This is a genomic window from Streptomyces sp. NPDC002092 (assembly GCF_053593775.1).
This window is the reverse complement of the sequence record NZ_JBSFDG010000007.1, coordinates 113011-168419: the sequence shown is the minus strand read 5'-3', so window position 1 is coordinate 168419 and position 55409 is coordinate 113011. Positions and strand designations below refer to the sequence as shown.

Sequence of the window (55409 nt, the reverse complement as noted above, 5' to 3'; positions counted from 1 at the left end):
GGGCCACCCCCGGCGAACTCGCCCCGCCGATGGTCGACCAGCACGCCATCGAGAACCAGACCTGGACCCTCGCCGAGGGCTTCCTCGCCCCGCACCGCTCAAGACACCCCGACGTCCCCGTCGACACCTACGCGATGCCGGGTGACGCGGCAGGCCAGCTGGTCGCGGCCTCCAAGGACGCCAGGCTGGTCGTCGTGGGCCGCCACCGCCGCCGTCTGCTGGCCCCCGCCCGCATGATGGGCTCGGTCGCCCAGGCGGTCCTGCTCCACGCGGCGGCCCCGGTGGCGGTGGTACCGCCGGTCATGGGGGAGGAGTGAGGCTGACGCCGGGCTGGTCCCGCGGTGGGACTCGGCCGCCGGCGGCGGGCGCGGTGCAGGTACGTGAGTGCTTGTCGCCCAGTTCCCCGACGGACACGGCGGCGTCGCCGACGACCTGGCGGACCCCGCGGAGCTCACCACCTGGGTCCGCGCCCACCCCGAGATCCTGCCGGACGCCGCTGCCCATGCCGCCGACCGAGCCGGCCTCACCGCCGTACGCGACCTGCGGGCGGCCGTCCGCGCCCTCTTCGCCCACGCCGTACGCCCCGCGGAACCCAGCCGTGCCGACGCGGCCCGTCTGCTGCCCGTCCCCGAAGCCGTCGCACGCCTCAACGCCGCGGCCGCCCGCACCCCGACCGTCCCCGTGCTGCACTGGCCCGAGGGCGCCGAACCCGCCGTCCACACAAGGGCGGCCGACGGCGCGCACGACCTCACCGCGACCCTCGCCCGGGCCGCGATCGCCTTCCTCACCGGCCCCGACCGGCAGCGGCTGCGCGCCTGCCACGCGCCGCGCTGCGTGCGTTACTTCCTCAAGGAGCACCCGCGCCAGGAGTGGTGCAGGCCCTCCTGGGGAAACCGTGCACGCGTCGCCCGCCACCACGACCGGCACAAGACCCATCAGGGGGCGTGAGAGCTCAGCCGACCTGGATGTTCTTGTTCATCCCGAGCTGCTTGTGACCCGGGATCGGGCAGTACAGGTCGTACTTGCCCTTCTTGAAGGTCACCGTCAGGTTCGCCTCCTGGCCGCTCTGGATGTTCTTGGTCTTGGCGTCCTCCACGCCCGGGCCGTCGATGGACAGGGCGTGCGTGATCTTGCCCTTGTTGTCGGCGACAAAGGTGTAGGTGCCCGGTGTGAACGAGGACCGGGACAGTTTCAGCCCGTACTCGGTCTCGGTGACCGTCACCTGGGTCCCCGAGGCCTTGCTCGCGCCGGAGGGGGCGCCGGAGGAGGTACCGGAGGAAGCCGAGCCACCTCCCCCGCCCCCGCTGGAGCAGGCGGCCAGAACGAGAGCGGCGGCGAAGGCCGACGCCGTGACCCCGAGTGCCGTACGCGTCGTACGGGCCCTGCGTGCCGTGAGTGCCATGTGGCTCATCCCCTTCCAGGTCTGCCCGCATCCGTCGGGCTTGTCCGCGTCTGTCACGGGAGACCCTCTATGGGGGATACGCACGGAGATGCTCCGGTGTTCAGGGCAGACTCCATCGCGGGGAATCAGTCCCTGAAGCGGTTCGGTCAGAAATCCACAGACAGGGTCGCGCTACCCCCGCGAGGCGTACGCTGAGGTGCCTGTAGGTCACGGAGCGCGCCCGCTCCCGGCGCGGGCGCACCACCGTGGCAGGGGGTACGCCATGGGGCAGCGCAGCGTGCGGAGCAGCCGCACCATTTTCGAACGCGAGAGTGAACTCGCCGCAGTGGACGAGGCGTTGGGAGAACTCACCGGGCTGCGCAGGGACGGCGCCGAACCGTCCGACCGCCCCCGCGGCGCGCTCCTCGCCTTCGCCGGGCGCGCCGGCATCGGCAAGACCACCCTCCTCGCCGAGGTCCGCCGGCGCGCCGCCGTCCGCGGCTGCACCGTGCTGTCTGCCCGCGGCGGCGACCAGGAACAGCGCGTCGCCTTCCATGTCGCCCGCCAGCTGCTGCAGCCCCAACTGGCCGGGGCCGCCGAGACCGAACTGCGGGCCTCGGTGGGCGGTTGGTACGACATCGTCGGCCCCGCCCTCGGCCTGTGCGCCCCGACCGACGGCGCCCCACCCGACCAGCAGGGCCTGCGCGACGGCCTCGACTGGGTGCTCACCCATCTCGCCGTGCTGCGTGCCCCGATGGTCCTGGTCCTCGACGACGCCCACTGGGCCGACTCCGAATCCCTGCGCTGGCTCGCCGCGTTCGCGCCCCGCGCCGAACAGCTCCCGCTGCTGGTCGTCGTCGCCTACCGGCCCGACGAACTCCCCGACCACGCCGAGTCGTTCAAGGGACTGCCGGGGCGCGCGGGCGGCCGCCCCCTCGACCTGGAACCGCTGAGCGCAACCGCCGTCGCGCGCCTCGTACGGGAGACGCTCGGTGCGCACGCCGACGACGCGTTCTGCCGTGAGTGCTGGGCCGTCACCGCCGGCAACCCGTTCGAGACGGTCGAGCTCGTCGCCAAGGTGCGCGACCGCGGCCTCAACCCGACCGAGACCGGCGCCCATCTGCTGCGCGACCTCGCCGCCGCCGTCAAGGGCAGCGGCCTCGTCGCCCGCCTCGAACGCCTGGGCACCTCCACCGTGCGCTTCGCCTGGGCCTGCGCCGTCCTCGGCACCGAGATCCATCCGCTGCTCGCCGCCGCCGTCGCGGGACTCGGCCACGAGGAGGCCGCCGACGCCGCCGACGCCCTGCGCGGCGCCCGCATCCTCACCGGCGCCGAGACCCTCGAGTTCGTCCACCCCCTGATCGCCACCGCCGTCTACCGGGCCATCCCGCCCGGCGTCCGCGTCGCCCTGCACGGCCAGGCCGCCTGGTGCGTGATCAACGAAGGACAAGGGCCCTCCGCCGCCGCCCGCCACCTTCTGGAGACCCACCCCGACGGCGACAACTGGGTCGTCCAGCAACTGCGCGCCGCAGCCGAGGAGACCCTCCGGGCCGGCGCTCCGGACGCCGCCCGCAGCTACCTCGCCCGTGCCCTGCGCGAACCCCCGCCCTACGAGGACCGCGCCGCCGTCCTGTACGAACTGGGCTCCGCCTCCCTGCTCACGGAACCCGCCACCACCGTCAACCATCTGCGCGCCGCCCTGGAAGAACCCATCGCCGACGCCCAGCTGCGCCAGCACATCGTCTACCGGCTCTCCCAGGTCCTCGCCCACAGCGACCGCCTCGCCGAGGCCTCCGACACCCTCGCCCGCGAGATCCGCGTCACCGACGACGCCCGCGTCAAGCTGCGCATGACCGCCGAACAGTTCATGTGGGACGCCTTCCGCGCCGACGAACCCGACCACCCCTCCCGCTCCCGCCGCCTGACCAGACTCGCCGACCGCCTCAGCGGCCGCGACCTCACCGAGCGCTACATCATCGGCCTGCGCACCTGGGACGCGGTCCTGCGCGGCGAACCCGCCCGTGTCGCCCTCCACCACGCCGAACGCGCCCTGGCCGGCGGCCTCGGCTGGGCCGAGCCCGACCGCGGCTTCGAGGTGCCCGTCCTGGTCGCGCTCGCCTTCATGTACGCCGACCGGCCCGGGCGGACGGAAGAGCTGTTCGCGGCCGGCATCGCCGACTTCGAACGCCAGGGCTGGCGCGGCGCCCACCTCTCCTTCGCCTACACGCTCCTGGCCTACGTCCGCTACCGCCGCGGCCGGCTCTCCGAGGCCCAGGACTTCGTCATGGCGGGACTCCGGCTCGCCGAGCGCGTCGGCCCCGGCACCCCCGCCCACTGGTACGCCGTGGGCATCCTCATCGAGGTCCTCCTCGCCCGCGGCCGCATCACCGAGGCCGCGCAGATCGCCGAGGACTACTCCTTCGCGGCGCCCTTCCCGGCCGCCGTCGTCTTTCCCGACGCCCAGACCGTGCACGGCGAACTCCTGCTCGCGCGCGGCCTCACCAAGGAAGCCGCCGAGGAGCTGGCCGCCGCCGGCCGCCGCCTGGAGCCGCGCGGCATGCGCAACCCCGCCTGGTGTCCCTGGCAGCTCCACCTCGCCCGCGCAGAGAGCCATGACACCCCCGAACGTGCCGTCGCCACCGCCCTCGAAGCGCTCGCCCGCGCCCGCCAGTTCGGCACCCCGTCCGCCATCGGCCAGGCCCTGCGCACGGCCGCCGAGGTCTCCTCCGGCTCGGCCCGCATCAAATACCTGGAGGAGTCCGTCGCCCACCTGGAGCGCTCCCCGGCCGCCTACGAACTCGCCTGCGCACTCGTAGCCCTGGGCACCGAACTCCGCCGCACCGGCCGCCCCCGCGAAGCCGCCGAACACCTCTACCGAGGCCTCGACGCCGCCGTACAGTGCAGCGCCGACGGCCTCGCCGGAACAGCCCGGGACGAACTGGCCGCAGCAGGCCTCCGCCCCCGTCGTCTCCACAGCACCGAAAAGGACACCCTGACCTCCCGGGAACGCACGGTTGCGACCCTGGCCGCCGAGGGCCGCACCGAGGCGGAGATCGCCGCGCAACTGCACCTGGACATGTCAACGGTGGTCCGCCTCCTCTCCGCCGTCTACCGCAAGATGGGCACAGAGATCACGGGCTTGGGCGCAGCGCTGGGCCCCGGACGGCCACTGCCAGGGGTAACGCCTCAGGGCTAGTCCTGCGGCGCCAAGGTGCGCAGAACGTCGAACTCATTGCCCTCGGGGTCAGCCATGACCACCCAGTCATGCTTCCCCCAGACAGCGCGAAGGGGGCTCAGCGTTGTTCGCCCGCCCCTCAGAACAGAGATCTTATTGACCGCGGACTTCGAGAGGGCTTGATCTGGAGGAACCGCCCCGGGGTGCGGGGCCGTATCGATAGCCGGCACCGCCGCGTGGGCGCGATCAACCCGCACAACCCGCACTCGAACGACGACCGCCCCCGCCCCACCAACCGGCAGGGTCCACGTACCATTGGCGGCATGTCGTTCCTCCGCCGCCGCAGCGCCACCCCCGCCGGGCCCGACTTCGACGTCCTGGCCATGGACCCGGGCGACTGGCCCGGCAATCTGGGCGCCGGCCTGCTGCCCGCCCCCGACGGCACCTGTCAGGGCGTCTTCCTGCGCTACGACCTGTTCGGCGGCCGCGGCCCCGCGATGATCATCGGCAATCTGCCCGAGGGCTCCCCGGCCCGCGAGACCGCCGAGGACGAGATCCCCTTCGAGGTGGCCCAGCTGCTGCTCGCGCTGGAGAACGAGGAGGAGGTGAGCGTCGTCGGCGTCGAGGACATGCCGGTCATGCAGGGCGACAACCTTCTGATCGTGCGCCGCCTCAAGCTCTCCGAGACCCGCATCTCCTGCGTGCAGTTCGACCGCAGTGACAACGTCCTGGTGACCATCGCCGCCTGGGACCGCCCCATCACCGACGACCTGTACGCCCTGCTGAAGCCGCTCCCGGCGGAGCTGTTCCAGCAGGGCTGACACCGGCTACCGGCGGGACCGCACCACCTGCACGTCCGCGGCCCGTACGAACGCCACCCGGTGTCCGAACTGGATCTCGTAGTACAGGTCCGTGCCGACCACGACCCGGTGCGAGTCGGTGGTGAAGGTGACCGCGTAGTAGTACTCGCCCGGCACCGTGTCGCCGACCACGTACTTCTGCCCCTTCGGCAGTGTGTACGGCAGCGGCGACACCGCCTGCGCGGGGACCTCGGCCGGGTAGGCCGAGGCCTCCGGGTAGGCCCGCCCGTACACCGGGACGCTCTCCAGGCCCGGCTTCGGGGTGACCACGTAACCCGACGCGTCCACCGCGGTCCGGTGCTTCGCGGGGTTCTTGAACCATGCCTTCTGGCCCAGGTACCAGATCGCCGTCCAGTCGCGGTAGTGGCCCGCCACCGCGAACTGCTGGCCGGTGGAGGCCCGGGACCCCACGTCATTGACGTCGATCGTCGAGTCGGCGTTCTTGTGCAGACCCACGTCCCTGATCAGGGCCGAGTGCTCGTCGTGAGCCGAGTACAGCCGCACCTCGCTCGAGCCGTGCGCCGCGCAGGGCTCGTCCTTGGTGACGCAGCCCGTGTACTCCGGCTGGTTGGCCTCGTAGTCGGGCCGGATCGTCACCAGCCCGCCGCTCTTGCCCGCGGTCTTCCGGAAGGGATGGCCCAGCAGCTCGAAGTAGTGCCGCCAGTCCCAGAACGGGCCGGGGTCGGTGTGCATGCCCGGGATGGCCGACGTCGTCGGGCCGGGCACATTGTCGTGGCCGAGGATGTGCTGCCGGTTCAGCGGGATGCGGTACTTCGCCGCGAGATACCGCACCAGGCGCGCCGAGGCGCGGTACATCGCCTCCGTGTACCAGGCGTCGGGCGCGGCGAGGAAGCCCTCGTGCTCCAGGCCGATCGACTTGGCGTTGATGTACCAGTTGCCCGCGTGCCAGGCCACGTCCTTGGCCTTGACGTGCTGGGCGATGAGGCCGTCCGTGGAGCGCAGGGTGTAGTTCCACGACACGTAGGTGGGGTCCTGGACCAGCTTCAGCACCCCGTCCCAGGTGCCTTCGGTGTCGTGGATGACGATGTACCTGATGCTCTGCGAGGCGGGGCGGTCGCCCAGGTCGTGGTTGCCGTAGTCGTTGTTCCCGAACTCCTCGTACGGCGCCGGGATCCACTGGCAGGACACCGACTTCGGGCATTCCGTGCCGCCCGCGGAGACGGTGCGCAGGCCGGACTTCTCCAGCTGCGCGGTGTCGGGGGCGAGATCCGGCTGGGCGGTCAGCACGACGTGCTCCCCGGCGTCCGTCGTGCGCTGCTCGCCGGTGCGCATCACCTCGTACACGTCGTTCGCGTAGGCCGCCGCCGTCGAGGTGTCGTCCGCGCCCGAGAAACGGGCCACCGCTCCGTACCACTCCGCCGGATCGGCGCTGAGCGGCTCGCCCAGCTCCTTCTGCTCTGCGGCCAGCAGCGCGGCACCGCCCGCCACATTGGCGGCCGGGTCCGTACGGAGCCGCTCGGCGCTCAGCCCGGTCAGGCCGGCCGCCTTCGGCAACGTCTTGAGCCGGGGCGGGAGTTCGGAGTTCTCCGGCACCTTGGTGTCCGGGTGCAGGGCGGCGCGGGCCGTGTCCCCGCGGGCGTCCCCCGTGCCGTCGCTGTGGCGCGCCGTGCGCGCGATCGCCGTATGGGCATCGGTGAGGTGCATCGGGCCGTAACCGCCCGACACGCTCGGCGCGCCCCCGTGCGCGTCCCACCGGGACTGCAGATACGACACGCCCAGCAGCACGCTCTGCGGCACGTGGTACTCGGCGGACGCCGAGGCGAACGCCTGTTGCAGCCGGTCCGCGGCGGGCCGGGCGTCGGACGGGGCCGCCCCGAGCAGCGGCAGCAGCAGGGCCGCCGCGGCGAGGGCGCCGGCGGTTCTGCGGGCGCGTCTGTGGCCGGGTGCGGACGTGGGGTCGGTGGCAGATCCTCGCAATGCAGCCTCCTGGGACGAACGAGCGTGGCGGGGCGTGCAGGGCCGAGCGGTGGGTCAGTGGTACCCGCTGGCCGACGATCCGTCAATCATGCCCAGAGGCAGGAGATTTCCCATGTCAACACGAGCGTGGAGGAGTTTCCCGGCGGCGGCGGGCGGGCCTGCGGGGCGTCAGTGGCGTACACCAATGGCCCCTGGCGAAGACGATTCGGAAAGTCTGTCCGCGCAGGTCCGCACATACGAAGGTCCGCGGTACGCCGTGTCCTGGGCGCACCGCGGACCTTCGTCCCCGTCAGCGAGTGCCGACCGCCGCGCGTACGGCCCGACGGGCCAGCTGGCAGTCATCGTGCAGCCGCCTGAGCAGCAGCCGCTGTTCCTCGCCGGACGGCGCAGCACCCGGGTGGGCCACTCCCGGTGCCGCCGGGGTCGTGTCGTGCATCGAACGCTGCACGGCCGTTTCGTAGGTACGGATCTCACGGGTCAGTACGAGCATCAGGTTCACCAGGAACGCATCCCGTGAGGCCGGACCCGCCGACTGCGCGATCTGGCTGATCTGGCGGCGGGCCACCGGCGTGTCGCCGAGCACCGACCAGAGCGTGGCCAGGTCGTAGCCCGGCAGGTACCAGCCCGCGTGCTCCCAGTCCACCAGCACTGGACCGGCCGGTGAGAGCAGGATGTTCGAGAGCAGTGCGTCGCCGTGGCAGAACTGGCCCATGCCCTGTCGGCCCGCCGAGTGCGCGATGCCGTGCAGCAGCTTCTGCAGGTCGCCCATGTCGCGGTCGGTGAGCAGGCCCAGTTCGTGGTAGCGCGAGATACGGGCCGCGTAGTCGAGCGGGGCGTCGAAGGTGCCCGCCGGCGGCCGCCACGCGTTCAGCCGGCAGATGGCGCCGAGGGCCGCCCTGATGTCCGCGCGGGGCGGGGCTTCGACCGGGTGCCGCTGCAGGGCCGCGACCCGTCCCGGCATCCGCTCGATGACCAGTGTGCAGTTGTCCGGGTCCGCCGCGATCAGCCTCGGCACCCGCACCGGAGGGCGGTGCCGGACGAACGAACGGTATGCCGCTATTTCATGGCGGATCCGCTCGGCCCATGCGGGGGAGTGGTCCAGTAAACACTTGGCGACGGCCGTGCTGCGCCCCGTCGTACCGACCAGGAGCACGGACCGGCCGCTGCGGCGCAGCACCTGCACCGGAGCGAACTCGGGACAGATCCGGTGCACCGACGCGATCGCCGTACGCAGCTGGGCGCCCTGGGGGCCGGACAAGTCGAGTCTCCCGCTGAGCGGTTGGGTGCCGAGACCCGGCACGCGCCGCGGCCGGGCCGCGCCGAGCGCGGGGGCCGCCGGACGCGCGGCGGGATCGAGGTAGGGGCCGCTGCCCGCCGGGCGGGAATGCAGCGACCGGGGCGGGGCGGACACGGAGGACGATGCTGCGTACATGGGCGAAACAGATCCCTTCGTGTGCCTGCGACGACAATGCGCTGCCCGGCCCGGCGCCCCGGATGCACCCTGGGGAATGCATCCCTTGTTCCAGAAGGCGACCGGGTCGGGGTGGCGCTTTCCTACCTGACACCCGATGCCCAGTGGCACACCATCTGGCGAACCCTGGCGAACCCTGGCGAATAGTCGCCCGGCAACTTGCACCGGGCTACTGTCAACTCAGCCGAGAACCTGGGGGCTTGACGTGAGCGGACAACCCAACACCCGCCTTGCGGACCTGTTCGGCCTGGCCGGCTGGTCCAAGGGTGAACTCGCGAGGCTGGTCAACCGGCAGGCGGCGGCCATGGGCCACCCCCAGCTGTCGACCGACACCTCCCGCGTGCGGCGTTGGATCGACATGGGAGAGATCCCGCGCGATCCGGTGCCGCGGGTGCTGGCAGCTCTGTTCACCGAGCGTCTCGGCCGTGTCGTGACCATCGAGGACCTCGGTCTGGTCCGGCACGGGCGTGCGGGGAAACGGCAGGACGCCGGGAGTGTGGAACATCCCGACGGTGTGCCGTGGGCGCCCGAGCGGACCGCGGCGGTCCTCACCGAATTCACGGGAATGGACCTCATGCTCAACCGACGCGGCTTGGTGGGCGCGGGTGTCGCGCTCACCGCAGGATCCGCACTCAGCAGCGCCATGTACGACTGGCTGCACACCGATCCGACCCTCTCCGCCGATGCTCCCGACTTCGACAATCCCCTGCATGCCGACCCCGCCGGGTTCGACCGCTACGAGGCCGCTCCCATCGGGTCGCAGGAGATCGAGGAGCTGGAGCGCTCGGTCGAGGTGTTCCGGGCCTGGGACGCTGCCCGTGGCGGCGGGCTGCAGCGCAAGGCAGTCGTGGGCCAGCTCAACGAGGTGGGCGGCATGCTCGCCTACCGTCACCCCGACCATCTGCAGCGCCGCCTGTGGGGCGTCGCCGCCAATCTCGCCGTCCTCGCGGGCTGGATGTCGCACGACGTCGGCCTGGAGCCCACGGCTCAGAAGTACTTCGTCATCGCCGCCCATGCCGCAAGAGAGGGCGGCGACCGGCCCCGCGCCGGAGAGGCACTCTCCCGGGCGGCGCGCCAGATGGTGCACCTGGGCCGGCCCGACGACGCACTGGACCTGATGAAGCTCGCCCAGTCCGGCTCCGGCGACGAGGTGCTGCCGCGCACCCGGGCGATGCTCTACACCATCGAGGCCTGGGCACAGGCCTCCATGGGCAAGGGCCAGGCGATGCGCCGCACTCTCGGCCGGGCGGAGGACCTCTTCGTCTCCGACCGGGGCGATGTGCCGCCGCCGAGCTGGATGCAGATGTTCAAGGAGGAGGACCTGTACGGCATGCAGGCCCTGGCCTACCGCACCCTGGCCGAGCACGAGCCGGGAGCGGCCGTGCACGCCCAGCACTACGCGGAGAAGGCGCTGGCTCTCAGGGTCGACGGACGGCAGCGGTCGAAGATCTTCGACTTCCTGTCCATGGCGTCGGCCTGCTTCATCGCCGACGACCCCGAACAGGCCGACCGTTATGCACGCCTCGCTCTGATGTCGATGGGATCCAACTCCTCCCACCGCACCTGGGACCGGCTGCGCCAGATGTACCGGCTCACCGCCGAGTACTCCAGCTACCCGAAGATCCACGAGCTGCGGGAGGAGATCAAACTCGCGTTGCCCAGGACGGCGAAGGGCGGCAACAGCGCACGGGCATAGGGGGCCTGTGCAGCTGCCGCTGCTTCATCTCACCGGGTCACCCGGGCGGTTCACCTCACCTTGGCGACGAGCAGGCACGCATCGTTCTCGCGGTCGGCCTCGCCGTACTCCTCCACGACCATCCGTACGCAGTCCTGCGCGGTCGCTGCCTCGCCGAAGCGGGGGGCCAGATCGAGGAGTTGCTCCCCGGTCAGGGTCTCCGTACTCCTGCGCCCGGTCACCAGCCCGTCGGTGTGCAGCAGGAGCAGATCGCCCGGCTCGAGGGTCTCTTCCGCCTGCTGGTAGGAGACCTGCGAGGTCGCACCGAGCAGGACGCCGTTCGGTGCATGCAGCCTGCGCCCCGTCCCGTTGCGGAACAGCAGCGGGGCGGGGTGTGCTGCCTGTGCCCAGGTCAGCGTGCGGGTCTCGGGGCGGTAGCGGCAGCAGACGGCGGTGCCGAGGGCCGGTTGCACGGTGGCGTCGAGTAACTGGTTCAGCCAGGCCATCAGTTGCCCGGGCTCGGTGCCGGCCATCGCCATGCCGCGCACGGCGCCCAGCAGCGTCGCCATGCCCGAGGCGACGGCCACGCCGTGTCCGGTCAGATCGCCCACGCTGAGCAGGGTCTGGCCGTCGGGCAGTTCGAGCGCGTCGTACCAGTCGCCGCCGATCAGGGCAGTGGTCGAGGACGGCAGATGGTGCGCCGCCAGGTCCAGGGTCTCGGGCCGTTGCTGCGGGAGCCGCAGGGAGCCGCGCCATGGCGGCAGCACGGCCTCCTGCAACTCGACCGCGAGCCGGTGCTCGGTCTGCGCGCGGTGCTGTTGGCGCTGCAGCGAGTCACGGGTCTCGCTCACCACCTTCTGGCTGCGGCGCAGTTCGCTGACGTCTCGCAGTACGGCCCACATCGAGGCGGTGCTGCCGTCAGTGTCGAGCACGGGCTCGCCCATCATGTGCACCGTGCGCACCTCGTCGTCCGGGCGCACGATACGGAACTCGCCGTCGATGGGCTTGGCGTCGATCAGGCAGTCCGTGACCATCGCCGTCAGCTTCGCGCGGTCCTCGTCCAGTACCAGGGAGGGCAGTTCGTCGAGGGTGAGAGCGGGGGTGGCGGGGTCGCGGCCCAGGATCTGGTAGAGCTCGCCGGACCAGGTCGCCTCGTCCGTCAGCAGGTTCCACTCGGCGCTGCCGACCCGGCTGAGCAGAGAGTCGTGCCGGGGCGCGGAGGGCACGGGCGGCGGTCCGTCCCGCAGCTGCCCCAAGTGGGTGTCGAGGTCGCTGAGTTGGTGCAGTGCCAGGTCGCACAGCGCGCGCTGCCAGCGCTCCTGCGGGTCCGAGCCGTCGCCGCGGGCGTCCTGCCGTACGGCGTCCACATCGCCCTTGAGTCGCCGCGTCTGCGATATCAGCGCCTCGACCGAGCCACGTCCTGGCGGCTGGGCGGCTGGGTGATCCGCAGAGAGGTGGGACGGCATGACGCACTCCGATGCGGGGACGGGACGACCGGGGCAGGCGGCTTGAAGGACCGTTACGACTGTGGCACAGCCCGCGACGCCCTGTAAGGGATTTGGCAACACACGATACGGTGGTGCTTCTGGCATATGCCACAGTCTTCACGGAGCGGTCGTGCGGTGCGAATGGCGTACGTCGCAGGCTGGTCAAGTCGTAGGCAGCGTACGTGATTTGAAGGGTTGTTGTGAATTTCGCATGCGCGTTCAGCCGTGCATTCGACGCTCACTTGTTCTAAGCCTTGCCTAGTGACGCAGGTCACGGAAATTCGCAAGCGCTTCCACGTAATGCAGATGCCTCCTGCGGGGTCGTACAAGCACACCGGAAATCCGGCCGACCTCCGACCGCAGTGGAGACCGACCATGGACCTCACCCTCGAGCAGCCCGCCCGCGGCCGTCTGATCACCGCCGACGAGCGGGAGCTCCCGGTTCCCGCCACGCTGCGCTATGCCGCCACGGACCCGCTGGCCGTGCACCTCGAATTTCCGCCCGAGGTCTCCCTGGACGGCACAGGAGTCACCTGGACCTTCGGCCGGGCCCTGTTGGAAGAGGGGCTGCGCCGTCCCGCCGGCAATGGCGATGTGCACATCTGGCCGTGCGGACAGGCCCGCACCGTCATGGAGCTGCACTCTCCGTTCGGCCTGGCCCTGCTCCAGTTCGACACCGCCGCCCTGCGCCGGTTCCTGCTGCGCACGTACGCCGTGGTGGCGGCCGGGCAGGAGGACATCGGCGCGGCCGTCGAGGAGGGGCTGAACTCGCTGTTCGGCAACGTCTGAGGGCCGTTCGCTGGGCCGTCAGCGCAGTGCGGCCTCGCCCGCGCGGACGGCATGCAGGGCACGCTCGACGCTCTGCTCCCTCTCGCCGACCGGGGCCACGTAGTCGAGGACGTCGTGTGCGGCGTCCTCCCCGAGGGTGCGGGTGATGACCCAGGTGGCGAGATACTGCGAGGCCAGACAGCCGCCCGCCGTGGCGATGTTCCGCTCGGCATGGAACGGCGCGTCCAGCACGGTGACACCGCAGTGTTCGACAAAGGACCGGCTCTTCCAGTCCGTGCAGGCGGCACGGAGTGCAGCAGCCCGAACCGGGCGAGCGCCAGCGCGCCCGAACACTGCGCACCGATCAACTGGCGCCCGGGGTCGAGCGGCAGCCGGGAGATCAGCCGGTCGTCGGCGACCACGTCCCGCGTCGTCACGCCGCTGCCGATCAGTACGACGTCGGCTTCGGTCCCGAACTCCACGGGGCGCTGCCCGGTCACCTCGACACCGTTCACCACGGCGACCTGCACGAACATCTCCTCGGGCACGGCACCCGGAGATCAGTAGCGCAGGATTCCCGCGATCCCGTGGGCGTCGCCCAGCGTCCCGTCCGGGACGAAGCGGACGTCCGCGCCTGTCTCCAGGCACTGTTCGACGATCTCGTCCACGATGTCCTCGCGGGAGTCGAGATCGCCGCTCTCGGCCGGGATCAGATGGCCGTCGAGCACGTCGCGCACCGTCACCCGGTAGTTCTCCTCGACCGCGAGCAGCCGTACACGGCCCTCGCGGGCGCTCTGCCAGACCTCGTCGACACCGGCGGCGAACGCCTTGCGACCGCGGGCCGATTCGAGCTCCCGGGCCACGGCCTCGGTGCTTCTGCGGGCCTCGGCGGCGACCTTCGGCCGTACCGCCTGCCATACGGCGTCGGGCGTGCCGTGCGCGAGACCACCGTGCGGCACGTGCACCGCCTCCTTGGTGACGCTGCCGACCTCGTCCATCGCGGACAGGGCCGCCTGCTCGCCCGTGACGTACAGCGGCCGCGGCCGTTCGCGCAGGACCATGCCCATCGCGGCGTCGGCCTCCCGCAGGAAGTGGCGGGTGTCCTCGTCGCGGAAGGTGCTCGGCATGTCGCCGATCCGCTCCTGTCGCTCGGCGTCGAAGTTCACCGGGCGCCTGGTCATGGGGAACCCGCCGGCCCGGTCCTCCGTGACGCGGTCGGTGCCGCCGCTCCACAGGGTGACCCGGTCGGAGGAGACCGACAGGACCCAGAACGGCCGTTCGGCCGCGTGCGCGGAGACGAGGCTGCGGGTCAGGAAGGTGTCCGCGAGCACCACGCGCTCCGGCACCGTGCGGGCGAGCGACCACACCTGGTGCTCACCCGGGGCCGCGAAGATCACCAGGCCGTCCTCGGCATGCGCGAGATCCACCTCCTGAAGGGCCTGGTCGAGCTGACGGACCACCTCGGAGCGCCGTTCGCGGGTCACCGCGGGATCGGACTCCAGCTGCTTCTTGGCCTCGGCCACCACATTGCGCAGCCGGACCGGATCCTGGGCGTTTTCGGGCTCCCGGCGGTGTGTGGGCGTCAGCACCGACACGGCCGGATAGGCGCGCGGGCGCCGGAGCTCGGAGAGGGTTGAGGGACTCAGGTCGTGCTCCATACCAAGCACGATAGGGCCGTTTCCCCCAAAGGGCATTAGGGGCGGCGACGCTGGGCAGTCAGGACAATTCCGGCTTCCGGCCTACCGCCGCTCGCCGTTCGGCTCGATCACCGCGATGTTCCCCTGCGCCACGGCGCACAGGGTCTGCGCCCCGGCGGCGTCGATCGTGATCAGGTCGCAGCGGGTGACGATCCGGGTGCGGCCGGCCCGCACCACGTGGCCGTGCGCGCGCAGGATCTCGCCGATGGCGGGGCGCAGGTAGTCGATGGTGAACCCGGACGTGATCAGACCCGCCCCCGCAACGGTGCCCGCGGCGAGGGTCAGCGTGTTGTCGGCCGCGTAGGAGAGCACCCCGCCGTGCACGAAGCCGTACTGCTGGAGCAGCTCCTCGCGGATGTCCAGTTCGAGGGTGGCCTCGCCGTCCCCGAACTCCGTCACCCGGGCGCCCAGCAGCCTGCTGAAAGGCTGCTGGGCGAGGATCTTGCGGGCCAGGTCCAGATCCATCGTCCTGCTCACCTCTTCAGCTCACTTCACTAGTGAAGTGAGGGTGGCGCGGGCCGGTGCCCTCTATCAAGATCGGCCCATGTCCGAGCCTGATCAGCGTCTTTACTTCCTGCTGCAGCGGGCGGCGCACCAGCTGCGCACGACGGTCGACCGCCGCTGTCTGGCGGCCGCGGGCGTCACCACCGCCCAGCTCGGGGCGCTGTTCGCCGTGCGGGACCAGCCCGGGCTCACCCAGCAGGATTTGGCCCGCGTCCTCGGCCTGCGGGAATCCGCGGTCACCGCCCTCGTCGGACGGCTCACCGCGGCGGGGCCTCCTGCTCAAGCAGCAGCATCTCCATGAACACCGGGCCGTGAGGCTGGAGTTGACCGAGGCGGGCGTCGCCGCCCTGCGCGCCGCACAGCCGGAGGTCGACCGTCTGAACGCGGAACTGCGGGCGCTGCTCGGCGAGGACGGGTCCGTACGGACGGCGGGGGCACTGCAGCAGCTCGCTTCCTGGGAGAGCTGACACGTCAGGTGTCCGGCGTCGCATCGTCCTCCGGGCCGCACGAGCTGCCGGTCGGCGGCAGGCTGCCGTAGAGCAGGAAGTCGTCGACCTTGCCCTGCACGCACTTGGAGGACGCGTAACCGGTGTGGCCCTCACCCTTGTTGTCGAGCACCACGGCTGAGGAGCCCAGCCGCTTCGCCGTCTCCACGGTCCAGCGGTACGGCGTCGCCGGATCGCCGCGGGTGCCGACGAGCAGCATCTTCGCGGTGTGGACGTCGTGCACACGGTCGCGGATGAAGTCGGTGCCCTTGGGGCGGCCGTAGCACATCAGCAGCTCGGTGAGGCGGTAGCGGCCGAAGACCGGGGAGGCCTGATCGTACTCGGCGCGCAGCCGGCCGAGGTTATTGACGATCTGGTCGGCGCCGGGGCGATCGGGATCGTCCGCGCAGTTGATCGCCATGAGCGCCGCCGGAAGATTGTCGAGCGGGACCTCGTTCTCGTCGACCAGGCCGCCCCCGGCATGCTGCCGGAAGGGAAGCGCGGCCCCACCGGACGAGAAACCCAGCACCCCGCGTGCGTCGCCGTCCTCGACCAGCTCGGCGATCGCGCGCTCCAGCGACGGCCACAGGTCCTTGCTGTAGAGCGCCTGGCTGATCGCCCCCACGAGATCCTGCCCGGTGAACTCCGGGCCGAAGTCCGTCGGCAGCGGGTCCTTGTCGAGGGAGCCGACGAGCTGGACGACCTGCTGCCGGGCGGCGCGCGGATCCCGGCCGAACGGACAGGCGATGTCCTTGGTGCACCAGGTGACGAAGTCGTCCAGGGCCGTCTGCTGTCCCTCGGCGCCCGCCACTCCCTGCTCGGACATCGGTTCGGTCAGCGTGTCCACTCCGTCGAGGACCAACCGCCCGACCTTCTTGGGGAATTCGGCCGCGTACACGGCGCCGAGCCGGGTCCCGTAGGAGAAACCGAGGTAGTTGAGCTTCTTGTCGCCGAGCGCCGCACGCATCACATCCAGGTCGCGTGCGGCGTTCACCGTGCCGATGTGGGGGAGTACCGGACCCGAGTGCTTCGCGCACTCGGCGGCCGCCTCCTTCAACTGCCGCAGCACGGCCCGCGGATCGTTGCTCTCCGCGATCCCGTCGGCCGCGGCCGAGGCCTCCTCGGAGCCGTCTCCGCAGCTGACCGGCGAGGACCTGCCGACCCCGCGCGGGTCGAAGGTCACCACGTCGTAGCCGTTGGTGAGCCTCATGAAGTCCTCGCCGCCGGAGGCGAGTTGGCTGACGCCCCCGGCTCCGGGGCCGCCGAAGTTCAACAGCACCGAACCCCGCTTCCTGCCCGTCGCCCGGTAGCGGGCGAGGGCCAGGTCGAGCGTGCCGGACTTCGGGCTGGCGTAGTCGAGGGGGACGGTGACCTTGGCGCACTGAAGGTCCTTGGGCATGTCGTCGCCCTTGCACCCGGACCAGGTGAGCTTCTGCCGGTAGAACCGCGACAGGTCGGGCTCGGTGCCGTCCGATGCTGCCGTGGGCAGCCCTGCGACCAGCAGGGACAGGCCTACGGCTCCGGTGACGGCAAAGCGTCGGACAGCGGGCCGCGTTGACAGCTTGACCAGCATCAATGCCTCCCGGGGCGCCCGCCGGGGACCGGGAGAACGGCGCCCTCGATCACGATAAGCGGATGCCGCAGAGCGCGCCTCCGGGCGGGCGGGACCGCGCAGGATGCCTTATCGTGCGCACCTTCCCCGCGGATACGGCCGCGGTTTTGCCGCCCGTTCGACAACCGGACCGCTCGATGGAGTGAAAGCCCGATAAGCCATAACTCGGATGGTTTCCCTCGCGTTCTATCCGGTGCGGGCCAGTGCCCGCTTCTCCGGCGCGGGTATCTGCCCGCGACCATGTCTGGAAGGCAGGGAACCTATGAGAAGGGTTACCCGAAACGGTGTGATCGCCGTCGCCGCTGCCTCGGGAGCGATGGCCTTGACGGTTCCGGCGTATGCCGGAGCCACTGCGGACGGCGCGTCCGCCGACTCGCCGGGCGTGATCTCCGGCAACACCGTCCAGCTCCCGGTGCACGTCCCGGTCAACGTGTGCGGGAACACCGTGAACGTGGTGGGGCTCCTCAACCCGGCCGTGGGCAACAGTTGCGGCAACAAGAGTGCGGGCGGCAGACACACCACGGCCGGCACCTCCACCGGCGGCAGCACGGCCCACGGCAGCGGAAAGGATTCGCCGGGCGTGATCTCCGGCAACACCGTCCAGCTCCCCGTGCACGTCCCGCTCAACATCAGCGGGAACACGGCCGACGTGGTCGGCGTCGGCAACGCGGCCGGCGGCAACAAGCCCCCGGACACCTCCGGCGGCCACACCCACCACTGCACCAAGCCCGCACCGGCCCGGGCGCATCCGCAGCCCGCGACCGCGCAGCACGCCGCACCACGGCAGGCGCCGGCATCCCTCGCCCACACCGGCACCGACCGGACCCTGCCCGCAGCCGTGGCGAGCGCCGCCCTCGTACTGGGCGGAGCCGCCCTCCGGCGCCGCTTCCGCCCACGCTCGCTGCGCTGAGCCCGCCCGCACGGCCAACGGCTCAATCACACCGTGACGCGCCCCGCAAGATCCGCAAGGATGCTGCGGGGCGCGGTCGATCACCGCGCGCCCCTGTCCGCCGTACCCGTCACGGAATGGAGCGCACGCATGACCTCCGCTGCCCTCGAAGACCTCGTCGTCACCCAGGCCGTACCCGAGGACTGGCCGGTGATCAGCGGATGGGCCGCGGACGAGGGATGGAACCCGGGAGCGGCCGACGAAGCGGCGTTCTTCGCGCAGGACCCCGACGGCTTCTTCCTCGGCCGGATCGACGGTGAACCCGTGTCGGCGATCTCGGTGGTCAACTACGGCTCCGACTACGCCTTCCTCGGCTGCTACCTCGTCCGGCCCGACCTGCGCGGCCGCGGCCACGGCCTCACCACCTGGAAGACCGCGCTGGCCCACGCGGGCAGCCGCACCATCGGTCTCGACGGGGTGGTGGCCCAGCAGGACAACTACCGCCGCTCCGGCTTCGAACTCGCCCACCGCACCGTCCGGTTCACCGGGACCGCACCCGCGGCCGAGGCCCTGGCCGGCGTGCACCCTGTGCAGGAGACCGACCTGCCCGACATCAGCGCCTACGACAGCGCCTGCCACCCGGCCGACCGCCCCCGCTTCCTGGCCCACTGGCTCACCGGTACCGGTCACCGCGCCCTCGTCCGCCGCACCGGCGACCGCGTCACCGGCTACGGAGTGATCCGCCCGGGCCACGACTCGCTCCGCATCGGCCCGCTCTTCGCCGACACCCCCGAGGACGCACAGGCCCTGTTCACCGCCCTGACCGCCGAGGCGGCCGGCAGCGAGGTCGCCGTCGACGTGCCCGAGACCAACGCGCCGGGCATCGCCCTGGCCGAACAGGCAGGGCTCACCCCCTCCTTCGAGACGGCCCGCATGTACACGGGCCCCGTCCGCCCCTACGCCCAGGACCGCGTCTTCGGCGTGACGACACTGGAACTCGGCTAACGCGCCACCGCCGTGAGCAGCACCATCCCCGAGTCCCCGTAGTCCGGCAGGGTCGGGTCGGCGTCGATGTGGCTGACGGACAGGTCGCGGGTCATGGGAGAGAACACCCTGGTCACCGTGTCCGGATCGACCGGGCAGCCCGGCCAGCGCGACACCGGCCCGATGCGGTACGTGGGCATGTTCTCCATGAAGGCGGCCACCAGGTGCCCGCCGGGGACCACACAGCGGACGAAGGCGCGGCAGAAGTCCGTGAACTCCGCGTAGGCCTCGGTGGCGCCCTCGGCGACGAAGTGCATGGACGCCAGCTCGTACCCTGCGGGCTCCAGCTCCCTGACGTCCGCGTGGACGACGTTGACATGCGCGAGCGCCCCGGCCAGCGTGGCCGGCAGACCGGGGTTGAGGCGTCGGCACAGCGCGTGGAACGGCAGCCAGCTGGCGTCCGGGCCGCACTGGATCTGGCGCTCCAGGTAGGCGATGTTGCTCGCCCCTGCGTCGACGGCCTCGATCCGGCGGCTCGCGGCGGCCGCGAGGATCAGGGGATACAGATTGGGTCCGGCCCCGAACTCCACCGAGCGCCCGATACAGCCCGGCGCGAAGCGGCGGTAGAACGCCGAGTGGTGGGTGATGACCGCCGCGTCGGAGGGGTGCAGATCGCGGTAGTTCTCCGCGAGGTAGTCCGCGACCGGCCAACGGTCCCAGTCGACATCGTCGTTGTGCGTCTTCATGGCGGTCTCAGACCTTCGCCCTCAGCGGGAACCGCGCGGCGAGCCGGGTCAGGGTCCCGTTCAGCCGCTCGATGTCCTCGTCCGAGTTCAGTGCCGTGATCTGGATCCGGAAGCCCACCCGGTCCCGCGGCACCAACGGGTAGGCGGCCAGCGTCACATAGACGCCCTCCTCCCACAGGAACGCCCCGACCGCGTCGAGGTCGTCCGCGTTCGCCAGCGGGATCTCGATGATCGGCAGCCGGTCCGTGTTCAGCGTCCTGACGTCCAGTCCGTCGAGGTGGTCCAGCACCCGAGCGGTCCTGCGGTACAGCCCGGCGCGCAGCACGTCCCCGCGGCGGTCGTTGACGTCCAGCCCGGCCAGCGCCGTGGCCAGGGAGGCCGTCGGCGAGGGACCCGAGTACAGGTAGGGCCCCGCTGCCGTCTTCAGCCGGTTCTTCAGCTCGGTGGGCAGTGCGAGGAAGGCGAGCAGCGACGAGTACGCCTTCGAGAAACCGGCGGCCAGGACGATCCCGTCGTACGACTCACCGGTGTGCCGCACCACGCCGTTGCCGCGCGAGCCGTAGGGGCACAGCTCCTCGGGGCCGCGCTCCCCGAGCACCCCGAAGCCGTGCGCGTCGTCCACGTAGAGCGTGGCACCCCCGGCGCGGCAGACCGCGGTCAGCGTGGGCAGGTCGGGAATGTTGCCGGTCATGCTGTTCACGCCGTCCAGGCACACCAGTCGCGGCAGGCCCGCGGGCACCGAGGCCAGCAGGGTCTCCAGTTCGTCGGGGCGTTGCGCGTGGAAGCGGTGCAGGGTGGCGCCCTGGCCGCGGGCCACCACGCAGCCGTCGTACACCGTCCGGTGCGCCGTCGACTCCACGAACACATGGCCGCCCTCGGCCAGCACCGGGATCGTCGAGGCGTGGATCAGGGTCAGCGTGGGCAGCAGCAGCGTGTCCGGCGCGCCCAGCAGGTCCGCGAGCCGTGCCTCGATCTCCGGGTACAGGCGGGGGCTGCCCAGCAGCCGCGACCAGCTGGGGTGCGTGCCCCAGCGCCGCAGGGCGGGTTCCACGGAGTCGATGATCTGCGGGTCCCAGTCGAAGCCGAGGTAGTTGCAGGACGCGAAGTCGACCAGCCAGTGGCCACGGCTGCGGATGTGCCGGCCCCGCACCTCGTCCAGCACGGCGTCGCTCATGGGGCTGGTGCGCCGCAGGTGTTCGAGGTCCGCCCACAGTGCCGCCCGCCGCTCCCGGGACGCGGGCCGTGCGGCAGGGACGGTCACCTTCCTGGTGGCGCCGTCGCCGGGCGCGTAGCAGCGGCCCTCGCTCTCCCGCAGCACGCGCTCGCTCTGCTCCACCGTCATCGGCTTGGCGAACAGATAGCCCTGCCCGAACCGGCATCCCATGCCGGCCAGCAGATCGCGCTGTGCCGTGTCCTCGATCCCCTCGGCGATCACCTGCAGGCCCAGGGTGTCGGCGATCCGCACGATGCCCTCGACGAGCGCGACCTGCTGCGCGTCGCGCGCGATGTCGTCGATGAACGTCTTGTCGATCTTCAGCGCGTCGATGGGGAAGTCCCGTAGATAGCGCAGCGAGGAGAAGCCCGTCCCGAAGTCGTCGACCGCGATGTGCACGCCCAGCTCCTTCAGGGAGCGCAGCACCGACTGGATCTGGGTGTCGCGGCGCAGCAGCACCGTCTCGGTGAGCTCCAGCTGCAGCGAACCGGGGGCCAGGCCCGGCGTGCGCAGCGCCTGGCCGACCTGGTCCAGGAAGCCCGCGTCGCGGAACTGGCGGGCGGACACGTTCACGCTGACGTACGGCGGGCTGACGGGGCCGGGCAGCTGCTGCAGTCCCACGATGTCGCTGACCGCGTTCTCCAGGACCCACGCCCCCAGCACCCCGATGTGCCCGGTCTCCTCGGCCAGCGCGATGAACTGCTCGGGTGTGACGGGCCGGTGCGGTGCCTTCGGCCAGCGCACCAGGGCCTCGAAGCCGACGACCTCGCCCGCGGAGATGTCCACGACCGGCTGGTAGCGCAGGGCAAACTCGTGGCCGGCGACCGCCTGGGCGAGCCGGCTCTGCAGGTCGTGCCGCTCGACCATGCGGGTGTGCAGCAGCGGCTGGAAGCGCCGCCACTGCCGCTTGCCGGCCGACTTCGCCGCATACAGCGCGAGGTCGGCGTGGCTGAGCAGCTCCTCCGCGTCCGTGCTGTCGCGGGCCGTGGCCACCCCCACGCTGGCGGACACCGTCACCGACTCGTCGGCGAGGGCGAACGGCCTGGTCAGCGTCTGGATCACCTGGGCGGCCAGCAGCTCCGCGTCCAGCGGTTCACGGGCGTCCTCCATCAGGACGGCGAACTCGTCGCCGCCGAGCCGGGCCGCGGTGTCGGTGCGCCGCAGCGTCTTGGAGAGCCGGTCGCCGACGGCGATCAGCAGGTGGTCGCCGGCCGAGTGCCCGAGCGTGTCGTTGACCTGCTTGAAGTCGTCCAAATCGATGAAGAGCAGACAGGTCATGGACGACTCGCGGCGGCCGCGCAGCAGGGCGCGTTCGATCCGTTCGAGCAGCAGGGTGCGGTTGGGCAGGCCGGTCAGCGAGTCGTGGAAGGCCCGCTGGGTCAGCTCGTGCGCCAGCCGGCGCTGCTCGGTCACATCGCGCAGGGTGACGACGAGCCCGGCCACGGTCCGCTCGTCCCGGAAGTCGCTGCATCGCACCTCCACCTCCACACGGCCCGCCCGGTGGCGTACCCACCAGTGGTCGTGGGTGGCCCGCGGCCCGCTGTCCCGCACGGCCGTCAGTTCCCGCGCCGCACGGTGCCGGTCCCGCGGGTCGACGAGGTCGGGCAGCGATTCGCCGACGACGTCGTTGGTGCCGAAGATGGTCGCCGCGGAGGGACTGGCGTACCGGATGGTGTTGTCGTCCTCGACGATGAGGATGACGTCCGAGGTGTTGCGCACCAGCGTACGGAAATACGCCTCGCTCTCCCGGCGTACGATCTCCTGGCGCAGGACGATGCGCTCCATGGCCAGTCCCGCGTGCGAGGCCAGGATCTCCATCGAGCGCCGCGTCTCGCTGAGCGGCCCGGCCGGTCCGGCGACCAGCAGGACGCCCGGGACGTCGCCGTACGGGCGGTCGGGCGGGATCATGAGGCAGACCAGGACCGTTGCGGCCTCGTCCAGTTCGGCGCCGGTGTCCGTACCCAGGTCGCGGGCGTGCACGATCTGCGCGTGATACGGCGCCAGATCCGTCGCGCGTTCGGCGGGCAGCAGCAGGGTCCGGTGACCGACCATGGTGCCCAGGAGCCGGTCGACCGCGGCCTCGCAGGACCGTGCGACCTCCTGCTGCCGGACCGCCGAGACCAGCGAGGCGGCCGCCCTGCGCAGGGCCAGTTCCCGCGTCACCGCCTTGCGGTGGGCCACCACCATCCCCGACAGCCGCAGGATCACCAGCAGGAAGAGCACACCGGAGAACGCGGCGATCACGGACGCGTCGTGCGCCGAGCGCGTCAGCCCCTCGTACAGCAGGATTCCCGGCGCGATGAGCGTGACCAGGGCCAGCATCACGAGCCGCCGCCGCGGCGGCAGCAGGGAGCCCTGCTGGGGCAGGGCGGCGGTCAGCTGCACCATGTCCGGGTGCAGTGCGGCCTGGCCCCAGGCGGTGTAGAAGACGATCCAGCCCGAGTCCAGGACCGTGCCCGCCTGCCAGGTCTCGTTGAGCTGCAGGATGCCGTAGGCGATGTCGAAGCCGAGCAGCGTCACCGTCCCGACGACCAGGTACTGCACCGACCGGTTGTGCCGGTCGACCGGATTCGGCGTCAGCAGCCGTGCCAGCAGGGCCAGGACCAGGACGTCGCCGAGCGGGTAGGCGATGCTGATGGCCCGCTGCTGCCAGGTCAGCCCCTGCACCGTGGTGAGCGGCTGCACCAGGTACACCCACACCGGCAGCGCCAGACCCGCGGTGATGATCAGCGCGTCGAGCAGACTCGGCAGGTCGTGGCCCGCCCAGCGGTACCGGACCAGGCCGGACAGCCCGATGGCGAAGAGCGGATACGTGGTGAGGTAGGAGGCATCCGCGGGGGAGGGGAAGGGGTTGGAGGCGTGGAAGTACTCCTCCACGACGTTGTAGTAGGTGTCGCCCGCGATGAAGGTGAGCAGGCCGGCGGCGAGCACCCACCATGGCCAGGGGTGTGCGGGCCGGTTGACCTTGCTGCCGATGAGCACGGCGGCGGTGCCCGAGAGGCCGATGACGGCCCACACGGGAGCGCGCGCCGCGGGCACCGTCAGGTAGACGGCCGTGGCGGCGGCCACCAGCGCCATATGTGCGGCCATCAGCCGCTTTGCCGGCAGCAAGGGCAAGCGCCTCCCCCCGTTGGAGGAGACCGGGCCGTCCACCTGGTCTGGTCGTCCTGGCTCCTAGATCGTAGGCACTGAGGACGGACGACTGCATCTCGGGAGGCGGAGCCCGGACCGTCAGGCGCCGCGGCCGTGGAAGCGGCGGTGCAGCGCCCGCACCTCGCCCGCCAGCGAGGGCACCGGCCCGTCCACCACCACGTCCGGTGCGACCTCGCGGATCGGCAGCGTCCGCACCGGCGGCGCGGGCACCCCCAACTCGGCCAGCCAGGAGGACAGTTGTTGCGACGACGCCACGTACACGATCCGCCCGAGGCCCACCCAGGCATGCGCGGCGGCGCACATCGGGCAGTGCTCGCCGGACGTGTACACCGTCGCGGCCGCCCGCTCCCCGGGCGTCAGATGAGCAGCCGACCAGCGGGCCAGCTCGAACTCGGGATGCCGGGTGCGGTCGCCCGAGGCCACCCGGTTGTGGTCCTCACCGAGCACCGTGCCGTCCCCGCCCACCAGGACCGATCCGAACGGCTCGTCCCCGGCCTCCAGCGCCTCTGCGGCCAGCTCGACGCACCGGCGCAGAAACGGCAGTTCACTGTCCGTGATCACCATGGCGTACGACCCTCCTCGCGACGTGATCTTCGCAGCGCAGCCTATGCGCGCCCACGGGCGACCGGAGCGGCCACGGCACGTTCGACCCGGAGGCGGCCATGAAGATCGGCGAACTCTCCCGCCGCACCGGCGTCCCCACCCGGCTGCTGCGCTATTACGAGGAGCAGCGCCTGCTCAGCCCCGACCGCACCGAGAACGGCTACCGCGACTACGGCGAGCGCGCGGTCCAGGACGTCCAGCAGATCCGCGGGCTGCTGGATTCCGGCCTGACCACGGAGATGGTCCGGGCGATCCTGCTCTACCTGTCCGGCCCGGACGAGATCCTGCTGCCCGCCGAGAGCCTGACCCCCGAGACCGCCGCACTGCTCCATGCCCACCTCGACCGCATCCAGGCGCGCATCGACTGCCCGGCCCGCAAACGGGACCGGCTGAGCGCGTACCTGGCGGCGGTGCGGCCGCAGGGCAGCCCGTAAAGCTGTTGCCGCAGCCGCACCCGGATGCTGGAGTGAGCACATGGATCATGCCGGGGTGCTCGCCCTCTTCGACCGTGACATGCGCGAAGGCGCCCGACCCGACGGCCCCGATACACGCGTCGAGCGGGTAGGCAGCGTGGTCCGCCAGGTCTCCACGGCCCACGGCTGGAACGGCGTCGTCTGGTCCGGCCTGGACGAGACGGGCGCGGACGCGGCGATCGCCGAGCAGGTCGCGTACTTCTCCGGCCTCGGCCGTGAGTTCGAGTGGAAGCTGTACGGGCACGACCGGCCGGTGGATCTGGGAGAGCGGCTCAGGGCCGCCGGATTCGAGCCCGAGCCCGAGGAGACGCTGATGATCGCCGAGGTGGCGGGCCTCGACCTCGACGCCGAGCCACCCGAGGGCATCCGTCTGCTGCCGGTCACCGACGCGGCGGGCGTCGACCTGGTGGCGGACGTACACGAGAAGGCATTCGGCACCGACGGCTCCCGCCTGCGCCACCAGCTGCTGGCCCAGCTCACCGGTGAGTCGGACACGGTCGTCGCCACCGTCGCCCTCGCCGGTGACGAGCCCGTAAGCGCGGCCCGTATGGAACTCGTGCCCGGCACCCGGTTCGCCGGCCTGTGGGGCGGCGGCACCGTCGAGGCCTGGCGCGGCCGCGGCATCTATCGCGCCCTGGTCGCCCACCGGGCCGGCGCCGCCGCGGAGCGCGGCTACCGCTACCTCCAGGTGGACGCCTCCAGCCAGAGCCGCCCCATCCTCGAACGCCTGGGTTTCGAGCCCCTGACCACGACGACGCCCTACACGTTCGTGCCGTAGCCGGGGTCAAAGCCACCGCGATGTCACATCCGCGGCCGCCCGATCCGTCGCACGGTCATGACGACGAACCGGAAGAACCAGAGCATCCTCCTCGCCGGAGCCAGCGGCATCCTCGGCGGTCACATCGCCCGCGCCCTGACCGAGGCCGGCCACAAGGTCACCGGCCTCGGCCGGGGACCGGCGAACGGCGTCCGGGCCGACCTCATGGATCGCGACGCGCTGCTGCGCGCCGTCGACGGACAGCACTTCGACACCGTCATCCACGCAGCGACCGCCCTGCGCAAGGCGCCCGTGCGCCACCGCGACATGCATGCCACCGACGCCCTGCGCATCGCCGGCACCGCCCACCTCGTGGAGGCCGCGCAGGCCACCGGTGCCTCCCGCTTCGTGAGCGAGTCGATGGTCTTCGGATACGGCTACGGGGACTTCGGCGAGCATGTCATCACCGAGGACGACCCGTTCGGCCCGCGCGGCACCACGCCGGAACTGGAACGGCATGTCGAGGGCATGCGCATCAAGGAACAGCTCACCTTCGAGGCCACCGGGCTGGCGGGTATCTCGCTGCGTTTCGGCCTGTTCTACGGCCCGGGTGGCACCGACGCCGTCCTGCCCATGCTGCGCAAGCGGCAACTGCCCGCCCCCGACGACCACGGCCGGGTCCTGCCGTGGACCGAACTCACCGACGCGGCCCGCGCGGCGGCCGCCGCCGTCGAACACGGCCGCCCCGGCCAGGCGTACAACATCACCGACCGCACCCCGCTCGGGTTCCGGGCCCATGTCCTGTGCGTGGCCGAGCAGTTCGGCCTGCCCAAGCCGATGACGGTGCCGCTGTGGTTCACCAGGCCGATGTCGTACGCGCACACCATGTTCCTGACCAGCATGCGCGTGTCCTCGGCGAAGGCGGAGCGGGAACTGGGCTGGACGCCCCGCTATCCGTCCAGCCGCGAAGGGCTCGCCGCGCTGGCGGCCCGGCGGTGAAATCCAACTGGGGCCGTTCGGACCCTTGTCCAGGGCCGAACGGCCCCGCCTCACGGGCAACGGCGGCTGGAAACCTCTGGAGAGGAAACAGCCGCCCCGGGGGACAGCCTCCCGATGTGCCCGACTCTCCCGCTGAGGGTGCACGGTCGAGGCGGCAGGCCCGCCGATTGCCGAGGGGAGCCGCGTCGGCGGGCCTGACTCCGGGCCTCCCGCTGCCCCACACGCTACGTGGCCGGGGACAGGATCCGGAACGCGCAATTCGGCTGGTCTCCGCGAGCCGCGGAGCAGCAACGACGGCACCCGGGCGAGGCGCGCGGCACCCCCGCCCGGGCTCGAAACGGCCGATGTGTCACCGCGGTTGTCGGGTCAGCGGCGTGCCCTGGAACGGTCCAGCGCGGCGACGCCCAGCGCGGCGAGGCCGATCTGGATGAGCCACTCGATCCAGTCGACGCCCTTGGTGTCGGCCACGCCGAAGGCATGGGCGATCGCCGATCCGATCAGCGCGGCCACGATGCCGACGAGGATCGTCAGCACGATGCCGATGCGCTGCCGCCCCGGGACGACGAGCCGGCCGAGCACACCGATGATGATGCCGATCACGATGGCACTGATGATGCCTGAGATCTCCATCTCCGCCCCTCTTGGTCAAGGCCCCCGCACTATCCGGATGCCCACTGCCGCGGGGGACAGTCCGTTCCGCTTCAACCACGGGTCAACGCCGGGTCAATCTCCGGCCGATGGGACCGGCGACTCCTGTTCAGCTCCATTTCTGCCATGTACGGTTCAACCAGTCGGCCGCCCGTCAGTCGTACGGCCGAATGTCTACGCGCGCAGACGTCCTGTGTCTACGCGCGTAGGTCCGGCCCCGCACCGCTCTTCCCCAACCCCACACGGAGGTACGCCGGATGCTCGCACTCACCAGATCCCGCCGAAGACTCACCACCGCCCTGGCCGCGTTCGGCCTGCTCACCGCCGCCGCGGCCGCCCAGGCCACCGTCATCGCCACGCCCGCCCATGCGGCCACCACGCACCGCGTCCTGTTCGACGACGGCCACGCCGAGGAGGCCGGCAACGCCGACTGGATCATCTCCACCAGCAAGCCCGACCCGCTGGGCGAGAACTCCTCCCCGTCCGTCGAGACCGACTGGACGGGCGCACTGTCCTCGTGGGGCGTGGCCCTGCAGAAGACCGGCAGCTACAGCCTCAAGACCGCCACCAGCGCCCTCACCTACGGCGGCTCGTCGGCCACCGACCTGTCGAACTTCGACACCCTCGTGCTGCCGGAGCCCAACACCCTCTTCACCACCGCCGAGAAGACGGCGATCATGACCTTCGTCAAGAACGGCGGCGGACTGTTCATGATCTCCGACCACACCGGAGCCGACCGCAACAACGACGGCTACGACGCGGTCCAGATCCTCAACGACCTGATGACCAACAACAGCGTCGACTCGACCGACCCGTTCGGCTTCTCCATCGACTCGCTGAACATCAGCTCCGACCACCCGGCCGCCATCAGCGACAGCACCAACCCCGTGCTGCACGGCTCCTTCGGCACCGTCACCAAGAGCCTCATCGCCAACGGCACCACCGCCACCCTCAAGCCCTCGGACAACTCCTCCGTCAAGGGCCTGCTCTACCGCACGGGTTATTCCGGCAACACCGGCGCCTTCTTCCTCACCAGCACCTTCGGTAGCGGGCGGGTCGCCTTCTGGGGCGACAGCTCGCCGATCGACGACGGCACCGGCCAGTCGGGCAACACCCTCTACGACGGCTGGCACGACTCCAGCGCCACCAACGCCGCCCTCGCCCTCAACGCCACCGCCTGGCTCGCCGGCGACGGCAGCAGCAGCGGGGGCGGCGGGGGCGGTGGCGGCGGCGGTGGCACCTGCACCGCCGCCCAGCTCCTCGGCAACAACGGCTTCGAGTCGGGCAACACCACCTGGAGCGCCTCCAGCGGCGTCATCACCAACTCCAGCGGCGAGTCGGCCCGTACGGGCTCGTACTACGCCTGGCTGGACGGCTACGGCACCGCCACCACCGACACGCTCTCCCAGCCGGTGACCATCCCGTCCGGCTGCACCACCGCCGCCCTGAGCTTCTATCTGCACGTCGACACGGCGGAGACCAGCACCAGCACGGCGTACGACACGCTCAAGGTCCAGGTGCTGAGCAGCTCCGGGACCGTGCTGGGCACACTGGCGACGTATTCGAACCTCAACGCCGCCAGCGGCTACACCCAGCGCAGCTTCAGTCTGGCCGGCTACGCGGGCCAGACCGTCACCCTCAAGTTCACCGGCACCGAGGGCTCCACGCTGCAGACGTCCTTCGTCATCGACGACACGGCGCTCAACGTCAGCTGACGCCGACGGGGCCCGGCTTCCGCGCCGGGCCCCGCACGGTCAGGCGGCCGGGACCGTCCGCTCCGGCGTGTTCCACCCGGAGACCCGCACCCGCGGCAACGACCCGTGCAGATCCGCGGTCCGGCAGGTGGCGGTCAACGTGACCGTCTCACCCGGCCAGAGACCGACCTCGTTGTCCGACCACTCGACGGGCAGCACCGGCTCCCCTTGTGCGTCAACGAGATGGACGTCGGTGAACAGGGCCGGCGTCGTCCCGCTGCCGGTGTTGCGCAGGGTCACGGTCGTGGTCGTCGTTTCGCCCGACGCATCCGTCGACGCCGTCGCCGCCACCGGCACCTGCGCCATCGCGCTGAGGCCCTCGAGGTCGGCATAGCTCGTCGTCGGCGTGTAGTACCAGTCGGTGTGGGCCCAGTCGAGGGTGTCGGGCCTGGTGGACAGCCAGTACACGTTCCGGCTGACCTCCTTGCCGGAGGAGTCGCTCAGCGTCAGACGCAGCAGATACGTGGTCGCCAGCCCGGTCACCGAGGCCGGCAGGGTGAGTGCGGTGCTGTGCGCGCCGTCCCCCCTCACCTTCACGCCGGTGACGGTCCTGTCGTACTTCTGCGTGCCGTCTGGATTGAACAGAGTGGCCCGGGCGGTGAGCCCGGAGGCGGCCGAGTGCCGGTTGTCTACGACGACCACCGAGCGGTCGTCGTAGGAGTACTGGACGTGCAGCGGCTCGTTCGCCTTCTTCGCCCCGAAGTAGGCACCGCCCTGATCGAGGTAGCGGTCCATCAGCTGCCAGTGCAGGGAGGTCCAGCCGCTGTTGAACATCCAGTACACGACCCCGGTCGAGGGCTTCGACGAGTCGGTGGCGTTGCGCTCGTACGCCTCGAACTGGGCGCGCACGTTCTCGTACTGGGCGAGCTGCGCCTTGCGGACGTAGTCGGCCAGGCCCTTCGGGGCGCCGTAGCGGCCGGTGAGGGCGTCGTCGTAGAGCTTGAGGGTGCCGAAGGTCGACGACGGGGAGCGGTGGTACTGCTTGGCGTCCGGGTTCTTCCACAGGGTGTCGAGCTCGGCCGGGGTCATCATGCGGCGCAGGGTGTCGAGGGTCGGGATGTCCGGGCCCGCGCTGGTCTCGGAGTTGAAGCCGGTGGCGCCGCCCTCGCGTTTCGCGTACCAGTAGTCCGGCGGGATCCAGTCGTAGGGGCCGGTCATCTTCATGCCCGAACTGCCGAGCTGTGGTGCGGAGTTGGCGGATGCGGCGGCGACCACCGGGACCGGCCAGTCGGCGGCCTTCAGGGCGTCCAGGTAGTTCTTCTCGATCGTCGCGTCGGGTGCGAAGTCGCTGCCGACGAGGAAGGAGATCACGCTCGGGTGGTCGCGCAGCCGGGCGGCCTCGGCGGCCATCGACGCCTTGGCGACCGGGTAGTCCGCGGCGGTCCACTTGTCGCCGGGCTCGCTGCCGTTGACCTGGCCCTCCCACTTGTCGCAGCACTCCCAGCCGGGCAGCGTGAGGATGCCGTAGCGGTCGGCGAGGTCGAAGAACTCGTCCGGTTCCAGGTGGCCTTCGAGGCGGATGGTGTTCAGGCCGAGGTCGAGGGCGTACTTCAGCCGGTCCTCGACGTACGTACGGTCCCAGCGCAGGAGCTCGTCCGGTGACCAGCCGCCGCCCTTGATCAGCAGCCTGCGGCCGTTGATGCGGTACTGGCGGGCGCCGTCGGAGTTCAGCGGCGCCTGCACGTCGCGGAGGCCGAAGGTCTGCTGCGTGGTGTCCGAGACGGTGCCGGAGACGGACGCGGTGAGCCTCAGGTCGTACAGGGGCTGTCCGCCCATGCCGGCCGGCCACCACACCTTCGGCGAGGTCAGGTGGAGTCCGGGGGTGTCGGACGGGGTGAAGCTGACGGTCTTCGTCTCGTGCGCGGCCAGTGTGAGGGTCTTCTCGAAGGTGGTCGTGCCGATGCTGCCGGAGACCGTGGAGGTCGCGGTCGCCCCGGAGTCGTTGCGGGCCTGCGCCTTCACCGTCAGGTCGGCCGAGGCGAGCGAGGGCACGTCCAGGCTGGTGACCACGTGGGCGTCGCGCAGGGCGATCGGGCCGCCGCGGCGGACGAGGACGTCGCGGACGACGCCCATGTTCCCGTCGGGCGGTGGCTGGAGCCAGTCGATCCAGCCCATGGTCAGGCCCTTGTCCGGGTCGTTGGGCCGTATGCGGAAGGCAACCGTGTTCGTGCCGGAGCGGACGAGTGCAGTGACGTCCAGTTCGTGGTGGGTGTAGGCGCCGGCGACGTCCTGTGCCGTGGCGACCTGGTGGCCGTCGACGTAGACGTCGGCTGCCGAGATCACGCCGCTGAGGTCGAGGTAGGTGCGCTCGGAGGTGTCGGCGAGCGTGAAGTCCGAGCGGTACCACCAGGGGACCTGGAAGTCGGCCTTGGCGATCTTCTGTTGGTTGGTCGAATAGAACGGGTCCGCGTACACGCCGTTCGCGAGCAGTGCTGCCAGGACCGTGGAACGGGAGCCCGTGGGGTACCAGCCGGTCGCTGGGTAGCCGGGGGAGGAGATGTCGGCCGGCGGGTCGGAGACCCTGGCGGTCGACTGGATCGTGAAGCCCCTCAACGCGGTCGTGCTGCCCGCCTCGGAGGAGACGCGGGTGACCCGCCTCGGCGGGGCCGTCCCTCGGTCAGGGGGCCCGGCCCAGGCGCTGGTCGTCAGGGAACCCAACAGACCCAGGACTATGGCGGCCGTGGCGAGACGGTGTCTGTTCACGGAGTCTCCAGCCCTTCGTAAAGTTAGGAAACTTTACTAACTGCGGTCACGCTAGAAGGCGCCGAGCGGACCTGTCAATCACCGCGACGCGCCTTCGGGTTGGTCAGGAGCCGGCCGACCGGCGCTCGAACACCACGTCCCGCGCCGTCCCGAGCGCCGTGGCCACCGCACCCAGCAGCACCGCGTCCTCGCCGAGCCGGCTGGGCACGACCTTGGGCCGCAGCGGGGTGAGCGACCGCAGGTGCTCGCGCACCGGACGCAGCAGCAGGTCCACGCTGTGGCCCACCCCGCCTCCCAGCACCACGAGATCCGGGTCGAGCACGGCCGCGGCCGCCGCCACCGTGTGTGCGATCCGCTCGCCCTCCAGCCGAACCGCCTTGACCGCGGCGTCGTTTCCCTGCCGGGCCGCGTCGAACACCGCCTTCGCGGTCAGCTGCCCGCTCATGCCGAACCGGCGCGCCGCCTCGACCACGGCCACCCCCGACACCGCGTCCTCCAGCCGCTCCGGCTTCTGCTGCCCCGGCCAGGGCAGGAACCCGATCTCCCCGGCCAGCCCGTGCGCCCCCGTGAACAGCCGCCCCTCGCTGACCACGCCCATCCCGAGACCGGTGCCGATCAGGATGTACGCGAACAGCCGGCTGCCCGCGCCGATGCCGTAGGTGTACTCGCCGAGCGCCGCCAGATTGGCGTCGTTGTGCACCTCCAGCGGGACGCCCAGTTCCTCGCGCATCCGGTCGAACAGCCCGGCGCGCCCCCAGCCCGGCAGGTGCATCGCATAGCGCACGCGGCGCTGGTGCTCGTCGTACACGCCGGGCGTGCCCACCACCGCGTGCACCACCTCCTGGGCGGCCACGCCCGAGCCGCCGACCACCTGACGGGCCGTCGCCACCACCAGATCCGCCATCGCGCCCGAGCTGCGGGCCCGGTTGCGCACGTCGGAGCGGGCGACGACGGTGCCGTCCAGGTCGGCGACCGCGACCCGCAGCCAGCTGCGGCCGACGTCGATGCCGAGGGCGTAACCCGCCGCCGGATCGGGCGCGTACAGGACGGCGGTGCGGCCGCGCTCCGGTGCGAGGGTGCCGACCTCGCGGACCAGCCCGGCCGCCTCCAGTGCGGCCAGTGCGCTGGAGACGGTCGGCTTGGACAGTCCGGTCTCCCGGGCCAGTTGGGCGCGCGAGGCGGCGCCACCGCTGCGCAGCCGGTCGAGCAGCAACCGCTCGTTGGTGCTGCGCAGCCGCCGGCGGTTCCAGGGCTGTTCCTGCTGGTCTGGGGTGTCACTGGCGGGCATCGCACCATTCTCACGTATGCGCGGGGCCGTTCGATGGGACCTCTTGACGCATCAAGTAAGGCTCCTTAACTTTATCGGCCAACGGCCTCGCCGGGCGAGCCAAGGCCGGCCAAGGTCAGCCATGGACAGCCCAGCGCCCGGTGTTCAGGAGTCCCCATGTCCGGTAGTCCGCCACCCAACGGTGGTTTCGTCCGTCGCGTCGGCCTGTTCCAGGCCACCGCCATCAACATGAGCCAGATGTGCGGCATCGGCCCGTTCGTCACGATCCCGCTCATGGTCGCCGCGTTCGGCGGCCCGCAGGCCGTGATCGGCTTCGTCGCGGGTGCGCTGCTCGCGCTCGCCGACGGGCTGGTGTGGGCCGAGCTGGGCGCGGCGATGCCCGGCTCCGGCGGGAGTTACGTCTATCTGCGCCAGGCCTTCCAGTACCGCACGGGCCGGCTGATGCCGTTTCTGTTCGTCTGGACGGCGATGCTGTTCATCCCGCTGATCATGTCGACCGGCGTGGTGGGCTTCGTCCAGTACCTCGGCTATCTCGCCCCCCACCTCGGGCAGACCGCCGGCGACCTGATCGGCCTCGGCATCATCGCCCTGGTCGTGATCCTGCTGTGGCGGGGCATCGAGCACATCGCCCGGATCACCGCCGTGATGTGGGCCGTCATGATCACCTCGGTGGTGCTGGTCATCCTGGCCGCCGCCACGGACTTCAGCACGCACCTCGCCTTCACCTACCCCGCGCACGCCTTCGACCTGGGCAGCAACCACTTCTGGCTCGGCTTCGCCGGCGGCCTGACCATCGGCATCTACGACTACCTCGGCTACAACACCACGGCCTACATGGGTGCCGAGATCAAGGACCCCGGGCGCATCCTGCCGCGCTCGATCATCTTCTCCATCCTCGGCATCATGGCGATCTACCTGCTGCTGCAGATCGGCACGCTCGGCGTGATCGACTGGCACCGCATGACCAACCCGGACGACATCGCGTCCACGTCGGTGGCCTCGGCGGTCCTGGAGAAGACCTGGGGCAGGGGTGCGGCGGACACGGTCACCGTCCTCATCCTGATCACGGCCTTCGCCTCGGTCTTCACCGGGCTGCTGGGCGGCTCGCGGGTGCCGTACGACGCGGCCCGTGAACGCGTCTTCTTCCGCCCCTACGCCAAACTGCACCCCAAGCACCGCTTCCCGGTGCTGGGCCTGGCGACCATGGGCGTGATCACGGCCGTGGGCTTCCTGATCGGGCGGCACACGGACCTGGCGACACTGATCCAGCTGCTGACGACGGTGATGGTGATCGTGCAGGCGCTGGCCCAGATCGTCGCCTTGACGGTGCTGCGCAGGCGCCAGCCGGCCCTGCGGCGGCCGTACCGCATGTGGCTCTATCCGGTGCCGAGCATCGTCGCGTTCGTCGGCTGGTGTGTGATCTACGGCTACGCGGACAAGAACTCGCCGGGACGTCATCCCATCGAGTGGTCGCTGGCCTGGCTGGCTCTGGGGTGCGTCGCGTATGTGCTCTGGGCGCGCTTCGAGAAGGTGTGGCCGTTCGGCCCGAGGGAGGTCACCGAGGAGTATCTGGCGGTGTCGGATGCGGAGCCCGCGGGCGCGTGAGGCGGCCGTAGCGGCGAAACCGCAGGCCGGTGGGGGCTGGTCGCGCAGTTCCCCGCGCCCCTTGCGGGGCGCGGGACCTCACCGGCAGTTCCGCAGTGAGCGTCAGGTGGTTCCGTCCTCCTTGACATGCAGGTAATTGCCTGCATAACGTTGGGTGTGCGATCAGAGAGTGACTCCGGGATGGACAAGGTCTTCAAGGCGCTGGCCGACGAGACCCGCAGACGGCTGCTGGACCGCCTGCACGAGCAGAACGGTCAGACGCTCGGCGAGCTGTGCGAGCGCATCGCGATGACACGCCAGTCGGTGACCCAGCATCTGGGTGTCCTTCAGGACGCCAATCTGGTCGGCACAGTGCGGCGGGGGAGGGAGAAGCTGCACTACCTCAACCCGGTCCCGCTCCACGAGATCCAGGAGCGGTGGATCGACAAGTTCGAGCGCCCGCGCCTGAGGGCGCTGAGCGACGTCAAACGACGAGCCGAGGAAGCCACCATGACCGACAAGCCCAGTTACGTCTACGTCACCTATATCCGCAGCACGCCCGAGAAGGTCTGGGAGGCGCTCACCGACGCGGACCTGACCGCCTCCTACTGGGGCCACCGCAACGAATCGGACTGGCGGCAGGGCTCACGCTGGGAACACGTCCGCACGGACGGCTCGGGCATCGCCGACGTCGTCGGCACCGTCGTGGAGAGCGAACCCCCGACCCGCCTGGTCACCACCTGGACCGACCCCCAGCACGAGGGGCAGGAGGACAAGTACTCCCGGGTGACCTTCGACATCACGCCGCACGAGGACATCGTCCGGCTTACCGTCACCCATGAGGACCTCTGGGACGAGGGCGCGCTGTCCGATGTCTCCCGCGGCTGGCCGGCGGTGCTGTCGAACCTCAAGTCGCTGCTGGAGACCGGCAGTCCGCTGCCGCAGCAGCCCTGGTCGGTCCCCGGCCACTGAGCGGTGACGGAACGCGGGACGGCCGGTCCGCGCAGAGCGCGGACCGGCCGCCAATGCCGTCCTTTCCTGGTCCGCTCCTACGGCCTGGGGACGCTCCTCGCCGCCGCACCGGCGCACATCAGTCCCAGGATCACGGCGAGCGCGCCGATGATGATGTTGTTGAGGGCGACACCGGTGTCCGGGCTGGTGCCGACGACCCAGGGTGCAATGATCATCCAGATGCCCACCGCGCAGAACGCCCAACTGAGGCCGTACATGCGCTCGGGGGCCCGGGTGAACCCGAGGGCCAGCAGGCCGATCGCGATGCCGACGACGAGGTTGTGCGTGACCAGCGGGGGCTGGCTCGTCGTGTAGTGGAGTATCCACGGGGATACGGCGCAGTACAGACCGAGGAGGAACACCGGTCCGTCCAAGAGCGTCACATCGCGACCGCCAAGCATGCGGGCATAGCGATCCCGCATTTCGGAAACATCAGGGTGGGTGGTGATGTCCCCCCTGCTGGTGGGCGAGACGTTGGCCATGACTCGTCTCCTTTGACTCACAGGCCTGACCGCGTCTGGTGCGGTATGCGGGTAAGCACCGCGTAAGTCCATTCTGCTCTTATTTCATCTTTATGTGTAGTGGTCGGCGGGGTGCTTGATGCGGAAGGGCGCCAGTGGGGCACGCCTCCGGCTCCCGCACATGTCTGTGCACATCGCGGGCATGTGGACCATAGAGGGGTTGTGACCGCATGTCTCACAAATGGAGGTGGCTGCCGCTATGGGCGCGAAGGTGTTGGAGCGGTTTCCTGCGGGAGCTCCGCGCGGATCGTGGCCGGCGGAGGAGTACGCGGCGCGTTGCCGCGCCGAGGGCAGGCCGGCGACGGTGATCATGGATCTCAAGTCGGACGCGTTCCTCGTCGTGGTGCCGGCCGACGAGGACTGACCCGGCGGACGCTCACGTCAGGGAGCCGCCCAACTCGCCTGCCCTGCGCACGAACACCTCGTAGAGGTCCTGGGCCGCCCGGGGCGCCGAAACGGCGCGGCGGCGCTGCAGCATCAGGAGAACCTCCGTCGAGTCGTCGGAGATCGGACGGTAGGTGATCGAGCCCCGTCGCTCCAGAGGGTCGCCGATGACACTGAAGTCCGGCAGAAGTGTGGCACCCAGGCCTTCGGCCACCATCAGCTTGCCCATCTCGGCACCGTCGGTGGAGAAGGAGAAGTCGGGGGAGCGGCCCCTCAGCAGCCGGTGGGCATAGCGGTGCATGACATAGCCGGAGCGCATGGCGATCACCGGCTCCGGACCGTCGAGGACATCGTCCACCGTGACGGCGGACAGCGCGGCGAGCGGGCTGTCCGGGCGCAGACACAACACCGGGCGCCCGCGCAGCAGTTCGGTGCTCTCGAAGTCGGCGGGCAGATCGTCGCTGTCCAGATGGTTCACCAGACCGAGGTCGAAACCGCCCTCCAGCAGCGCCCGGTGGATCTCGGACTGCTGGGCGCCCACCACCTCCACCTGCGTCATCGGATGGGCCGTGCGGAAGGCCTGTACGGCCGGGATGAGCAGCGGGACCGTGGCTGCGTTCACCGTGCCGACCCTGACCATCCGGCTGGTCCTGTGCTGCTCGCCCGCCGCGCTGCGCAGCCGGTCCACGGCGTCCAGCACATCGATGATGTGCGGCAGCAGTTCCCGGCCCTCCGCGCTCATCGTCGCCCCGGACCGCTTGCGCTCCAGCAGGTCGACCCCCAGTTCGCGTTCCAGATTGCGCACCGTCTCGCTCAACGCGGGCTGGGAAAGGCGGAGTTCTTCCGCGGCCCGGCGCAGTGAACCGAGGCGGGTCACGGCCGCTATGTATTCCAGTTGCTCCGTCCGCACGCCCAGCAGAATGCAGCCCGTTTCACGACGTGTTCAAGGGTTTCCCTGTCACACGTTCGTGAAATTCAATGGTCCGGGATGCGAGACCGGTCGGGTTTTCCTTGACGGCCCGCGGCGCCGACTGCCACGATCGACGGCATGAAGATGCGACTGGACCTCACGCGGCGACGCCATGTCGACCTCGCGCGCGTCTCCAGCGCCTCCTGTTGCGCTGCGGCCTGATCACCTCTCTGAATCCGCCGCCCTTTTCCCTCTTCTCCGCCTGAATTCGCCGCGCCCCCGCACGGCTTGAATTCGGCGTGCCCGGAAACATTCCGCAACAGGAGTCACGCATGCCTGCCGCGCCCGTGAAATTCGCCTACTGGGTCCCCAACGTCAGCGGGGGACTCGTCACCAGCAAGATCGAGCAGCGCACCGACTGGGGATACGAGTACAACCGCGAACTCGCCGTCCTCGCCGAGAACAACGGCTTCGACTACGCCCTCAGCCAGGTCCGCTACATGGCCAGCTACGGCGCCGAGTACCAGCACGAGTCGACCAGCTTCAGCCTCGCCCTGCTCCTCGCCACCCAGCGTCTGAAGGTCATCGCGGCCGTCCACCCCGGCCTGTGGCACCCCGGCGTCCTCGCCAAGCTCGGCGCCACCGCCGACCACCTCTCGAACGGCCGCTTCGCCGTCAACGTCGTATCGGGCTGGTTCAAGGGGGAGTTCACCGCCCTCGGCGAGCCCTGGCTGGAGCACGACGAGCGCTACCGCCGCTCCGAGGAGTTCATCCGCGCCCTGCGCCAGATCTGGACCGAGGACCGCACCGAACTCGCCGGTGACTTCTACCGGCTGCGCGGCTTCTCCCTCAAGCCCAAGCCCCTCAACACCGCCGAGCGTCCGCACCCGGAGATCTTCCAGGGCGGCAACTCCACCGCGGCCCGCGCCATGGCGGGCCGGGTCTCCGACTGGTACTTCTCCAACGGCAAGGACTTCGACGGGGTCACCGAGCAGATCGACGACGTACGCAAGTCGGCTGCCGAAGTCGGCCGCCGGGCACCGAAGTTCGGCCTCAACGGCTTCCTCATCGCCCGTGACACGGAGGCCGAGGCCCGTGACACGCTCCGCGAGATCGTCGCCAAGGCGGACACCGAGGCCGTCGAGGGCTTCGGCGCCGCGGTGAAGCAGGCGGGACAGTCCACCGGCGACAAGAAGGGCATGTGGCAGGACTCCTCCTTCGAGGATCTGGTGCAGTACAACGACGGCTTCCGTACGGGGCTCATCGGCACGCCCGAGCAGATCGCGGAGCGCATCGTCGCCTACCGGAGGCTCGGCGTGGACCTCCTGCTCCTCGGCTTCCTGCACTACCACGAGGAGGTCGAGTACTTCGGCAAGCGGGTGCTGCCGCTCGTGCGTGAACTCGAGGCAGGGCTTCCGGACACGGAGCCCGAGTCCGTCCCCGTGCACGCCTGAGCGCCCCACCGCGAAAGAGGTCATCAGCATGAGCACCGCCACGCCCACCGACTGGACCGCCCGCCCCGCCCCGCGGACCGCCCAGGACTGGATCTCCCGCGCCGCCGAGGTCGCCGCCGTCCTCGCCATCGACGCCGCGGAGCGCGACCGCGCCGGAGCCACCCCGTACGCCGAGGTCCAGCTCCTGAAGGACGCCGGCCTCGTCACCCTGCTCGGCCCCACCGAGCACGGCGGCGCAGGCCAGGACTGGCCCACCGCCTACCGCGTCGTCCGCGAGGTCGCCAAGGCCGACGGCTCCATCGGCCAGCTCCTCGGATACCACTACCTGTGGTTCTGGGCCGCCCGTCTGGTCGGCACCCGTGAGCAGTGGGAGCAGGTGGAGGCCGAGGCCAGCCGCGGCCGCTGGTTCTTCGGGGGTGCCGTCAACCCCCGAGACAAGGACGTCATCGTCACCGAGGACGGCGACGACCTCGTCTTCACCGGCCGCAAGTCCTTCTCCACCGGCAGCAAGGTCTCCGACGTCACCGTCCTCGAAGGCGTCCTGGAGGGCACGGACCACCACGTCTTCGCCATCGTGCCCTCCGACAGCGAGGGCCTGACCTTCCACGACGACTGGGACAACATCGGTCAACGGCTCACCGAGAGCGGAGGCGTCACCCTCGACGGGGTGCGCACCCCCTGGTCCTCCGCGGCCGGCTACGTCGACAAGCAGTTCCAGCCGCGCACGTACAACACGCTCAACGTCCCCACCATCCAACTGGTCTTCGTCAACTTCTACCTGGGTATCGCGGGCGGCGCGCTGGAGACGGCGGCCACCTACACCCGCACCAAGTCCCGGCCCTGGCTCCACGGCGGCCACGAACGCGCGGTCGACGAGCCCTACGTGATCGACACATACGGCGACCTCACCGCCAAACTGTGGGCGGCCGAGGCGCTCGCCGACGCCGTCGCCGCCGAGGGGCAGAAGCTGCACGACGACCCGGACGCCGTCACGGAGCAGTCCCGCGGCGACTTCGAGGTACGGGTGGCGGCCGTCAAGGCCCGCGCCACCGATGTCGCCCTCGAGATCGCGAACCGTGTCTTCGAGGTCACCGGAGCCCGCTCCACCGCCACCTCCGAGGGCCTCGACCGGTTCTGGCGCAACATCCGCACCCACACCCTGCACGACCCCGTCGCCTACAAGCGGCGCGAGGTCGGCCGCTGGGTCCTCGAAGGCGAACTGCCCGAACCCACCTGGTACTCCTGATCCCTTCCCCGGGGCGCCCGACCGTGCGCGGGCGCCCCGCCTCCTCGCAAGAGGCCGCATCCCAGCGCGTCCCCGCGCATCCCTGAAAGAGGACCCATGGCCACCGTCCTGTCCGTCTCCGGCAGCCCCTCCGCCTCCTCCCGCACCAACCGCCTGCTGCGTCACCTGGACAAGAGGCTGATCGCACAGGGCCACGAGGTGATACCGCTCGACGTGCGCACCATCCCCGCCGAGGCCCTGCTCGGCGCGGACTTCAAGCACCCCGCCATCGTCGCCGCCACCGACCTGTTCGCGCAGGCCGACGGCGTCGTCGTCGGCACCCCCGTCTACAAGGCGTCGTACTCCGGGGTCCTGAAGGCACTCCTCGACCTGCTCCCGCAGTACGCGCTGACCGGCAAGACCGTGCTGCCGCTGGCCACCGGCGGCTCGACCGCCCACGTCCTGGCCATCGACTACGCGCTGCGCCCGGTCCTGTCCTCCATGGGCGCCGGGCACATCGTCCAGGGCTGGTTCACCCTCGACAAGGACATCACCGTGCACGAGGACGGCCGGCTCACCGTGTCGCCGGGCGCCACCGAGGCCCTCGCCCAGGTCGTCGACCAGTTCTCCACGGCCCTGGGCCGCACCCGGCTCCTGGCCGCGGCGAGCTGAGCGCCGTGTCCGCCCATGTCATCGCCGACGACGCGGAGGCCCTCGCCGTCGCGGCCGCTCTGGCCGAGGAGTTCCGCGCCGGCGCTGCGGCCCGGGACGCCGAACGCAGGCTTCCGCGCGAAGAGTTGGACAAGCTGTCCGCCTCTGGGCTGCTCGCGGTCACCGTCCCCGCCGAGCACGGCGGCGCGGACGTCAGCGCGCTCACCCTCGCCGAGATCTTCCGGCTGCTCGCCTCGGCCGACGCCAGCCTCGCCCAGATCCCGCAGAGCCACTTCGCCTACGTCAATGTGATCCGCCGTCAGGGAACCGAGGAACAGCGGAAGTTCTTCTTCGCCGAGCTGCTCGAGGGCCGCCGCTTCGGCAACGCCCAGTCCGAGGCGGGCACCAAGCACGTCCAGGACATCCGCACCCGGCTGGAACCGCAGCCGGACGGCTCCTACCTGCTGACCGGTGTCAAGCACTACTCCACCGGGGCCCTCTTCGCGGACTGGATCCCGGTGCTGGCCCGCGCCGAGGACGACAACCTGCAGGTCGCCTACGTGCCCCGGCAGGCCCCCGGCCTGACAGTGATCGACGACTGGGACGGCATGGGGCAGCGCACGACCGCCAGCGGAACCGTGCGCCTGGACGGTGTCCAGGTGCCCGCCGACCGCGTGCTTCCGCACCACCTCACCTTTCAGGGGCCGCAACTGCACGGTGCCGTGGCCCAGTTGCTGCACGCGGCCATCGACGCGGGGATCGCCGGGGGAGCCCTCGCTGAAGCCGCCGAGTTCGTGCGCAGCAAGAGCCGCCCCTGGTTCGAGAGCGGTGTGGACACCGCAACCGAGGACCCGCTGCTCATCCAGCGGTTCGGTGAACTCGCCCTCCAGGTACGGGCGTCCGAGGCCCTGCTGCGCGAGGCCGCCCGCGCGGTCGACGCGGCGCGCACCGACCTCACCGACGACACGGCGGCCGAGGCGTCCATCGCGGTCGCCGCGGCCAAGGTGCAGGCCGCGCAGTCGGCGGTCGGGGTGGCGAGCGCCCTGTTCGAGGTGTCCGGCACCCGGGCGGCACTCAACTCCCTGAATCTGCACCGGCATTGGCGTGACGCCCGCACCCACACCCTGCACGACCCGGCCCGCTGGAAGATCCAGCACATCGGCCGGTACGTCCTGAACGGCACCCGGCCGCCCCGCCACGGCCTCCTCTAGCGACACCAGCGACACCTCTGATCGGAGACCCCACGTGTCCCTCACCTTCCACTGGTTCCTGCCCACCAACGGCGACAGCCGGCACGTCGTCGGCGGCGGCCACGGCACCCCCGCCACCGCCTCCGGCCGGGACCGGCCGCCGACGGTGGCCTATCTGAGCCAGATCGCCAAGGCCGCGGAGGACCTGGGCTTCGTCGGCGCGCTCACCCCCACGGGCGCCTGGTGCGAGGACGCGTGGCTGACCACCGCCATGGTCAGCCAACACACCGAACGCCTGAAGTTCCTGGTCGCCTTCCGCCCCGGCTTCGTCTCGCCGACGCTGGCCGCGCAGATGGCGTCCACCTTCCAGAGGCAGAGCGGCGGGCGGCTGCTCCTCAACGTCGTCACGGGCGGCGAGAGCCACGAGCAGCGGGCCTACGGCGACTTCCTGGACAAGGACGCCCGCTACCGCCGTACCGGCGAATTCCTGGAAATCGTCCGGGCGCTGTGGGAGGGCAAGAGCGTCGACCTGCACGGCGAGCATCTCCAGGTCGCGGACGCCAAGCTCGCCCGGGTGCCCGACCCGGTCCCCGAGGTGTACTTCGGCGGGTCCTCGCCCGTTGCCGGAGAGGTCGCCGCCAAGTACGTCGACACCTACCTCACCTGGGGCGAGCCGCCCGCCCAGGTCGCCGGGAAGATCGCCTGGATCAGGGGGCTCGCCGCCAAGGAGGGCCGCACCCTGCGCTTCGGCATCCGCCTCCACGTCATCACCCGCGACACCTCCGAGCAGGCGTGGGCGGAGGCGAACCGGCTCCTCGACGGCTTCGACCCGCAGACCGTGCGGTCCGTCCAGGCAGGCCTCGCCCGCAGCGAGTCCGAGGGCCAGCAGCGGATGCTCGCCCTGCACGGCGGCGGCAACCGCGACAGCCTGGAGATCCACCCCAACCTCTGGGCCGGCATCGGCCTGGTCCGCGGCGGGGCGGGCACCGCCCTGGTGGGCAGCCACGAGGAGGTCGCCGAGCGGATCAAGGAGTATACGGCCCTGGGGGTCGAGGAGTTCGTGCTCTCCGGCTACCCGCACCTGGAGGAGGCGTACTGGTTCGGCGAGGGCGTGCTGCCGCGCCTGGCCGCACAGGGCCTGTGGCAGCACCCGTTCGCCCAGCCGGTCGCCCCCTCGGCACAGGTGCCGTTCGCGGGCTAGCCGCTCGCGCCGACCCTGCCGCCGAAGAAGACCTGCACCTCCCGGACGAGCCCGTCCCGGACGGTGATCGCCTCGACATTGCGGTACCGGTCGCCGGTCGTGAGCTCGTACTCGTAGTGGACGAGTACGAGCTCCTCGTCGGCGGGCACGACATGCAGCATCCGCTGTTCCACGAACCGGTCCGCGGCCGGGAAACACCGTTCGAAGAAGGCCGCCTTGTCGAGATGGTCGTCCTGCGGACTGGTGAAGGAGAAATCCTCGGCGTAGAGCGCCATGGCCGCCTCCCGGTCCTGCGCGCGGTAGCACCGGAACGCCGCCCGGACGACCTCGGCCGGGCTCTTCGTCATCAGGCCTCCTGGATCTCCGTGAGCATGTCGAGATGCGCCCGCCGCACCACCGAGGTCTGCCCCTGCACCAGCAGGAACATTCCCTCGCGGGCCAGCCGCTGGGCGGGATGGCGTACGTCCATGGTGCGGCCGCCCCCGGCCACGACCGCCGCGGTCGTGGCCGCACGCATCAGGTCGTAGGACCGCGTCTTGAGCGCCAGCCGTTCCGCGACGCGCTCGTGCGGGACGGGGTGATCGGCCAGCTCGTACGCCTGCCGCCGCACCTCGTCGAGGCGGCCGCGCAGCGCCCGGGCGGTCTGCGTCTCGCCGGCGTCCTCCAGCACACGCAGCGCGGCGTACGCCACCCCGAAGACGGCCGGCGAGGCGTTCGTGCTCCGCTCCAGGTCGACCAGGGCGAACTTCTCCCGCGGGGTGCGCAGCACCACGTTCTCCTCGGGCAACCGGAGGCCGTCCAGCTCCAGCGAGACCGTACGGGCGGCGGTGAGCGCCGCCAGCCGCATCGGCTGCGAGGCGCGCAGCCCCGGCTGCTCGCGGGCGTCGGCGAAGGCGAAGACGATCTCGGCCGAGTCGGTCACGCCCGCGAGCAGCATCACGTCGTTCAGCCCCCAGCCCGTGTACCAGGGCACGGTGCCCTCGAACCGCCAGCCGTCCCGCTCCGCCGTGGCCCGCACGGGCACCCGGGGGAAGGCACGGACATGGGCGTAGGCGATCCCGGCCAGCAGCTCACCGGACGCCAGCGGACCCAACAGCCGTTCCCGCACCGGGAGTTCGGACCTCGCCAGCAGCCGCACGGGAGTGTGGTGCTGGGTCTGCACGAACCACGTCGAGCAGCACGCGCCGGCCAGGATCTCCTGGACCTCCCGCGCCACCGGGTCGGGGGCGCCAGCGCCGCCGTACTCCCGTGGCGCACTCACCCCGAGAAGCCCCGACCGCCGGACGGCCTCGATGTGGCTCGCGGGCATCCCCTCCTGGTCGACGCGCGCCGCGTTCGGGGCGAGGAGGTCGTCGGCGAGAGACTGGGCGGTGGAGACGAGGGGGTGCGCTGCGGCGGTCATGCGGAAGATTCTCCCGATCTCGTCGTGCGCGGTGTCGATCCGGGGGTGTGCCGTTCGTGTAGGAGGTGAGAGAACGGCACCATGCCAAGGAGGACGTCATGCAGTACTACCTGCTCAGCGTGATCACACCGGCCGACGGAACGCCGCCCGGGCCCGAGGCGATGGGGGAGATCGTCCGCAACCTCGACACCTTCCATGCGGAACTGCGCGAGGCCGGCGCCTGGGTCTTCGCCGGCGGGTTGCACGGCCCCGAGACGGCCACCGTGCTACGGCCCCAGGGCGGCGACGTCCTCATCACCGACGGGCCGTACGCCGAGGGCAAGGAGTACCTCGGAGGCATCTGCCTGATCAAGGCCCCCGACCTGGACGCGGCCCTGGAATGGGGCAGGAGGGCGACCTGGGCGACCACCCTGCCCATCGAGGTGCGCCCGTTCATGCACCAGGCCGAGGAGTGATGTCCCCTCCCGTAGACGTCGCGGCCGTCTTCCGTACGGAGTACGGCCGCGCCGTCGCCGTCCTCGTCCGCTTCCTCGGTGACATCGACCTCGCCGAGGAAGCGGTGCAGGACGCCTTCACGACGGCCGTGCAGCGCTGGCCGGAGACCGGCGTGCCGCCGAGCCCGGCCGGCTGGATCATCACCACCGCACGCAACCGCGCGATCGACCGGCTGCGCCGCGAGTCCTCCCGCGAGGCACGGCACGCCGAGGCGGCCCTGTTGCACACCCCCGACGCACCGGCCGAGGAGGGCCCCGTGCGCGACGACCGGCTCCGCCTGATCTTCACCTGCTGCCACCCGGCGCTCGCCCGCCAGGCGCAGGTCGCCCTGACCCTGCGCCTGCTCGGCGGCCTCACCACGGCGCAGATCGCACGCGCCTTCCTGGTGCCCGAGCCGACGATGGCCCAGCGTCTCGTCCGCGCCAAGGCGAAGATCCGCGACGCCCGCATCCCCTACCGCGTGCCCCGCGACGCCGACCTTCCGGACCGCCTGAAGGGCGTCCTGACGGTCGTCTACCTGATCTTCAACGAGGGCTATGGCGGCAGCCCCGGCCTATGCGCGGAAGCCGTACGCCTCGGCCGCCTCCTTTCCGAGCTCATGCCGGACGAGCCCGAGGTCACCGGACTGCTCGCGCTGATGCTCCTCGTCGACTCCCGCCGCCCCGCCCGGCTGGACGAGGACGGCGCGCTGGTACCGCTGCCGGAGCAGGACCGCAGCCGCTGGGACCGGGAGCTGATCGCCGAGGGGCAGTCACTGGTCCGCCGCTGCCTGCGCCGCAACCAGCCCGGCCCGTACCAGATCCAGGCCGCCATCCAGGCCGTCCACAGCGACGCGCCCACCGCCGGCGCCACCGACTGGGACCAGATCCGACAGCTGTACGACCAGCTGCTGGCCCTCGCGCCGAGCCCCGTCGTGGCCCTGAACCGGGCGGTCGCCGTCGCCGAGACCGAGGGACCGCGCCAAGCCCTGGAGGCCGTCGATGCGCTGGACCTGGACGGCTACCACGTCTTCCATGCCGTCCGCGCCGACCTGCTGCGCCGCCTGGGGCGTGACAGCGAGGCGGTACGGGCGTACGAGGCGGCCATCGCGCACTCGGAGAGTCAGGCGGAACGCACCTATCTCGAACGGCGGCGGCAGGAACTCGTCCGCACATGACGCGCTCGCCGCACCTGACGCGCTCGCGCGTGCGTGACGGGTTCCATGCGGAAAGTAGTCCTCCGCCGACGGGATTTATTTTGGTGTATGAAAGGTTGCCATATACACCTGACCCTTTTCCGTTCCAGCAGCGAGGCATCGTGAACCACTCCACCCCCGAGCAGCCCGCCGACGTCGTGGCCCGGCTGCGCGCCACCTTCCGCACCGGCCGTACCAAGCCCGTCGAGTGGCGCACCGCCCAGCTGCGCCGCCTGCGCGAACTGCTCGCGGACAACGGCTCCGATCTGGTCGCCGCCCTCCACGCCGACCTGGGCAAGAGCGCCACCGAGGCGCACCGCACCGAGATCGACTTCACGATCCGCGAGATCGACCACACCCTCGACCACCTCGCCGACTGGCTGCGCCCCGAAGCCGCCCCGGTACCGGCCCACCTCGGAGCGGACGCGAGCGCCTGGACGCAGTACGACCCGCTCGGTGTCGTCCTCGTCATCGCCCCCTGGAACTACCCCGCCCAGCTCCTGCTCGCCCCGCTGGTCGGCGCGCTGGCCGCGGGCAACGCCGTGGTCGCCAAGCCGAGCGAACTGGCCCCCGCCACCTCCGCCGCGCTCGCCCGTCTGCTGCCCGCCTACCTCGACACCGACGCGGTCGCCGTCGTCGAGGGCGGCATCCCGGAGACCACGGCCCTGCTGGCCGAGCGCTTCGACCACATCTTCTACACCGGCAACGGCGCCGTCGGCCGCATCGTCATGCGCGCCGCCGCCGAGCACCTCACCCCGGTCACCCTCGAACTCGGCGGCAAGTCCCCGGCGTTCGTCGACCGCGACACCGACCTCGACGTCGTCGCGGACCGGCTGGCCCGCGGCAAGTTCCTCAACGCCGGGCAGACCTGTGTCGCCCCCGACTACGTCCTGACCGACCCGGCCACCGCGGCCGCCCTGGAGCCCGCGTTCACCCGCGCCGTCGAGGCGCTGTACGGCAGCGACCCGTCCACCTCGGCCGAATACGGCCGGATCGTCAACGAGCGGCACTTCGACCGGCTCTCCGGCCTGCTCGACTCGGGCCGCGTCGTCGTCGGCGGCAGCAGCGACCGTACGACGAAGTACATCGCACCGACCGTCCTCGCCGACGTCGATCCCAAGTCGCCCGTCATGCAGGAAGAGATCTTCGGCCCGATCCTGCCGATCGTCACCGTGCCGGACCTGGACGCGGCGATCGACTTCATCAACGATCGCGACAAGCCTCTCGCCCTCTATGTCTTCTCCGAGTCCGAGGAGACCCGCGGCCGGATCGCCGCCGAGACGTCCTCCGGCGGTCTCGGCCACGGCCTGCCGCTGGCCCATCTCACCGTCTCGGACCTGCCGTTCGGCGGAGTGGGCGAGAGCGGCATGGGCAGCTACCACGGCCGCTACTCGATCGAGACGTTCAGCCACCGCAAGGCGGTGCTGCACAAGCCGCTGAGCTGATTCCTAGGAGGAGAGCGCCCGGCCGTGCGACGAGGCCGGGCGTTTTTCGAACCCTTATATCGCGTGCTGCTTATATAAGCGATGGCTGATATAGTTGCCGCATGCACGCCTTCGATGTGCTCGGGGACCCGGTGCGCCGGCGGATCCTGGAGCTGCTGGCCGGTGGGGAGATGTCCTCGGGAGCGCTCTGTGAGGTCATCGGGGAGGAGTTCGGGATCTCGCAGCCCGGCGTGTCGCAGCATCTGAAGGTGCTGCGGGAGAACGGGTTCGCGACCGTCCGCCCCGAAGGAACCCGGCGGCTGTACGCGGTCAATGCCGAGCCGTTGCAGGACATAGACGCCTGGCTCGACCGCTTCCGCCGCTTCTGGACCCCGCATCTGGACGCCCTGGCCACCGAGCTGGCGCGCGGGAAACGCGCGCGCCGGCTCCGGGATGCCGACGAACCCCCGAGGAGCACCCATGACCGACGTGACCCATGACATCAGCGATGTGCGCCGACAGGTCGGCCGGCGCACCTTCAAGGCGGGCGAGGCACGTGTGGTGACCGTGACCCGGACCTACGACGCCCCGCTCGACGACGTATGGGACGCCTGTACGAACCCCGAGCGCATCCCTCGCTGGCTCCTGCCCGTGACGGGCGAACTGCGACTGGGAGGCCGCTATCAGCTCGAAGGCAATGCGGGCGGTGTGATCGAGCGCTGCGACCCGCCCAAGAGCTTCTCCGCGACCTGGGAGTACGGCGGCGAGGTCAGCTGGATCGAGCTCCACCTGACCTCCGAAGAGGACGGCACGCGCTTCCGGTTGGAGCACATCGCCCATGTCGACGACACGAAGTGGGCGGAGTTCGGCCCGGGTGCCGTCGGCGTGGGATGGGACCTGATGGTCCGGGGGCTCTCCCTGCACCTGGGAAGCGGTGGCGCGGCCGTCGACCCGCACAAATTCATGGCCTGGATGGGCTCGGACGAGGGTCGTCGCTTCATGACGTCCAGCAGCGAAGCCTGGTACGCGGCGAACATCGCCGGCGGCGAGGACGAGAAAACGGCACGCAAGGCAGCGGACCGGACCACGGCGGCGTACACGGGAGCGGGGGAGAGCGGCGACCCGGGCGAAGAGGGCACGAGCTGACCGCCTCTCCTGTGGAACACGGCCCTCGACTTCGCACACGTATCCGCAAAGTCCCCGCGTCGGGGCGCCCCGCATGTGCGAGACTCCGCCGATGACCTCCCAAACGATCATCGCGGACGCTGCGGGAACGTGGAAACTCGGCGACCTGACCGTCAATCGCATCGGCTTCGGAGCGATGCGGCTGACGGGCAGCGCCGCCTTCCACCACGGGATACCCAGCGACCGCGGGCGCTCGATCGCCGTGCTGCACCAGGCGATCGAGCTCGGCGTGAACCACATCGACACCGCGGCCTTCTACTTCTCCCGGCTGCGGTCCGCCAACGAGATCATCAACAGCGCGCTGGCCCCGTACCCGGACGACCTCGTCATCACCACGAAGGTCGGCCCCTACCGCAACTACTGGGGGGAGTGGGGCAGTCCGGCCCGCCCCGACCAGCTGCGCGGTCATGTGGAGGAGAACCTGCGCCAGCTCGGCCGCGACCACCTCGACGTCGTCAACTTCCGCCGCACCGAGCAGGACTCGATCGCCGAGCACTTCGGCGCGCTGGCCGAGCTGCGCGAGGCGGGACTCATCCGGCACCTGGGCATCTCAGGCGTCGAGCCCCGGCACCTTGCCGAGGCGCAGGCCATCGCGCCGGTGGTGTGCGTGCAGAACCGGTACGGGCTCGAACGCCACGACCCCACCACCGACGAAGTCCTGCGCCTCTGCGGCGAACAGGGCATCGCCTTCGTGCCGTTCTTCGCCGTCGCCGGATCGGGCGGGGAGAGGGGCGCGAGCACCGCCTACGACGAGGAAGTGCTTGCCGTCGCCCGCGCCCACGACGCGAGCCCGAGCCAGGTCCGCATCGCCTGGACGCTGCACCAGGGGTCGCACGTCCTGGCCATCCCCGGCACCGGCAACCCCGACCATCTGGCCGAGAACGTGGCAGCAGGAGCGCTCCGCCTCACCGCCGACGAGCTGGAGCGACTCAACGCCCTGCACAGCAAGGCCGACTGAGGCCGAGGGGCTCCTCGGGGGAGCCCCTCAGCCGCTGTGCCCAGTCGTCTCAGACCGCCCACACTCCGTCCCGCATCAGATGCCGCCCGGGCAGCTCATGCCCTCCTCGCCAGGCCTGCACGCCACGCGGCCGCACCCGGAAGAAGGCGTACGACGCGCTGTCCTGGCGCGGATCCCACCCCGTCTTCGCCACGAACGCGTCGGCCGCCGCGGCCGGCACGTCCTGCCCGGTGAACGACTCCACGTCCCCGTCAAGGAGCACCACGTCCTGCGTGTCACCGAACGCCAGCCGGGTGCGCCCGCCGTCGCGCAGATTGCGTCCGGTGGGGTTGGTGACCCGGGTGGACATCCAGACCGACTCCCCGTCCCAGGCGAACCACAGCGCGACGAGGCACGGCAGCCCGCCCGTGTCGGCGGTGGCGACCCAGATGTCCCGCTCGCGCGCCAGTCGGGCCAGTACGTCCTGCTTGCGCTGCCCGACGCTGCGGGGCGGCTCGGTGATCTTCATGCCCGGGACGTTACCGACGTGTCCCGCATCGCACCTCGGGCCGCAGTCCTAAGTCCGTAGGCCTCCTTCTCCCCTGGAACCGAACCCGCGCACCACCCGCCCCGCCGCCACCTTCTGCAGCAGCCCGTATGCCAGCACGGGCAGCAGGATGTGCGGACGGTCGGGCAGCGTCGTCGTGATGAGCACGGCACTGGCGCTGCTGTTGTTCATCCCGCAGGCCAGCGTCACGGATGCGCCGGCTCTCGCATCCAGCCGCAGAGCGTGGGCGGCGACCCGCCCGAGCGCGAAGGACAGCCCGCACACGGTCGCCGCCACGGCCAGCGCGCCGGCCAGCAGCGCCGGGCGCGGATGACGCAGGAACGGCCCCAGCACGCCACTGGCGTTCACATACGTCAGCAGCAGGGAGGCCGGGAGCGCCGCGGCGACGGCGCCGCCGACGAGCCCCTCCGACGCCCGCCGGGGCAGGAGCAACCGGCACAGCAGGCCCGCGCCGCAGGGCAGCACGACCGAGGTGAGCGCGAAGGCGTGCCCGGCGGTCTGCGCCGCGTCGGCCAGCCGGCCCGCGTACTCGCCGCGCAGCAGCGGGCACAGCACCGCCAGGGTCAAGGGCACCGTCAGCGGGCTGACCAGCGTGGAGGCGAGGACCAGTCCGACAGCCGTCGGCTGGTCGCCGTCCCCCTTGGCGGTCCACACCGTCGCCCCGGCCGCCACCGGCATCGCGACGATCAGGATCATCGCGGCGACCATGCCGCTGCCGCCGTCCTGGTCGGGGGAGTGCCGCAGCGCGAACGCGACCCCGGGGACGATCAACAAGGGCGCCAGCACGTGCAGCACGAGTCCGGCGACCAGCGCGGCCGGGCGCCTCAGCAGCAGCCGCAATTCGCGCAGCGGCACCTGGAGGCCGGCGCAGAACAGCACGAGCGCCAGGAGTAACTGCGGTGTCCTCAGGGAGAGTTCAGCGAGACCGGGGATGTCGATCGGGTGCGGGTGCCGCAGCCACAGTCCGGGAGCGGGCAGCAGCGCCGCGGCCGCGTAGGACAGCACGATCGCCGCGCCGAGATGGCGTCGGAGCAGGGCGAACATGTGAGGTGGCCGGGGCGGTCGCGGCTGGTGGTCGGCGGTGGTCTTCGCGGGTCGAAGGCTCATGGCGGCGCTCTTCCGTCGTGGGGCTGGGGCGGAGAGGGAGCGCCGGTATCGCGAGGCGGCCCACCGGGGTGCTCGCGTGCGGGTGTGAGCGGGGCCCTGCGGTCATGGTGGGCTGCCCCTTTCGTGTGGTTCGGTGCGGGCGCGACAGCATGCCGCGGCCGATTGACTACAGCTATGTAGACGGTCTACTGAACTGTAGACGACCGCAGTGACAGAGGCCGACTGGCGTACCCCAGGTTTTACGTATAACCTCACCCGTCAACCACTCTCCGACCTCGCGAAAGGCCCCGATGAGACGCATCGCCCTGGTCACCCTCGTCGTCGACGACCATGACGAGGCGATCCGCTTCTACACCGAGGCCCTCGGCTTCCGGCTCGTCGAGGACACGCCCCGGCCCGACGGCTCCCGCTGGGTCGTCGTCCAGCCCGGCGCCGAGGCCGCGGGCACCGCCCTGCTGCTGGCCCGTGCCAAGGGCGAGGCGCAGCGCGCCCGGGTCGGGGACCAGACCGGCGGACGCGTCGGATTCTTCCTGCACACCGACGACTTCACCCGCGACCACGCCCGCATGCTCGCAGCCGGCGTGACCTTCCTGGAGGAGCCGCGCCACGAGCCCTACGGCTCGGTCGCCGTCTTCCAGGACCTGTACGGCAACCGCTGGGACCTGCTCCAGCCTGCCGACTGACGACCCTCCGCCCCGCCGCTTCGAACCACCGCTCAAGGAAAACCCTCGCCATGAATGCAACGCGCGTAGACGCCGAAGTGATCCGCCGCCTGCCCAAGGCCGTCCTGCACGACCACCTCGACGGCGGCCTGCGCCCCGCCACCGTGGCGGAGCTGGCGGCCGAGGTGGGCCACGCCCTGCCCACCACCGACCCGGACGAGCTGGCCGCCTGGTACGTCGAGGCCGCCGACTCCGGTGATCTGGTGCGCTACATCGCCACCTTCGAGCACACTCTCGCCGTCATGCAGACCCGCGAGGGCCTGCTGCGCGTCGCCGAGGAGTACGTCCTCGACCTGGCCGCGGACGGGGTCGTCTACGGCGAGGTGCGCTACGCCCCCGAGCTGAACACCCGTGGCGGGCTGACGATGGCCGAGGTCGTCGAGACCGTCCAGGAGGGCCTCGCCGCCGGTATGGCCAAGGCCGCTGCTGCGGGCACCCCGGTCCGCGTGGGCACCCTGCTGTGCGGCATGCGGATGTTCGACCGGGTGAGGGAGGCCGCAGATCTCGCGGTGACCTTCCGCGACGCAGGGGTCGTGGGCTTCGACATCGCCGGTGCCGAGGACGGCTTCCCGGCCGCCGACCACCTGGACGCCTTCGCGTACCTGCGCCGCGAGAGCGTGCCCTTCACCATCCATGCCGGCGAGGCGTTCGGTCTGCCCAGCATCCACCAGGCCCTGCAGGTGTGCGGCGCGCAGCGCCTGGGCCACGGCGTGCGCCTGACCGAGGACATCGTCGACGGCAAGCTGGGCCGGCTGGCGGGCTGGGTCCGGGATCGCCGGATCGCCCTGGAGATGTGCCCGACCTCCAACCTGCAGACCGGGTGCGCCACGTCGATCGCCGAGCACCCGATCACGGCCCTGAAGGACCTCGGCTTCCGCGTCACGCTGAACACCGACAACCGTCTGGTGTCGGGCACCACCATGACCCGCGAGATGTCGCTGCTGGTGGAGCAGGCGGGCTGGACGGTCGAGGACCTGCGCACGGTCACGGTCAACGCGCTGAAGAGCGCGTTCATCCCGTTCGACGAGCGCAGGGCCCTCATCGAGGACGTCGTCCTGCCGGGCTACGAAACCGCGCTCTGAAGCAGTCCCCGTACATAGGCGGCCTGTCCGATGTGCTGAAGGTCGTCGGACAGGACGCTGACCAGCCGCACGCCCAGGGTGACCGGCGGATCCCAGTTCTCGTCGACGATGCGCTCGAGATCCTTGGCGGCCAGTTCGCGCAGCACGCCGAGGGACTGCTCGTGCACGGCGTCGTAATAGCCGGTCAGCAGGTCGCCGGAGTCGACCCGCACCTTGGCCACCTTGGCGGAACTGTGCCCGTAGCCCGTGTCGCGGCGCGGGAGGTCAAGCCCGAAGCGCTTCTCCCAGTCCTGGGCGAGCCACACCTGGTCGAGCCCGAAGGCGTCGGCCACATGGTCGTCCTGGACCCGGGTGAGGTGCCAGACGAGCCAGGCGATGGAGTTGCCGGCCTTGTAGGGGCGGGCGTTGAGGTTGTCGGGGCCGAGCCCCTCGACGGCTGCGTGGACTTCTTCTTGGATGCGGTTGAACCCGTCGATGAGGATGTCCTTGGCATGCATGCATCCACCATCGCGCATTACGGCCCGTCGTGCGTGCCCTGCTCCAGAAGCGCCATCAGCGCCCGGGCCGCGGGACTGGTCGCCTGCGGCGGCGGGAGCAGCGCCACCGTCTCGTAGACCGCCTCGCCGGTGCCCTTCACCGGCAGGGCGGTGAGCGCCTCCCGCTTGTACCGGAAGTGCCGGGGCACGACCGCGATGCCGAGGTTCTCGTCGACCAGGTCCAGCAGGCTGTGCACGTCGTTCACCTCCAGCGCCACGGTGCGCCGCACGCCCGCCGCCGCGAAGGCCGTGTCGGTGGTGCGGCGCGGCCCCCAGTCCGGGTGGAAGTCCACGAACACCTCCCCGCCGAGCTCTTCCGGCGTGACCGCCGCGCCGCCTGTCGCCAGCCGGTGGGTGGGATGGCACAGCACCGTCATCGGCTCACCGGTCAGCGACACCGAGCGCAGCTGGTCGGTGTCCGCCTGCGTACGGTAGGCGAACGCCAGGTCCAGGCGCCCGGCCGCGACCTCCTCCGCCAGCGCGCCCGAGCCGGCCTGCCGCAGCCGTATCTCCACATCCGGATGGAGCCGCCGGAACGCGGCGAGCAGCCCCGCCACATGCACCCCCGCGATGCACTGCTCGGTGCCCAGCGCGAGCGTGCCGCGCAGCACGCCCTGCACGGCGGCGACCGCCTCGTGCGCGGACCGCACCTGCGCCAGGATCCGTTCCGCCTCGCCGAGCAGCGCCCGCCCCGCCTCCGTGAGCGTGACCCTGCGGGTTGTCCGTACGAACAGCGGGGTCTGCAACTCCCGCTCCAGCGCCCGGATCGAGGCCGACAGCCCCGACTGGGACACCATCAGCCGTTCCGCCGCGCGGGTGAAATGCTGGTCCTCGGCGACCGCGACAAAGTGCTGGAGATGGCGCAGTTCCATAATTGAGAAGCCTATCCGCTCAATCCCATCGCATTCTCCTGTTGGACCACTGCTCGCAGGTCGCGAAAGATATGGGGTGCCGGCCTCCCTCAACTTCCGGGAACCGGGAAACCGTGTGCCAACCCCTCTGGAGTCGCGTTGTACACCGCACACCCCGACCGTTACGCGGACCTGCCCTACCGGCGCACCGGACGCAGCGGCCTGAAGCTCCCCGCGATCTCGCTCGGCCTGTGGCACAACTTCGGTCCCGACCGTCCGGTCGAGACCCAGCGGGCCATCCTGCGCCGCGCCTTCGACCTCGGCGTCACCCACTTCGACCTGGCCAACAACTACGGCCCGCCGCCCGGCGCGGCCGAGTCCGCGCTCGGTGAGTTCCTGAAGGCCGACTTCGCTCCGTACCGCGACGAGCTCGTCATCTCCACCAAGGCCGGCTACCTGATGTGGCCCGGCCCGTACGGCGAGTGGGGCTCCCGCAAGTACCTGCTGTCCTCGCTCGACCAGAGCCTTGGGC

At 71.0% G+C, this 55409-nt stretch carries 53 protein-coding genes and 2 pseudogenes (2 of these 55 only partly in view); 32 read left to right on the top strand and 23 right to left on the bottom strand.

Annotation, left to right across the window (positions count from 1 at the left end):
• On the top strand, positions 1 to 317 hold the end of the coding sequence (locus ACWCRD_RS17990; RefSeq protein WP_450966784.1) for a universal stress protein. It extends 589 nt beyond the left edge of the window; 317 of the gene's 906 nt are visible here — the last part of the coding sequence; its start codon lies beyond the left edge, outside the window; it ends in the stop codon at positions 315 to 317.
• Positions 318 to 384: 67 nt separating this feature from the next.
• Positions 385 to 948, top strand: coding sequence for a CGNR zinc finger domain-containing protein (locus ACWCRD_RS17985; protein ID WP_450966783.1), 564 nt, complete (start codon positions 385 to 387; stop codon positions 946 to 948).
• 4 nt (positions 949 to 952) lie between these two features.
• Here the strand turns inward: ACWCRD_RS17985 and ACWCRD_RS17980 are convergent, their stop codons facing one another.
• The gene (locus tag ACWCRD_RS17980; RefSeq protein WP_450966782.1) at positions 953 to 1402 is read right to left on the bottom strand and encodes a plastocyanin/azurin family copper-binding protein; all 450 of its coding nucleotides are present in this window, start codon (positions 1400 to 1402) and stop codon (positions 953 to 955) included.
• Positions 1403 to 1664: 262 nt separating this feature from the next.
• On the opposite strand from ACWCRD_RS17980, the gene ACWCRD_RS17975 reads away from it, so the two are divergent.
• A complete protein-coding gene (locus tag ACWCRD_RS17975; protein ID WP_450966781.1) occupies positions 1665 to 4577 on the top strand; it encodes an ATP-binding protein in 2913 nt (970 codons plus the stop codon).
• Here the strand turns inward: ACWCRD_RS17975 and ACWCRD_RS17970 are convergent.
• Positions 4574 to 4642, bottom strand: a pseudogene (locus tag ACWCRD_RS17970) (VOC family protein); the annotation flags it as partial. The gene ACWCRD_RS17975 and the pseudogene ACWCRD_RS17970 sit on opposite strands and share 4 nt — an antisense overlap.
• Positions 4643 to 4879: 237 nt before the next feature.
• Between ACWCRD_RS17970 and ACWCRD_RS17965 the strand changes: the two are divergent.
• Positions 4880 to 5377, top strand: a complete 498-nt coding sequence (locus ACWCRD_RS17965) for a hypothetical protein (RefSeq protein WP_344398292.1) — start codon at positions 4880 to 4882, stop codon at positions 5375 to 5377.
• A 6-nt stretch (positions 5378 to 5383) separates the two neighbouring features.
• Here the strand turns inward: ACWCRD_RS17965 and ACWCRD_RS17960 are convergent, their stop codons facing one another.
• The gene (locus ACWCRD_RS17960) at positions 5384 to 7354 is read right to left on the bottom strand and encodes an N-acetylmuramoyl-L-alanine amidase (protein WP_450966780.1); all 1971 of its coding nucleotides are present in this window, start codon (positions 7352 to 7354) and stop codon (positions 5384 to 5386) included.
• 289 nt (positions 7355 to 7643) lie between these two features.
• Complete coding sequence (locus tag ACWCRD_RS17955) at positions 7644 to 8786, bottom strand: aminoglycoside phosphotransferase family protein (protein ID WP_450966779.1); 1143 nt, start codon at positions 8784 to 8786, stop codon at positions 7644 to 7646.
• A 244-nt stretch (positions 8787 to 9030) separates the two neighbouring features.
• Between ACWCRD_RS17955 and ACWCRD_RS17950 the strand changes: the two genes are divergently transcribed.
• A complete protein-coding gene (locus tag ACWCRD_RS17950; RefSeq protein WP_365842233.1) occupies positions 9031 to 10521 on the top strand; it encodes a DNA-binding protein NsdB in 1491 nt (496 codons plus the stop codon).
• Positions 10522 to 10571: 50 nt separating this feature from the next.
• Here the strand turns inward: ACWCRD_RS17950 and ACWCRD_RS17945 are convergent, their stop codons facing one another.
• On the bottom strand, positions 10572 to 11966 hold the full coding sequence (locus ACWCRD_RS17945) for a PP2C family protein-serine/threonine phosphatase (protein WP_450966778.1): 1395 nt from the start codon (positions 11964 to 11966) through the stop codon (positions 10572 to 10574).
• A 396-nt stretch (positions 11967 to 12362) separates the two neighbouring features.
• Here ACWCRD_RS17945 and ACWCRD_RS17940 point away from each other — a divergent pair, with 396 nt between their 5' ends.
• Positions 12363 to 12776 (top strand): SsgA family sporulation/cell division regulator, encoded by a 414-nt coding sequence (locus ACWCRD_RS17940; protein ID WP_450966777.1) that lies wholly within the window; start codon positions 12363 to 12365, stop codon positions 12774 to 12776.
• A gap of 18 nt (positions 12777 to 12794) precedes the next feature.
• Here ACWCRD_RS17940 and ACWCRD_RS17935 read toward each other — a convergent pair.
• From ACWCRD_RS17935 to ACWCRD_RS17925, 3 genes and pseudogenes are all read right to left on the bottom strand, one after another.
• A pseudogene (locus ACWCRD_RS17935) lies at positions 12795 to 13279 on the bottom strand (AraC family transcriptional regulator); the annotation flags it as partial.
• A gap of 36 nt (positions 13280 to 13315) precedes the next feature.
• Complete coding sequence (locus tag ACWCRD_RS17930; RefSeq protein WP_450966776.1) at positions 13316 to 14413, bottom strand: baeRF3 domain-containing protein; 1098 nt, start codon at positions 14411 to 14413, stop codon at positions 13316 to 13318.
• Between the two features lie 81 nt (positions 14414 to 14494).
• Positions 14495 to 14917, bottom strand: a complete 423-nt coding sequence (locus ACWCRD_RS17925) for a PaaI family thioesterase (protein WP_450967018.1) — start codon at positions 14915 to 14917, stop codon at positions 14495 to 14497.
• 79 nt (positions 14918 to 14996) lie between these two features.
• Here ACWCRD_RS17925 and ACWCRD_RS17920 point away from each other — a divergent pair, with 79 nt between their 5' ends.
• Together ACWCRD_RS17920 and ACWCRD_RS17915 are read left to right on the top strand one after the other, a co-directional pair.
• The gene (locus ACWCRD_RS17920; protein ID WP_450966775.1) at positions 14997 to 15257 is read left to right on the top strand and encodes a MarR family winged helix-turn-helix transcriptional regulator; all 261 of its coding nucleotides are present in this window, start codon (positions 14997 to 14999) and stop codon (positions 15255 to 15257) included.
• A 10-nt stretch (positions 15258 to 15267) separates the two neighbouring features.
• A complete protein-coding gene (locus ACWCRD_RS17915; RefSeq protein ID WP_450966774.1) occupies positions 15268 to 15423 on the top strand; it encodes a hypothetical protein in 156 nt (51 codons plus the stop codon).
• Positions 15424 to 15427: 4 nt separating this feature from the next.
• Here the strand turns inward: ACWCRD_RS17915 and ACWCRD_RS17910 are convergent, their stop codons facing one another.
• Positions 15428 to 17014, bottom strand: a complete 1587-nt coding sequence (locus ACWCRD_RS17910; RefSeq protein ID WP_450966773.1) for an alpha/beta fold hydrolase — start codon at positions 17012 to 17014, stop codon at positions 15428 to 15430.
• 301 nt (positions 17015 to 17315) lie between these two features.
• On the opposite strand from ACWCRD_RS17910, the gene ACWCRD_RS17905 reads away from it, so the two are divergent.
• Both ACWCRD_RS17905 and ACWCRD_RS17900 read left to right on the top strand, forming a co-directional pair.
• Complete coding sequence (locus tag ACWCRD_RS17905) at positions 17316 to 17963, top strand: chaplin (RefSeq protein WP_450966772.1); 648 nt, start codon at positions 17316 to 17318, stop codon at positions 17961 to 17963.
• Positions 17964 to 18092: 129 nt separating this feature from the next.
• Positions 18093 to 18947 (top strand): GNAT family N-acetyltransferase, encoded by an 855-nt coding sequence (locus tag ACWCRD_RS17900; protein WP_450966771.1) that lies wholly within the window; start codon positions 18093 to 18095, stop codon positions 18945 to 18947.
• On the opposite strand, the gene ACWCRD_RS17895 is transcribed toward ACWCRD_RS17900, so the two are convergent.
• The 3 genes from ACWCRD_RS17895 to ACWCRD_RS17885 form a co-directional block, all read right to left on the bottom strand.
• Entirely contained in the window at positions 18944 to 19672 is a 729-nt protein-coding gene (locus ACWCRD_RS17895; protein ID WP_450966770.1) for a class I SAM-dependent methyltransferase, read from the bottom strand. The two genes, ACWCRD_RS17900 and ACWCRD_RS17895, sit on opposite strands and share 4 nt — an antisense overlap.
• A gap of 7 nt (positions 19673 to 19679) precedes the next feature.
• A complete protein-coding gene (locus ACWCRD_RS17890) occupies positions 19680 to 23975 on the bottom strand; it encodes an aminotransferase class I/II-fold pyridoxal phosphate-dependent enzyme (RefSeq protein WP_450967017.1) in 4296 nt (1431 codons plus the stop codon).
• Positions 23976 to 24116: 141 nt separating this feature from the next.
• On the bottom strand, positions 24117 to 24602 hold the full coding sequence (locus tag ACWCRD_RS17885) for a nucleoside deaminase (RefSeq protein WP_450966769.1): 486 nt from the start codon (positions 24600 to 24602) through the stop codon (positions 24117 to 24119).
• 98 nt (positions 24603 to 24700) lie between these two features.
• On the opposite strand from ACWCRD_RS17885, the gene ACWCRD_RS17880 reads away from it, so the two are divergent.
• Genes ACWCRD_RS17880 through ACWCRD_RS17870 form a run of 3 tightly spaced genes read left to right on the top strand, consistent with a single transcriptional unit; the run spans position 24701 to position 26870 of the window.
• On the top strand, positions 24701 to 25075 hold the full coding sequence (locus ACWCRD_RS17880; protein WP_450966768.1) for a MerR family transcriptional regulator: 375 nt from the start codon (positions 24701 to 24703) through the stop codon (positions 25073 to 25075).
• 40 nt (positions 25076 to 25115) lie between these two features.
• Positions 25116 to 25892 carry a GNAT family N-acetyltransferase gene (locus tag ACWCRD_RS17875; RefSeq protein WP_450966767.1) on the top strand — a complete coding sequence of 259 codons (777 nt, stop codon included), beginning with the start codon at positions 25116 to 25118 and terminating at the stop codon, positions 25890 to 25892.
• A 57-nt stretch (positions 25893 to 25949) separates the two neighbouring features.
• Positions 25950 to 26870, top strand: coding sequence for an NAD-dependent epimerase/dehydratase family protein (locus ACWCRD_RS17870; protein ID WP_450966766.1), 921 nt, complete (start codon positions 25950 to 25952; stop codon positions 26868 to 26870).
• Positions 26871 to 27236: 366 nt separating this feature from the next.
• Here ACWCRD_RS17870 and ACWCRD_RS17865 read toward each other — a convergent pair whose 3' ends face one another.
• A complete protein-coding gene (locus tag ACWCRD_RS17865) occupies positions 27237 to 27500 on the bottom strand; it encodes a GlsB/YeaQ/YmgE family stress response membrane protein (protein WP_115912257.1) in 264 nt (87 codons plus the stop codon).
• Between the two features lie 275 nt (positions 27501 to 27775).
• Between ACWCRD_RS17865 and ACWCRD_RS17860 the strand changes: the two genes are divergently transcribed.
• On the top strand, positions 27776 to 29233 hold the full coding sequence (locus ACWCRD_RS17860) for a hydrolase (RefSeq protein WP_450966765.1): 1458 nt from the start codon (positions 27776 to 27778) through the stop codon (positions 29231 to 29233).
• A 39-nt stretch (positions 29234 to 29272) separates the two neighbouring features.
• Here ACWCRD_RS17860 and ACWCRD_RS17855 read toward each other — a convergent pair whose 3' ends face one another.
• Positions 29273 to 31975, bottom strand: a complete 2703-nt coding sequence (locus ACWCRD_RS17855; RefSeq protein WP_450966764.1) for a glycoside hydrolase family 2 protein — start codon at positions 31973 to 31975, stop codon at positions 29273 to 29275.
• 103 nt (positions 31976 to 32078) lie between these two features.
• On the bottom strand, positions 32079 to 33263 hold the full coding sequence (locus ACWCRD_RS17850; RefSeq protein ID WP_450966763.1) for an ROK family protein: 1185 nt from the start codon (positions 33261 to 33263) through the stop codon (positions 32079 to 32081).
• 156 nt (positions 33264 to 33419) lie between these two features.
• Here ACWCRD_RS17850 and ACWCRD_RS17845 point away from each other — a divergent pair, with 156 nt between their 5' ends.
• Both ACWCRD_RS17845 and ACWCRD_RS17840 read left to right on the top strand, forming a co-directional pair.
• The gene (locus ACWCRD_RS17845) at positions 33420 to 34868 is read left to right on the top strand and encodes an APC family permease (protein ID WP_450966762.1); all 1449 of its coding nucleotides are present in this window, start codon (positions 33420 to 33422) and stop codon (positions 34866 to 34868) included.
• A 180-nt stretch (positions 34869 to 35048) separates the two neighbouring features.
• On the top strand, positions 35049 to 35819 hold the full coding sequence (locus ACWCRD_RS17840) for an ArsR/SmtB family transcription factor (RefSeq protein WP_450967016.1): 771 nt from the start codon (positions 35049 to 35051) through the stop codon (positions 35817 to 35819).
• A 77-nt stretch (positions 35820 to 35896) separates the two neighbouring features.
• On the opposite strand, the gene ACWCRD_RS17835 is transcribed toward ACWCRD_RS17840, so the two are convergent.
• The gene (locus tag ACWCRD_RS17835; RefSeq protein ID WP_450966761.1) at positions 35897 to 36340 is read right to left on the bottom strand and encodes an SPW repeat protein; all 444 of its coding nucleotides are present in this window, start codon (positions 36338 to 36340) and stop codon (positions 35897 to 35899) included.
• 238 nt (positions 36341 to 36578) lie between these two features.
• Here ACWCRD_RS17835 and ACWCRD_RS17830 point away from each other — a divergent pair, with 238 nt between their 5' ends.
• Entirely contained in the window at positions 36579 to 36743 is a 165-nt protein-coding gene (locus tag ACWCRD_RS17830) for a hypothetical protein (RefSeq protein WP_266964205.1), read from the top strand.
• Positions 36744 to 36755: 12 nt separating this feature from the next.
• Here the strand turns inward: ACWCRD_RS17830 and ACWCRD_RS17825 are convergent, their stop codons facing one another.
• Positions 36756 to 37673 (bottom strand): LysR family transcriptional regulator, encoded by a 918-nt coding sequence (locus tag ACWCRD_RS17825; RefSeq protein WP_450966760.1) that lies wholly within the window; start codon positions 37671 to 37673, stop codon positions 36756 to 36758.
• A 138-nt stretch (positions 37674 to 37811) separates the two neighbouring features.
• Here ACWCRD_RS17825 and ACWCRD_RS17820 point away from each other — a divergent pair, with 138 nt between their 5' ends.
• The 6 genes from ACWCRD_RS17820 to ACWCRD_RS17795 all read left to right on the top strand — a co-directional run bounded on the left by ACWCRD_RS17820 (position 37812) and on the right by ACWCRD_RS17795 (position 43394).
• Positions 37812 to 37895: a putative leader peptide gene (locus tag ACWCRD_RS17820; RefSeq protein ID WP_350760414.1), complete on the top strand. Its 84-nt coding sequence runs from the start codon at positions 37812 to 37814 to the stop codon at positions 37893 to 37895.
• A gap of 110 nt (positions 37896 to 38005) precedes the next feature.
• Positions 38006 to 39127 carry a dimethylsulfone monooxygenase SfnG gene (gene sfnG / locus ACWCRD_RS17815; protein WP_450966759.1) on the top strand — a complete coding sequence of 374 codons (1122 nt, stop codon included), beginning with the start codon at positions 38006 to 38008 and terminating at the stop codon, positions 39125 to 39127.
• Positions 39128 to 39155: 28 nt separating this feature from the next.
• Positions 39156 to 40373 (top strand): acyl-CoA dehydrogenase family protein, encoded by a 1218-nt coding sequence (locus tag ACWCRD_RS17810; protein WP_450966758.1) that lies wholly within the window; start codon positions 39156 to 39158, stop codon positions 40371 to 40373.
• Positions 40374 to 40469: 96 nt separating this feature from the next.
• Positions 40470 to 41024, top strand: a complete 555-nt coding sequence (gene ssuE, locus ACWCRD_RS17805; protein ID WP_450966757.1) for an NADPH-dependent FMN reductase — start codon at positions 40470 to 40472, stop codon at positions 41022 to 41024.
• Between the two features lie 5 nt (positions 41025 to 41029).
• On the top strand, positions 41030 to 42214 hold the full coding sequence (locus ACWCRD_RS17800) for an SfnB family sulfur acquisition oxidoreductase (RefSeq protein WP_450966756.1): 1185 nt from the start codon (positions 41030 to 41032) through the stop codon (positions 42212 to 42214).
• Between the two features lie 34 nt (positions 42215 to 42248).
• Positions 42249 to 43394, top strand: a complete 1146-nt coding sequence (locus tag ACWCRD_RS17795) for an LLM class flavin-dependent oxidoreductase (RefSeq protein WP_450966755.1) — start codon at positions 42249 to 42251, stop codon at positions 43392 to 43394.
• On the opposite strand, the gene ACWCRD_RS17790 is transcribed toward ACWCRD_RS17795, so the two are convergent.
• Together ACWCRD_RS17790 and ACWCRD_RS17785 are read right to left on the bottom strand one after the other, a co-directional pair.
• Complete coding sequence (locus ACWCRD_RS17790) at positions 43391 to 43741, bottom strand: nuclear transport factor 2 family protein (RefSeq protein ID WP_450966754.1); 351 nt, start codon at positions 43739 to 43741, stop codon at positions 43391 to 43393. The genes ACWCRD_RS17795 and ACWCRD_RS17790 overlap by 4 nt on opposite strands.
• Entirely contained in the window at positions 43741 to 44796 is a 1056-nt protein-coding gene (locus tag ACWCRD_RS17785; protein ID WP_450966753.1) for an acyl-CoA dehydrogenase family protein, read from the bottom strand. The genes ACWCRD_RS17790 and ACWCRD_RS17785 overlap by 1 nt, the downstream gene beginning before the upstream one ends.
• Positions 44797 to 44894: 98 nt before the next feature.
• On the opposite strand from ACWCRD_RS17785, the gene ACWCRD_RS17780 reads away from it, so the two are divergent.
• The 6 genes from ACWCRD_RS17780 to ACWCRD_RS17755 all read left to right on the top strand — a co-directional run bounded on the left by ACWCRD_RS17780 (position 44895) and on the right by ACWCRD_RS17755 (position 50032).
• Positions 44895 to 45251, top strand: coding sequence for a YciI family protein (locus ACWCRD_RS17780; RefSeq protein WP_450966752.1), 357 nt, complete (start codon positions 44895 to 44897; stop codon positions 45249 to 45251).
• Positions 45251 to 46447, top strand: a complete 1197-nt coding sequence (locus ACWCRD_RS17775; RefSeq protein ID WP_450966751.1) for an RNA polymerase sigma factor — start codon at positions 45251 to 45253, stop codon at positions 46445 to 46447. Before ACWCRD_RS17780 ends, ACWCRD_RS17775 begins: the two co-directional genes overlap by 1 nt.
• Positions 46448 to 46587: 140 nt before the next feature.
• Positions 46588 to 47910 carry an aldehyde dehydrogenase family protein gene (locus ACWCRD_RS17770; RefSeq protein WP_450966750.1) on the top strand — a complete coding sequence of 441 codons (1323 nt, stop codon included), beginning with the start codon at positions 46588 to 46590 and terminating at the stop codon, positions 47908 to 47910.
• Positions 47911 to 48011: 101 nt separating this feature from the next.
• Entirely contained in the window at positions 48012 to 48389 is a 378-nt protein-coding gene (locus ACWCRD_RS17765; protein WP_450966749.1) for an ArsR/SmtB family transcription factor, read from the top strand.
• On the top strand, positions 48370 to 49035 hold the full coding sequence (locus ACWCRD_RS17760) for an SRPBCC family protein (RefSeq protein ID WP_450966748.1): 666 nt from the start codon (positions 48370 to 48372) through the stop codon (positions 49033 to 49035). Before ACWCRD_RS17765 ends, ACWCRD_RS17760 begins: the two co-directional genes overlap by 20 nt.
• 91 nt (positions 49036 to 49126) lie before the next feature.
• Entirely contained in the window at positions 49127 to 50032 is a 906-nt protein-coding gene (locus ACWCRD_RS17755; RefSeq protein ID WP_450966747.1) for an aldo/keto reductase, read from the top strand.
• A gap of 49 nt (positions 50033 to 50081) precedes the next feature.
• Here the strand turns inward: ACWCRD_RS17755 and ACWCRD_RS17750 are convergent, their stop codons facing one another.
• Complete coding sequence (locus ACWCRD_RS17750; protein WP_450966746.1) at positions 50082 to 50540, bottom strand: pyridoxamine 5'-phosphate oxidase family protein; 459 nt, start codon at positions 50538 to 50540, stop codon at positions 50082 to 50084.
• 48 nt (positions 50541 to 50588) lie between these two features.
• The gene (locus ACWCRD_RS17745) at positions 50589 to 51686 is read right to left on the bottom strand and encodes a sodium-dependent transporter (protein WP_450966745.1); all 1098 of its coding nucleotides are present in this window, start codon (positions 51684 to 51686) and stop codon (positions 50589 to 50591) included.
• Between the two features lie 290 nt (positions 51687 to 51976).
• Here ACWCRD_RS17745 and ACWCRD_RS17740 point away from each other — a divergent pair, with 290 nt between their 5' ends.
• Both ACWCRD_RS17740 and ACWCRD_RS17735 read left to right on the top strand, forming a co-directional pair.
• Complete coding sequence (locus tag ACWCRD_RS17740; protein WP_450966744.1) at positions 51977 to 52369, top strand: VOC family protein; 393 nt, start codon at positions 51977 to 51979, stop codon at positions 52367 to 52369.
• A gap of 50 nt (positions 52370 to 52419) precedes the next feature.
• Entirely contained in the window at positions 52420 to 53490 is a 1071-nt protein-coding gene (locus tag ACWCRD_RS17735; protein WP_450966743.1) for an adenosine deaminase, read from the top strand.
• Here the strand turns inward: ACWCRD_RS17735 and ACWCRD_RS17730 are convergent.
• Positions 53472 to 53987, bottom strand: a complete 516-nt coding sequence (locus tag ACWCRD_RS17730) for a mycothiol transferase (RefSeq protein ID WP_450966742.1) — start codon at positions 53985 to 53987, stop codon at positions 53472 to 53474. The genes ACWCRD_RS17735 and ACWCRD_RS17730 overlap by 19 nt on opposite strands.
• 17 nt (positions 53988 to 54004) lie before the next feature.
• Positions 54005 to 54898 (bottom strand): LysR substrate-binding domain-containing protein, encoded by an 894-nt coding sequence (locus tag ACWCRD_RS17725; RefSeq protein WP_450966741.1) that lies wholly within the window; start codon positions 54896 to 54898, stop codon positions 54005 to 54007.
• A gap of 138 nt (positions 54899 to 55036) precedes the next feature.
• Here ACWCRD_RS17725 and mgrA point away from each other — a divergent pair, with 138 nt between their 5' ends.
• On the top strand, positions 55037 to 55409 hold the beginning of the coding sequence (mgrA, locus tag ACWCRD_RS17720; RefSeq protein ID WP_450966740.1) for an L-glyceraldehyde 3-phosphate reductase. 620 nt of this gene lie beyond the right edge of the window; 373 of the gene's 993 nt are visible here — the first part of the coding sequence; it begins with the start codon at positions 55037 to 55039; its stop codon lies off the right edge, out of view.

Coding starts and splice junctions, on each gene's coding strand:
- ACWCRD_RS17980 (WP_450966782.1), bottom strand. CDS start 1,402: ATGGCACTCACGGCACGCAGGGCCCGTACGACGCGTACGGCACTCGGG.
- ACWCRD_RS17975 (WP_450966781.1), top strand. CDS start 1,665: ATGGGGCAGCGCAGCGTGCGGAGCAGCCGCACCATTTTCGAACGCGAG.
- ACWCRD_RS17965 (WP_344398292.1), top strand. CDS start 4,880: ATGTCGTTCCTCCGCCGCCGCAGCGCCACCCCCGCCGGGCCCGACTTC.
- ACWCRD_RS17955 (WP_450966779.1), bottom strand. CDS start 8,786: ATGTACGCAGCATCGTCCTCCGTGTCCGCCCCGCCCCGGTCGCTGCAT.
- ACWCRD_RS17945 (WP_450966778.1), bottom strand. CDS start 11,966: ATGCCGTCCCACCTCTCTGCGGATCACCCAGCCGCCCAGCCGCCAGGA.
- ACWCRD_RS17940 (WP_450966777.1), top strand. CDS start 12,363: ATGGACCTCACCCTCGAGCAGCCCGCCCGCGGCCGTCTGATCACCGCC.
- ACWCRD_RS17930 (WP_450966776.1), bottom strand. CDS start 14,413: ATGGAGCACGACCTGAGTCCCTCAACCCTCTCCGAGCTCCGGCGCCCG.
- ACWCRD_RS17925 (WP_450967018.1), bottom strand. CDS start 14,917: ATGGATCTGGACCTGGCCCGCAAGATCCTCGCCCAGCAGCCTTTCAGC.
- ACWCRD_RS17920 (WP_450966775.1), top strand. CDS start 14,997: ATGTCCGAGCCTGATCAGCGTCTTTACTTCCTGCTGCAGCGGGCGGCG.
- ACWCRD_RS17910 (WP_450966773.1), bottom strand. CDS start 17,014: ATGCTGGTCAAGCTGTCAACGCGGCCCGCTGTCCGACGCTTTGCCGTC.
- ACWCRD_RS17905 (WP_450966772.1), top strand. CDS start 17,316: ATGAGAAGGGTTACCCGAAACGGTGTGATCGCCGTCGCCGCTGCCTCG.
- ACWCRD_RS17900 (WP_450966771.1), top strand. CDS start 18,093: ATGACCTCCGCTGCCCTCGAAGACCTCGTCGTCACCCAGGCCGTACCC.
- ACWCRD_RS17895 (WP_450966770.1), bottom strand. CDS start 19,672: ATGAAGACGCACAACGACGATGTCGACTGGGACCGTTGGCCGGTCGCG.
- ACWCRD_RS17890 (WP_450967017.1), bottom strand. CDS start 23,975: ATGGCCGCACATATGGCGCTGGTGGCCGCCGCCACGGCCGTCTACCTG.
- ACWCRD_RS17885 (WP_450966769.1), bottom strand. CDS start 24,602: ATGGTGATCACGGACAGTGAACTGCCGTTTCTGCGCCGGTGCGTCGAG.
- ACWCRD_RS17880 (WP_450966768.1), top strand. CDS start 24,701: ATGAAGATCGGCGAACTCTCCCGCCGCACCGGCGTCCCCACCCGGCTG.
- ACWCRD_RS17875 (WP_450966767.1), top strand. CDS start 25,116: ATGGATCATGCCGGGGTGCTCGCCCTCTTCGACCGTGACATGCGCGAA.
- ACWCRD_RS17870 (WP_450966766.1), top strand. CDS start 25,950: ATGACGACGAACCGGAAGAACCAGAGCATCCTCCTCGCCGGAGCCAGC.
- ACWCRD_RS17865 (WP_115912257.1), bottom strand. CDS start 27,500: ATGGAGATCTCAGGCATCATCAGTGCCATCGTGATCGGCATCATCATC.
- ACWCRD_RS17860 (WP_450966765.1), top strand. CDS start 27,776: ATGCTCGCACTCACCAGATCCCGCCGAAGACTCACCACCGCCCTGGCC.
- ACWCRD_RS17850 (WP_450966763.1), bottom strand. CDS start 33,263: ATGCCCGCCAGTGACACCCCAGACCAGCAGGAACAGCCCTGGAACCGC.
- ACWCRD_RS17845 (WP_450966762.1), top strand. CDS start 33,420: ATGTCCGGTAGTCCGCCACCCAACGGTGGTTTCGTCCGTCGCGTCGGC.
- ACWCRD_RS17840 (WP_450967016.1), top strand. CDS start 35,049: ATGGACAAGGTCTTCAAGGCGCTGGCCGACGAGACCCGCAGACGGCTG.
- ACWCRD_RS17835 (WP_450966761.1), bottom strand. CDS start 36,340: ATGGCCAACGTCTCGCCCACCAGCAGGGGGGACATCACCACCCACCCT.
- ACWCRD_RS17830 (WP_266964205.1), top strand. CDS start 36,579: ATGGGCGCGAAGGTGTTGGAGCGGTTTCCTGCGGGAGCTCCGCGCGGA.
- ACWCRD_RS17820 (WP_350760414.1), top strand. CDS start 37,812: ATGAAGATGCGACTGGACCTCACGCGGCGACGCCATGTCGACCTCGCG.
- sfnG (WP_450966759.1), top strand. CDS start 38,006: ATGCCTGCCGCGCCCGTGAAATTCGCCTACTGGGTCCCCAACGTCAGC.
- ACWCRD_RS17810 (WP_450966758.1), top strand. CDS start 39,156: ATGAGCACCGCCACGCCCACCGACTGGACCGCCCGCCCCGCCCCGCGG.
- ssuE (WP_450966757.1), top strand. CDS start 40,470: ATGGCCACCGTCCTGTCCGTCTCCGGCAGCCCCTCCGCCTCCTCCCGC.
- ACWCRD_RS17790 (WP_450966754.1), bottom strand. CDS start 43,741: ATGACGAAGAGCCCGGCCGAGGTCGTCCGGGCGGCGTTCCGGTGCTAC.
- ACWCRD_RS17785 (WP_450966753.1), bottom strand. CDS start 44,796: ATGACCGCCGCAGCGCACCCCCTCGTCTCCACCGCCCAGTCTCTCGCC.
- ACWCRD_RS17780 (WP_450966752.1), top strand. CDS start 44,895: ATGCAGTACTACCTGCTCAGCGTGATCACACCGGCCGACGGAACGCCG.
- ACWCRD_RS17775 (WP_450966751.1), top strand. CDS start 45,251: ATGTCCCCTCCCGTAGACGTCGCGGCCGTCTTCCGTACGGAGTACGGC.
- ACWCRD_RS17765 (WP_450966749.1), top strand. CDS start 48,012: ATGCACGCCTTCGATGTGCTCGGGGACCCGGTGCGCCGGCGGATCCTG.
- ACWCRD_RS17760 (WP_450966748.1), top strand. CDS start 48,370: ATGACCGACGTGACCCATGACATCAGCGATGTGCGCCGACAGGTCGGC.
- ACWCRD_RS17755 (WP_450966747.1), top strand. CDS start 49,127: ATGACCTCCCAAACGATCATCGCGGACGCTGCGGGAACGTGGAAACTC.
- ACWCRD_RS17750 (WP_450966746.1), bottom strand. CDS start 50,540: ATGAAGATCACCGAGCCGCCCCGCAGCGTCGGGCAGCGCAAGCAGGAC.
- ACWCRD_RS17745 (WP_450966745.1), bottom strand. CDS start 51,686: ATGAGCCTTCGACCCGCGAAGACCACCGCCGACCACCAGCCGCGACCG.
- ACWCRD_RS17740 (WP_450966744.1), top strand. CDS start 51,977: ATGAGACGCATCGCCCTGGTCACCCTCGTCGTCGACGACCATGACGAG.
- ACWCRD_RS17735 (WP_450966743.1), top strand. CDS start 52,420: ATGAATGCAACGCGCGTAGACGCCGAAGTGATCCGCCGCCTGCCCAAG.
- ACWCRD_RS17730 (WP_450966742.1), bottom strand. CDS start 53,987: ATGCATGCCAAGGACATCCTCATCGACGGGTTCAACCGCATCCAAGAA.
- ACWCRD_RS17725 (WP_450966741.1), bottom strand. CDS start 54,898: ATGGAACTGCGCCATCTCCAGCACTTTGTCGCGGTCGCCGAGGACCAG.